This window comes from Deinococcus peraridilitoris DSM 19664 (assembly GCF_000317835.1).
Lineage (GTDB): Bacteria > Deinococcota > Deinococci > Deinococcales > Deinococcaceae > Deinococcus_A > Deinococcus_A peraridilitoris.
This window is the reverse complement of sequence record NC_019793.1, coordinates 2,732,501-2,788,589: the sequence shown is the minus strand read 5'-3', so window position 1 is coordinate 2,788,589 and position 56,089 is coordinate 2,732,501. Positions and strand designations below refer to the sequence as shown.

Annotated in this window: 55 protein-coding genes (2 of these 55 cut by a window edge); 33 read left to right on the top strand and 22 right to left on the bottom strand. The window is 64.3% G+C overall.

Annotation, left to right across the window (positions count from 1 at the left end; genetic code table 11):
* Both DEIPE_RS13575 and DEIPE_RS13570 read right to left on the bottom strand, forming a co-directional pair.
* Positions 1–810, bottom strand: the 5' end (the start) of a protein-coding gene (locus DEIPE_RS13575; protein WP_015236546.1) for a DNA repair helicase XPB. The gene continues 897 nt to the left of window position 1, outside the view; the window shows 810 of its 1,707 coding nt (coding positions 1–810); the start codon lies at positions 808–810; its stop codon lies beyond the left edge, outside the window.
* A 405-nt stretch (positions 811–1,215) separates the two neighbouring features.
* Complete coding sequence (locus DEIPE_RS13570) at positions 1,216–3,411, bottom strand: PQQ-dependent sugar dehydrogenase (RefSeq protein WP_015236545.1); 2,196 nt, start codon at positions 3,409–3,411, stop codon at positions 1,216–1,218.
* A 579-nt stretch (positions 3,412–3,990) separates the two neighbouring features.
* Between DEIPE_RS13570 and DEIPE_RS24705 the strand changes: the two genes are divergently transcribed.
* Positions 3,991–5,280 (top strand): hypothetical protein, encoded by a 1,290-nt coding sequence (locus DEIPE_RS24705; protein WP_015236544.1) that lies wholly within the window; start codon positions 3,991–3,993, stop codon positions 5,278–5,280.
* A 120-nt stretch (positions 5,281–5,400) separates the two neighbouring features.
* On the top strand, positions 5,401–6,594 hold the full coding sequence (locus DEIPE_RS13560; RefSeq protein ID WP_015236543.1) for a Kelch repeat-containing protein: 1,194 nt from the start codon (positions 5,401–5,403) through the stop codon (positions 6,592–6,594).
* A gap of 114 nt (positions 6,595–6,708) precedes the next feature.
* On the opposite strand, the gene DEIPE_RS13555 is transcribed toward DEIPE_RS13560, so the two are convergent.
* Together DEIPE_RS13555 and DEIPE_RS13550 are read right to left on the bottom strand one after the other, a co-directional pair.
* The gene (locus DEIPE_RS13555; RefSeq protein ID WP_157448872.1) at positions 6,709–7,839 is read right to left on the bottom strand and encodes an MFS transporter; all 1,131 of its coding nucleotides are present in this window, start codon (positions 7,837–7,839) and stop codon (positions 6,709–6,711) included.
* 89 nt (positions 7,840–7,928) lie between these two features.
* Positions 7,929–8,819 (bottom strand): LysR family transcriptional regulator, encoded by an 891-nt coding sequence (locus tag DEIPE_RS13550; protein ID WP_015236541.1) that lies wholly within the window; start codon positions 8,817–8,819, stop codon positions 7,929–7,931.
* Positions 8,820–9,013: 194 nt separating this feature from the next.
* Between DEIPE_RS13550 and aceE the strand changes: the two genes are divergently transcribed.
* The 4 genes from aceE to DEIPE_RS13530 all read left to right on the top strand — a co-directional run bounded on the left by aceE (position 9,014) and on the right by DEIPE_RS13530 (position 14,622).
* Positions 9,014–11,722 (top strand): pyruvate dehydrogenase (acetyl-transferring), homodimeric type, encoded by a 2,709-nt coding sequence (gene aceE, locus DEIPE_RS13545; RefSeq protein WP_015236540.1) that lies wholly within the window; start codon positions 9,014–9,016, stop codon positions 11,720–11,722.
* Between the two features lie 82 nt (positions 11,723–11,804).
* Entirely contained in the window at positions 11,805–13,589 is a 1,785-nt protein-coding gene (locus DEIPE_RS13540; protein WP_015236539.1) for a 2-oxo acid dehydrogenase subunit E2, read from the top strand.
* A 76-nt stretch (positions 13,590–13,665) separates the two neighbouring features.
* The gene (locus DEIPE_RS25020; protein ID WP_015236538.1) at positions 13,666–14,154 is read left to right on the top strand and encodes a hypothetical protein; all 489 of its coding nucleotides are present in this window, start codon (positions 13,666–13,668) and stop codon (positions 14,152–14,154) included.
* A 78-nt stretch (positions 14,155–14,232) separates the two neighbouring features.
* Entirely contained in the window at positions 14,233–14,622 is a 390-nt protein-coding gene (locus DEIPE_RS13530) for a hypothetical protein (protein WP_015236537.1), read from the top strand.
* A gap of 37 nt (positions 14,623–14,659) precedes the next feature.
* Here the strand turns inward: DEIPE_RS13530 and DEIPE_RS13525 are convergent, their stop codons facing one another.
* The gene (locus DEIPE_RS13525; RefSeq protein WP_015236536.1) at positions 14,660–16,303 is read right to left on the bottom strand and encodes an adenine deaminase; all 1,644 of its coding nucleotides are present in this window, start codon (positions 16,301–16,303) and stop codon (positions 14,660–14,662) included.
* 88 nt (positions 16,304–16,391) lie between these two features.
* Between DEIPE_RS13525 and DEIPE_RS13520 the strand changes: the two genes are divergently transcribed.
* Complete coding sequence (locus tag DEIPE_RS13520) at positions 16,392–17,309, top strand: aldose 1-epimerase (RefSeq protein WP_015236535.1); 918 nt, start codon at positions 16,392–16,394, stop codon at positions 17,307–17,309.
* 97 nt (positions 17,310–17,406) lie between these two features.
* On the opposite strand, the gene DEIPE_RS13515 is transcribed toward DEIPE_RS13520, so the two are convergent.
* Positions 17,407–18,939, bottom strand: a complete 1,533-nt coding sequence (locus DEIPE_RS13515; RefSeq protein ID WP_015236534.1) for a S8 family peptidase — start codon at positions 18,937–18,939, stop codon at positions 17,407–17,409.
* Positions 18,940–19,298: 359 nt separating this feature from the next.
* Positions 19,299–20,270 carry an aldo/keto reductase gene (locus tag DEIPE_RS13510; RefSeq protein WP_015236533.1) on the bottom strand — a complete coding sequence of 324 codons (972 nt, stop codon included), beginning with the start codon at positions 20,268–20,270 and terminating at the stop codon, positions 19,299–19,301.
* A gap of 145 nt (positions 20,271–20,415) precedes the next feature.
* Here DEIPE_RS13510 and lysS point away from each other — a divergent pair, with 145 nt between their 5' ends.
* The 12 genes from lysS (at position 20,416) to yjjX (ending at position 28,637) form a co-directional block, all read left to right on the top strand.
* Positions 20,416–21,573, top strand: coding sequence for a homocitrate synthase (gene lysS / locus DEIPE_RS13505; RefSeq protein ID WP_015236532.1), 1,158 nt, complete (start codon positions 20,416–20,418; stop codon positions 21,571–21,573).
* The gene (locus DEIPE_RS13500) at positions 21,558–22,436 is read left to right on the top strand and encodes a PhzF family phenazine biosynthesis protein (protein WP_015236531.1); all 879 of its coding nucleotides are present in this window, start codon (positions 21,558–21,560) and stop codon (positions 22,434–22,436) included. Before lysS ends, DEIPE_RS13500 begins: the two co-directional genes overlap by 16 nt.
* Positions 22,433–23,701, top strand: coding sequence for a 3-isopropylmalate dehydratase large subunit (locus DEIPE_RS13495; protein ID WP_015236530.1), 1,269 nt, complete (start codon positions 22,433–22,435; stop codon positions 23,699–23,701). The genes DEIPE_RS13500 and DEIPE_RS13495 overlap by 4 nt, the downstream gene beginning before the upstream one ends.
* Complete coding sequence (locus tag DEIPE_RS13490) at positions 23,698–24,054, top strand: inorganic diphosphatase (protein ID WP_015236529.1); 357 nt, start codon at positions 23,698–23,700, stop codon at positions 24,052–24,054. Before DEIPE_RS13495 ends, DEIPE_RS13490 begins: the two co-directional genes overlap by 4 nt.
* Positions 24,047–24,547, top strand: a complete 501-nt coding sequence (locus tag DEIPE_RS13485; RefSeq protein ID WP_015236528.1) for a LeuD/DmdB family oxidoreductase small subunit — start codon at positions 24,047–24,049, stop codon at positions 24,545–24,547. Before DEIPE_RS13490 ends, DEIPE_RS13485 begins: the two co-directional genes overlap by 8 nt.
* Positions 24,548–24,616: 69 nt before the next feature.
* Positions 24,617–24,910: a zinc ribbon domain-containing protein gene (locus tag DEIPE_RS13480; protein ID WP_015236527.1), complete on the top strand. Its 294-nt coding sequence runs from the start codon at positions 24,617–24,619 to the stop codon at positions 24,908–24,910.
* Between the two features lie 57 nt (positions 24,911–24,967).
* The gene (gene lysW, locus DEIPE_RS13475; protein ID WP_015236526.1) at positions 24,968–25,141 is read left to right on the top strand and encodes a lysine biosynthesis protein LysW; all 174 of its coding nucleotides are present in this window, start codon (positions 24,968–24,970) and stop codon (positions 25,139–25,141) included.
* A gap of 63 nt (positions 25,142–25,204) precedes the next feature.
* The gene (lysX, locus tag DEIPE_RS13470) at positions 25,205–26,050 is read left to right on the top strand and encodes a lysine biosynthesis protein LysX (RefSeq protein WP_015236525.1); all 846 of its coding nucleotides are present in this window, start codon (positions 25,205–25,207) and stop codon (positions 26,048–26,050) included.
* A gap of 46 nt (positions 26,051–26,096) precedes the next feature.
* Complete coding sequence (gene argC, locus DEIPE_RS13465; RefSeq protein WP_015236524.1) at positions 26,097–27,137, top strand: N-acetyl-gamma-glutamyl-phosphate reductase; 1,041 nt, start codon at positions 26,097–26,099, stop codon at positions 27,135–27,137.
* A gap of 116 nt (positions 27,138–27,253) precedes the next feature.
* Positions 27,254–27,697, top strand: coding sequence for a hypothetical protein (locus tag DEIPE_RS13460; RefSeq protein WP_015236523.1), 444 nt, complete (start codon positions 27,254–27,256; stop codon positions 27,695–27,697).
* Between the two features lie 2 nt (positions 27,698–27,699).
* Positions 27,700–28,122, top strand: coding sequence for a damage-inducible protein DinB (locus DEIPE_RS13455; RefSeq protein ID WP_245557643.1), 423 nt, complete (start codon positions 27,700–27,702; stop codon positions 28,120–28,122).
* Positions 28,119–28,637: an inosine/xanthosine triphosphatase gene (yjjX, locus tag DEIPE_RS13450; protein ID WP_015236521.1), complete on the top strand. Its 519-nt coding sequence runs from the start codon at positions 28,119–28,121 to the stop codon at positions 28,635–28,637. The genes DEIPE_RS13455 and yjjX overlap by 4 nt, the downstream gene beginning before the upstream one ends.
* A gap of 26 nt (positions 28,638–28,663) precedes the next feature.
* Here yjjX and rsgA read toward each other — a convergent pair whose 3' ends face one another.
* The 7 genes from rsgA to DEIPE_RS13415 form a co-directional block, all read right to left on the bottom strand.
* The gene (gene rsgA / locus DEIPE_RS13445; protein ID WP_015236520.1) at positions 28,664–29,692 is read right to left on the bottom strand and encodes a ribosome small subunit-dependent GTPase A; all 1,029 of its coding nucleotides are present in this window, start codon (positions 29,690–29,692) and stop codon (positions 28,664–28,666) included.
* Positions 29,693–29,749: 57 nt separating this feature from the next.
* The gene (locus DEIPE_RS13440; protein ID WP_041230903.1) at positions 29,750–29,947 is read right to left on the bottom strand and encodes a hypothetical protein; all 198 of its coding nucleotides are present in this window, start codon (positions 29,945–29,947) and stop codon (positions 29,750–29,752) included.
* 37 nt (positions 29,948–29,984) lie between these two features.
* Positions 29,985–30,788 (bottom strand): [LysW]-aminoadipate kinase, encoded by an 804-nt coding sequence (locus tag DEIPE_RS13435; protein ID WP_041231552.1) that lies wholly within the window; start codon positions 30,786–30,788, stop codon positions 29,985–29,987.
* Between the two features lie 84 nt (positions 30,789–30,872).
* Entirely contained in the window at positions 30,873–32,573 is a 1,701-nt protein-coding gene (locus DEIPE_RS13430) for a glycoside hydrolase family 13 protein (RefSeq protein ID WP_015236517.1), read from the bottom strand.
* A gap of 186 nt (positions 32,574–32,759) precedes the next feature.
* Entirely contained in the window at positions 32,760–33,332 is a 573-nt protein-coding gene (locus DEIPE_RS13425; RefSeq protein ID WP_015236516.1) for a biliverdin-producing heme oxygenase, read from the bottom strand.
* A gap of 15 nt (positions 33,333–33,347) precedes the next feature.
* A complete protein-coding gene (locus tag DEIPE_RS13420; RefSeq protein ID WP_015236515.1) occupies positions 33,348–33,797 on the bottom strand; it encodes a response regulator in 450 nt (149 codons plus the stop codon).
* Between the two features lie 9 nt (positions 33,798–33,806).
* Positions 33,807–36,131, bottom strand: coding sequence for an ATP-binding protein (locus tag DEIPE_RS13415; protein ID WP_157448871.1), 2,325 nt, complete (start codon positions 36,129–36,131; stop codon positions 33,807–33,809).
* A gap of 332 nt (positions 36,132–36,463) precedes the next feature.
* Here DEIPE_RS13415 and DEIPE_RS22370 point away from each other — a divergent pair, with 332 nt between their 5' ends.
* Positions 36,464–38,743 (top strand): ATP-binding protein, encoded by a 2,280-nt coding sequence (locus tag DEIPE_RS22370; RefSeq protein WP_157448870.1) that lies wholly within the window; start codon positions 36,464–36,466, stop codon positions 38,741–38,743.
* On the top strand, positions 38,740–39,195 hold the full coding sequence (locus DEIPE_RS13405; protein WP_015236512.1) for an acyl-CoA thioesterase: 456 nt from the start codon (positions 38,740–38,742) through the stop codon (positions 39,193–39,195). Before DEIPE_RS22370 ends, DEIPE_RS13405 begins: the two co-directional genes overlap by 4 nt.
* Before the next feature lie 74 nt (positions 39,196–39,269).
* Here the strand turns inward: DEIPE_RS13405 and DEIPE_RS13400 are convergent, their stop codons facing one another.
* A complete protein-coding gene (locus tag DEIPE_RS13400) occupies positions 39,270–39,632 on the bottom strand; it encodes a hypothetical protein (RefSeq protein WP_015236511.1) in 363 nt (120 codons plus the stop codon).
* Positions 39,633–39,865: 233 nt separating this feature from the next.
* A complete protein-coding gene (locus DEIPE_RS24075) occupies positions 39,866–40,042 on the bottom strand; it encodes a hypothetical protein (protein ID WP_015236510.1) in 177 nt (58 codons plus the stop codon).
* Positions 40,043–40,299: 257 nt separating this feature from the next.
* Here DEIPE_RS24075 and DEIPE_RS13395 point away from each other — a divergent pair, with 257 nt between their 5' ends.
* The 5 genes from DEIPE_RS13395 to DEIPE_RS13375 are packed head-to-tail and all read left to right on the top strand — an operon-like array spanning position 40,300 to position 44,831.
* Positions 40,300–41,040 (top strand): (Fe-S)-binding protein, encoded by a 741-nt coding sequence (locus tag DEIPE_RS13395; protein WP_217218445.1) that lies wholly within the window; start codon positions 40,300–40,302, stop codon positions 41,038–41,040.
* Complete coding sequence (locus DEIPE_RS13390) at positions 41,037–42,482, top strand: LutB/LldF family L-lactate oxidation iron-sulfur protein (RefSeq protein ID WP_015236508.1); 1,446 nt, start codon at positions 41,037–41,039, stop codon at positions 42,480–42,482. Before DEIPE_RS13395 ends, DEIPE_RS13390 begins: the two co-directional genes overlap by 4 nt.
* Positions 42,472–43,080: a LutC/YkgG family protein gene (locus DEIPE_RS22365; protein ID WP_015236507.1), complete on the top strand. Its 609-nt coding sequence runs from the start codon at positions 42,472–42,474 to the stop codon at positions 43,078–43,080. Before DEIPE_RS13390 ends, DEIPE_RS22365 begins: the two co-directional genes overlap by 11 nt.
* 57 nt (positions 43,081–43,137) lie before the next feature.
* Entirely contained in the window at positions 43,138–43,728 is a 591-nt protein-coding gene (locus DEIPE_RS13380) for a GNAT family N-acetyltransferase (RefSeq protein ID WP_015236506.1), read from the top strand.
* Positions 43,729–43,760: 32 nt separating this feature from the next.
* Positions 43,761–44,831: a lactonase family protein gene (locus DEIPE_RS13375; protein ID WP_015236505.1), complete on the top strand. Its 1,071-nt coding sequence runs from the start codon at positions 43,761–43,763 to the stop codon at positions 44,829–44,831.
* A 5-nt stretch (positions 44,832–44,836) separates the two neighbouring features.
* On the opposite strand, the gene pdxR is transcribed toward DEIPE_RS13375, so the two are convergent.
* A complete protein-coding gene (gene pdxR / locus DEIPE_RS13370; RefSeq protein ID WP_015236504.1) occupies positions 44,837–46,330 on the bottom strand; it encodes a MocR-like pyridoxine biosynthesis transcription factor PdxR in 1,494 nt (497 codons plus the stop codon).
* 53 nt (positions 46,331–46,383) lie between these two features.
* On the opposite strand from pdxR, the gene DEIPE_RS13365 reads away from it, so the two are divergent.
* The 4 genes from DEIPE_RS13365 to DEIPE_RS13350 all read left to right on the top strand — a co-directional run bounded on the left by DEIPE_RS13365 (position 46,384) and on the right by DEIPE_RS13350 (position 49,120).
* Complete coding sequence (locus DEIPE_RS13365; protein ID WP_015236503.1) at positions 46,384–46,773, top strand: cupin domain-containing protein; 390 nt, start codon at positions 46,384–46,386, stop codon at positions 46,771–46,773.
* Positions 46,770–47,366: a pyridoxamine 5'-phosphate oxidase family protein gene (locus DEIPE_RS13360; RefSeq protein WP_015236502.1), complete on the top strand. Its 597-nt coding sequence runs from the start codon at positions 46,770–46,772 to the stop codon at positions 47,364–47,366. The genes DEIPE_RS13365 and DEIPE_RS13360 overlap by 4 nt, the downstream gene beginning before the upstream one ends.
* A 63-nt stretch (positions 47,367–47,429) precedes the next feature.
* Positions 47,430–48,668 carry an aspartate aminotransferase family protein gene (locus DEIPE_RS13355; protein WP_015236501.1) on the top strand — a complete coding sequence of 413 codons (1,239 nt, stop codon included), beginning with the start codon at positions 47,430–47,432 and terminating at the stop codon, positions 48,666–48,668.
* Positions 48,669–48,772: 104 nt separating this feature from the next.
* Positions 48,773–49,120 (top strand): ArsC/Spx/MgsR family protein, encoded by a 348-nt coding sequence (locus tag DEIPE_RS13350; RefSeq protein ID WP_015236500.1) that lies wholly within the window; start codon positions 48,773–48,775, stop codon positions 49,118–49,120.
* A gap of 46 nt (positions 49,121–49,166) precedes the next feature.
* Here the strand turns inward: DEIPE_RS13350 and DEIPE_RS24070 are convergent, their stop codons facing one another.
* Positions 49,167–49,334: a hypothetical protein gene (locus tag DEIPE_RS24070; RefSeq protein WP_015236499.1), complete on the bottom strand. Its 168-nt coding sequence runs from the start codon at positions 49,332–49,334 to the stop codon at positions 49,167–49,169.
* A 125-nt stretch (positions 49,335–49,459) separates the two neighbouring features.
* Here DEIPE_RS24070 and DEIPE_RS13345 point away from each other — a divergent pair, with 125 nt between their 5' ends.
* Both DEIPE_RS13345 and DEIPE_RS13340 read left to right on the top strand, forming a co-directional pair.
* Positions 49,460–50,614, top strand: a complete 1,155-nt coding sequence (locus DEIPE_RS13345) for a tryptophan 2,3-dioxygenase family protein (RefSeq protein ID WP_015236498.1) — start codon at positions 49,460–49,462, stop codon at positions 50,612–50,614.
* 67 nt (positions 50,615–50,681) lie between these two features.
* Positions 50,682–51,596, top strand: coding sequence for a DUF4384 domain-containing protein (locus DEIPE_RS13340; protein ID WP_015236497.1), 915 nt, complete (start codon positions 50,682–50,684; stop codon positions 51,594–51,596).
* A 62-nt stretch (positions 51,597–51,658) separates the two neighbouring features.
* Here the strand turns inward: DEIPE_RS13340 and DEIPE_RS13335 are convergent, their stop codons facing one another.
* Together DEIPE_RS13335 and DEIPE_RS13330 are read right to left on the bottom strand one after the other, a co-directional pair.
* Positions 51,659–52,537, bottom strand: coding sequence for an ABC transporter permease (locus DEIPE_RS13335; RefSeq protein WP_015236496.1), 879 nt, complete (start codon positions 52,535–52,537; stop codon positions 51,659–51,661).
* Positions 52,534–53,379: an ABC transporter ATP-binding protein gene (locus DEIPE_RS13330; protein ID WP_015236495.1), complete on the bottom strand. Its 846-nt coding sequence runs from the start codon at positions 53,377–53,379 to the stop codon at positions 52,534–52,536. The genes DEIPE_RS13335 and DEIPE_RS13330 overlap by 4 nt, the downstream gene beginning before the upstream one ends.
* A gap of 371 nt (positions 53,380–53,750) precedes the next feature.
* On the opposite strand from DEIPE_RS13330, the gene DEIPE_RS13325 reads away from it, so the two are divergent.
* Positions 53,751–54,845, top strand: coding sequence for an ABC transporter substrate-binding protein (locus DEIPE_RS13325; RefSeq protein ID WP_245557538.1), 1,095 nt, complete (start codon positions 53,751–53,753; stop codon positions 54,843–54,845).
* 30 nt (positions 54,846–54,875) lie between these two features.
* Here the strand turns inward: DEIPE_RS13325 and DEIPE_RS13320 are convergent, their stop codons facing one another.
* Together DEIPE_RS13320 and mnmE are read right to left on the bottom strand one after the other, a co-directional pair.
* Entirely contained in the window at positions 54,876–55,895 is a 1,020-nt protein-coding gene (locus DEIPE_RS13320) for an alpha/beta hydrolase family protein (protein WP_015236493.1), read from the bottom strand.
* A 64-nt stretch (positions 55,896–55,959) separates the two neighbouring features.
* On the bottom strand, positions 55,960–56,089 hold the end of the coding sequence (gene mnmE, locus DEIPE_RS13315) for a tRNA uridine-5-carboxymethylaminomethyl(34) synthesis GTPase MnmE (RefSeq protein WP_015236492.1). It continues 1,190 nt past the right edge of the window; only the last 130 of its 1,320 coding nucleotides appear in the window; its start codon lies off the right edge, out of view; its stop codon occupies positions 55,960–55,962.

Genomic DNA, 56,089 nt, shown 5'->3' with positions numbered 1-56,089 from the left:
GCGGTGCTTGCCCGGGCCGTATTCGGCCACGTCGTCAGGTGAGAGGCTGGTCTTGTCCAGCAGTTCGCGTCGCCACTGGTTCACCGACGTGCGGTTGGTGGTGAGCACCAGCGTGCGCTGCCCGACCAGGCTCATCGCCACCATGCCCACCACGGTCTTGCCCGCACCCGGGGGAAGCACCACCACGCCCGAACCGCCCTGCCGGCTGCCCGACTGGTAAAAGGCCCGCGCCGCTTCCTCCTGATAGTCACGCACCGCGAGGGCCTGCGACAGCCCGATGGGAAACTCCAGACCGTCGCTGTAGCCGGCCAGGTCCTCGACCGGCCAGCCAACTTCCAAGAGCGCCTGTTTGAGCAGGCCACGGTGCGCGAGCGGCACTTCCACGGCCCGCTCACCCAGCCGAATTCCCAACAGTGGCACGACTTTTCTGTGGCGGGTGACTTCCAGCAACAGTGCCGCGTCACCCTCGGCGGCCTGCAATGCCAGGGCGTTGCCGGCCTCGATGAGCTGCAGGCGGCCCCAGCGTGCGGCCAGCTCCCGGACATCGGTGGCCACATTGGGCGGCACCGGAAACTTGGCGTACGTTTCCAGCGCGCCGACCATCATTTCAGGTGTGATGCCGGCGCTCGCGGCATTCCACAGCGACAGGGGCGTGATGCGGTAGGTGTGCAGGTGTTCGGGGCTTTTCTCCAGCTCGGCAAAAGGAGCAATGGCGGCGCGCGCCGCTTCTGCCCGCTCGTTGTGCACCTCCAGGTAAATCGAGCGGTCGGCCTGCACGATGAGGGGATTCAGGGGATCGAAGCCGCTCATGGGGTGAGTATACGTGGCGGGGCGCTCGTCAGGAAAAACGCCAAAAAGAAAGGCCGAAAGCACTTGCTTTCGGCCTTTCGCGGTACCCGCCTGACATTGAGGGGTACTCAAGTCCTCGAGGTACTACCCTCGGCGGACACCTCCACCAACCATTTTATTTAACAGCTGGATCACCTCCCTTCCGTGGTAGACATACTCTAACGGTTACGGTGGCAGCAGAATCGGAACGGAATCACAAATTAAGCCAGTCGGTTGATCATGTCGGCCAGATGGCGCAGTTCACATGTCACAACCTGGAATCAGCAGGGGTTGCGCAATCGTTCCACCTCAGATCATGGGAGACGGGCAAGCCGTGAAGCCGAACGCGAAAGAAGACGGTTTCACCCGGAATCGGCAGAGGTGCATTCACCGGTAGATCGCCGTGAACGAGCCACCCGTCGCGGGGGTCGTGACACTCTGTGGATTGGCACCCCCGTTCGACCAGCCCTGGAACTGGTACGTCGTGCCATTTTGCGTCTGCCGAACGGGCGCGGTGAGGTTGAGCACATAACCTTCCCAGGAAACCCGCGTCTGCGCGCCCGTGATGGCCGTCCCGTTGACGTCGAAGGTCAGACCTGCCGGCCGCGTGTCGAAGCTGACGTTCACGCGCCTGGGCTGCAGTTTCTGCGTAACGGTCGTCGAGGCGCCCCTGGAGTCCGTGGCGGTCAGGGTAATCAGCACGTAACTGCGCTCGGTGGCGTCAAGCCCTTCAGGTGCGGGCGCCGTGATGGTGAGGTTGTTGCCAGGAGACGTCAGGAACGGGTGGCTGTGGTCGTCGTTGTGCCGCAGCTCGACATGCCAGGTAAGCTGCGCGTCGGCCAGCGCGCCATCCTCGGCGTCAGAAGCACTGCCCCTCAAGGTCAGTGTCTGCCCGACCCGGAAGGTATCGCTGGTCGTGGGGCTGAGAATCTGCACTTTGGGTGCCGTATTGCCAGCCTGAACCTGCAACGTTGCTTCGCCCGTCGCACCTTGATTGTCCGTCACGGTGACGCGCGCCGTGAAGGTACCGGCTTTGGTGTAGGTGTGCGTGACCTTCGCTCCGCTGGCGGGCGCACTGCCATCTCCGAAGTCCCAGCGGAAGCGGAGCGGGTCGCCGTCGGGGTCACTGCTCTGGCCGGCATCGAAGGTGATTTCGAGGGGCAGCGTGCCGGAGGTCACGCTGGCAGTCGCGCTGGCCTGCGGCGCACGATTGAAGACGTACGAGATCCGCCGTACCTCGCCGCCACCGGCGTACGTCAGGTAATACAAAGCCTGGGTGTCGTTGTACGGCCCGAACATCAGGGTCACGGCGCTGCTTTCACCCAGGTTGGTACGAAAATCCGCGCGCGCAAAACTGCCGTCTCCCTGGGGCAACAGACGGAAAATCTTGCCGCAGACGTAGTCGGCAAACAGGTAGACGTTGTCGTACTCTTTGGGCCACACCCCACGAGGTACGAACACGCCGCCCGTGATGGATTTGCAGTTGTCCGCGTGGTCGTAGGCGAAAATCGGGTTGGTCATGCCTGCAGGCGGGGCGCCGCAGTCGGTCACGGAGTTGCGCTTGCAGTTGCCTTCGCGGGTGTTCCAGCCGTAATCTGCGCCGGCCTTGCCGAGGTTGATCTCCTCCCAGGCTTCCTGGCCGACATCGTTGATGTACAGGTCGCCCGTGCCGGGCTTGAAGGCCATGCGAAAGGGGTTGCGCAGGCCCCAGGCGAAAGTCTCGGCGCAGGGTCCCGTACCCGCCGGGACGCCCGCCGGGTTTCCGCAGAAGCGTGCACCAGTTTCGCTGCTCCAGGGATTGCTGGCGGGAACGTTGCCGTTCTTCTCGATGCGCAAAATCTTGCCGAGCAGGTTGGCGCGCGACCGGGAGTTGCTGTTATCACCCCCGCAGCGGCTGTAATTTCCCATCACGCAGAACGCGTCCCCGACACTGATATAGAGCAGGCCGTCCGGACCGAAGGCCAGGTCGCCGCCGTTGTGGTTTCCTCCAAAAGCCGGGATGTTGTCCAGCAGGACTTTCTCGCTGGCGCGGTCGATGCTGTTGCCGTTCATGGTGAAGCGCGACACGCGGTTCACGGGGCCGTTCGGAGTGTTCTGGTCGCAGTTGCCGTTTTTGTTGGAGGTGTAGTAGGTGTACACGAACTGGTTGCTGGCGAACTGCGGATCGAGGGTGATTCCCAGCAGTCCTCGCTCGTAGTTGGTGCACAGGCTGCCCGCCAGGTCGAGCGCGGGTGTCGGGAGCAGGGACCCGTTGTGGTACACCCGTACCTTACCGCTCTGTGACGTGATCAGCATGCGCCCGTCCGGCGCAAAGGCCAGATCGGTGGGTGCGTAGAGCTGCGCGACACGCCGGTCCTCGAATTTTCCCCCGCTGGGCGGATCGTTCGGTATGGGGCTGTTCGACGGGGGGCTTTGCGGGGGCGGTGAGGTGGGCGATGGCTTTTGGGTGGATGGGTTGCCAGGCGACGGCGAGACACCTCCCGCATTCGGCTGACCACACGCCAGAAGAACGGCGGGCAGAAGCAAGGCACCCAGGTAATGTCTGATTCGCTTTTGGCGTAGTGGTAATGTGGTTTTTTTCATGTCATTTTTCCTCACATTAAGGTACTGGCTTTTAATCGGTCGCGAAGTCTGGCAACTCAATGTCTGCGCACCCGACCTGAAAACCAAGCGTCGGCTCGCCATACGATGGCTAGGTTTATTATCGCCAAGGTCTCAATTTGGTAGTTTTTCGATTCTCAGAGAAACATTTACCCTGCTTTTAATGTGTCTTCACGATAAAGGCCAGTCTGCCGACAGGACTCGCCCTATGCGCGACACTCTGCATCCACGACATGAACGTAATGACAAGCTCACCCAGAAAAAATTGTCATTCCACACCTGCTTTTTGTTTTTCCTAGTCAGCCAACCACATTTTTATGAGCTTCGATGAACGAAGCGTGAAATCGTCCGTGTTCCCTGTATGACACGCAACTGACTGTCAGCTCAAGCCTTCTTAAGAACACTCCCAGGATTTAGGGCAGACAGCGCGCAAGACTGAGAGCAAGCCCACGGCATGGCGTCTTTGATGTTTCCTTCTTTACTTGGCCCGCTTGCCATTCACAGACATCCCACGACCGAATTCAGACCCTATTGACAGCCCAGATCGACCAAGGAGTTTTTATGACCATTACATTGCGTCAATCCATGCACCTGATGCTCTCGGTTTCGCTGGCGGTGGCCCTGGCCGCCTGTGGAAGCACCAGCACGGGTGATTCCGGCACCAACCCCAACAATCCGCCCACCAACGGTGGCGGTACCGGAGGTGGAGGCACCGGCGGCGGTGGAACCGGAGGCGGAGGCACCGGCGGTGGCGGTACCGGAGGCGGAGGCACCGGCGGCGGTGGAACCACCCCGATCAACACCGGAAACGACATTGTTGTCCTGAACATGGACAACCAAAAAGGGGATGTCTACAGCAGCCGCCTGGTGTTCAACCTTCATCAGAACCCTGCATGGGGAGGCGTGACGCTCGAAATGCACGACACCGCCGAAGTGCAGATTCAGAACACCTCCAAGGAGAGCGTTCAGATCACGGGAGCGGTGTTCAGCAAGCCGTCAGTATGGAGACTGGAAGGCGCTCCTGCCTTCCCGATCACCCTCGCTGCGGGAGCCACCCAAAAACTGAAGGTGCGCTTCACTGCCACGGGCGATCAGACCCACGCAAAAAGCTGCCGTGATCAACTGGACTCCCAAGGCAACCCCGAGAAAGCCTGCTTCTACGAAGGCAGCCTGGCCCTCAACACCACCGATGCCGACGAAACCCAGAAGCTCGTACAGTTGTCGGGCTTCTGGCAGAACAAACCCGAAGGCGACTTTCGCGAACCGAACCTGACGGAAATCATTGATCTTTTCGGTTACAAGACCGTGCTTTTCGGCGCCAATCAGAAGCTCAGCAACAACGGCAAGATCGAGGCGGTGGGCGATGAAGTGCTTTCACCGTACTGGGAAGCCGCCGATCCCAGCAAAAAGGTAGTGCTTCGGCAGATTGCGGCTTTCCACGGCGCACCGCAAAACGAACGTGTCTGGACGTTCAACAAGGGCGATGACACCAACCTCAAGCTCATCATCGACCACGACCGGCTCGACTCGCAGACGGTCCTGCCGCGCAAGTACCAGCTGCAGGGTGCGGCCCGTGCAGAATTCGACGCGACCACTGCCTTCGGGTTCCGGGTGGATTACGAATGGAGCGACCCGGCCCTCAACCTGCGCGACGCGCAGAACCGGCCTGACTTCCGCAAGTTCTGCGCCCAGCGCAACGGTGGCGGTCACAACGTGCGCTTCTGGCCCCTGAAAGGCAGCGACGGGAAAGTCGTACTGAACACGTACATCATGGCCATGGACGCTTTCTGCATCAACTACGACTACAACGACAACGTCTACATTCTCAGCAACGTCAAGCCAGCATCTTAATCCAGCCTGACCAGTGTCGCTTTCGATTCTGCGAAAGCGACACTGGTTGTCCTTATTTCGGCGCTGTGAAAACGAGGGGGCCGTTCAATGCTCCCTATATGCCACTTAAAGGAGCACCTAATGATCACCAGAGCCCGTCAATCCATCTGTCTCCTCCTGCTCACCGCCACGCTCGCCGCCTGTGGGAATGTCTCGAATAATGACTCCACAACCAACACGCCCGGGCCTGGGGGAAACCCTCCTGTTGGGAGTAATCCGCCTGCTGGCGGCAATCCGCCCGTTGGAACTCCGCCCAGCAATGACCCCAAGCCCACTGACCCAAGCGTGCCCGTGGTCGATGTCTTCATGAGGCAATCCATCGCACCGTTGGAGAAAGGCACCGAAGAAGCCCAAGGTGAAACCGTGGGCAGCCGGCTGTACATGTTCGGCGGCTTCGACGGCCATATCAACTACTGCTGCTCACCCTCTCCACGCGCAAGGGTCTTTGACGCCCAAACCGGAAAGTGGTCCAAGCTCGCCGACATGCCGATCCCGCAGGGGAGCTCTTCGCCAAACGGTGGCGTCACGCACGCCGGTATCACGACCGATGGAAAGGCCAATATCTATTACGCGGGAGGCTACACTTCCAAAAATGTTGGAGGGGATAAGCCACTGCAGCAGACCTTTGGCACCAAAGCCGTCTTTCAGTACAGCATCGCAAGTAATTCCTATACCCAACTGCCCGATCTCCCCGTCCCTCGGGCGGCAGGCCAACTTGAATACGTCAACGACACCTTGCATTACTTTGGTGGGCAGGCTCTCGGCAAGGACCCCGACTCCGCTGATCACTTCGTCCTCGACCTTAAGAACTTGTCGAAAGGCTGGGCGAAAGTCAGCCAGCTCAACCAGGCACGCAACCATTTAGGCGCGGCGCAGCTGAACGGTAAAATTTATGCCATTGGTGGTCAGACGGGCCACGACAGCACCACACGAACCGTCGCCACAGTCGAAGTGTACGACCCAGCGAACCCAGACAAGGGTTGGACGCTTCTGACGGCCATGCCTTACCCGGCAAGTCATATTGAGGCGACTTTCGTACTTGGGAACCGGATTCTTGTTGCTGGAGGCACCAAAGGTGGAGGGCGCACCACCGAAGTCACCAGTATCCTTGCCTTCGATCCCACCAAGAACTCGGGCATGGGTACCTGGGTCAAGCTGGATGCAGAGCTCGGAGAACCGCGTGCAGGTGGAGTTGCCGGTGCCATTGACCGCGGCTTCGTTTACGTCGGAGGAAGTGGAAAACCCGACGCCTGGCTCTTCAAACCTGTCGAGTAAACTTACCCGAGTGCAGGATGTTCGTCCGGCCCCATACCTGGGGCCGGACAGTTTTTACGGCTGAACGATCCCGCATCCCCGCCTGCCACTCGACTACCCCAGCGGTCACGCCCGTCAGTGCAATTCGTGCGGCAATGAACTACAGAGCATGCGGCTGACGCGCCGTAATGCACCCTGCACTGCACAGGCCACGGCGACCACACCGAGGGCCGTCACCGCGAAAGCGTAGGGAAGCACGGCGGTGCCGAAACTCTCGACCAGGATGCCCAGCAGCGCCGGAACGAGCGTGCCCCCCAGGCCACCGCACGCCAGCACGAGGGGCGTGAAGCGCGAAGGCAGAACGCGCGAGAACCATGCAAGCGACGACGCGAAAATCGGGGCGATGGCCAGGCCCGCCACGAGGTACGCCAACGGTGCGGCGACCGTGGCCGCCAGGGGCAGCACCAGCGCGGCGAGCAGCGCAGCACACGTTACCAGGCCGGGCAGCGGCACGCGCTGCGACAATGGCGCGCCCAGCAGGCGTCCGACGGTCACGGTCAGCCAGAACGCACTGGTCCAGGCGGCGGCATCGGAAAATCCGTTTGTCTGCAGGTGGGTGGTCATCCACGACCCCAGGCCCGCTTCGACGCCGACGTAGGTGACGAACAGCAAACCGAACAGGGCCAACAGCCGCCCGTCCACCGGACGGTCACCGGCGGCCGTCACCGCTTCGGGCAACTGGGGCACCCGCCCCGCACCCAACAGCAGCACGAGCGATGCCAGCGCCAGCAGCACGTAAGGCCAGACGGCCCCTCCCAGAAACACCACCAGCAGCGGCGCGAGCACCGAACCCAGCCCGAACATGGCGTTCACCAGGTTCAGGGCGCCCGCCGAGCGCTCACCCAGACGCGCGAAGCTGACATTAAAGGTCACCGACACTCCTCCAAAGCCCAGTCCACCCACCAGGGCACCCAGCAGCGCGACCGGCCATGAAGGCGCGAAGGCCACGGTGGCCAAACCCAGCGCCAGGAGGGCCGCACCACCGCGCAGCAGGCGCCGCAGACTGCTGTGCAGCAGAACGGCGCCACTGGCCATGATGCCCAGCATCGAACCGAGGAAGTGCGCGCTGGCAATCAGGCCGATGTCGGCACGGCCCACTCCGAAGCGCGTTCCCAGGGCGGTGAAGGCGGGGCCATAGATGGCCTGCAGTGCACCGATCATCAGAAAAGCAAAAAAACCAAAACCGAAGAGGGCACGCAAAGACACGAGCGCCATCATAGGGGGTCCGTGCGGCTCCGACGGTGTGGCGTGTTCGGTTCGAAGTGTTGACGTCAACGTGTTGAAGTTGAAGGTGCTCAGGGCATGCGGCTGCCCAGGACCTCACGGCCGACTGCCAGAAACTGCCGCACCACCGGTGAAGCGTCATTGCGGCGCCACGCTGCGTCGATCTCGACGATGGGCGCATTTTCCAGAGGGCGGTACGTCACGCCGGGCAGGGTGAGGCGCCGGAAGAAGCGGTGAGGCAGAAACACCCCGATGCCGGCGGCGACCAGGCTCAGCAGGGTAGGAATCTCGATGGCTTCCTGCACGATGCGCGGCTGAAACCCGGCGTTCGTGGCCAGATTCATGACCTGGTCGAAATACGCGGCGCGCACGTGACGGGGAAAAAACACGAAGTTCTCGTCGCGGAGGTCTTCGATGCGCACCGTCTCCTGGCTTGCGAGCGCGTGTCCGCTGGGCAGCGCAACGATCAGCGGGTCACGCCACAGGGGTTCACGCGTGAGTGCCGGGTCACGCACGGGGAGCAGGACAAAGCCGATGTCGATGCGCCCTTCGCGCAGGGCTTCTTCCTGCTCGGCGGCGGTCAGTTCGAGCAGCTCGACTGCGACTTCCGGAAAGCGCGTGCGAAACGTGCGCACCACCTCAGGCAGCCCGCCAAAGGCAAGGCCGCTGACAAAGCCCACCGCGAGGCGCCCGACTTCCCCGCGCGCGGCGCGCTTGGTGCGCTCCAGGGTCTGCTCCAGGCTGGCCAGGGTGGCGCGCGCGCCGATCAGGAACTCTGCCCCTGCCGGGGTCAGCGTGACCCGGCGGGTGGTGCGCTCGAACAAGCGCACGCCAAGGTCATCTTCGAGTTTGCGAATCGAGCCGCTGAGGGCCTGCTGCACCACGAAGACCCGCTCGGCAGCACGGCCGAAGTGTTCTTCTTCTGCAAGGGCGATGAAATGGCGGAGCTGGCGTAACTCCATGCTTCTGTTGTACACCAGATTTGTAAGGCATAGTGGTGAATCTAAAGCGAAAACGTTGTTGGACGCGTCTAAAGGCGGCGCCTAGACTGAAATGATTCGAACGGACGTCAGGGTGGCCGCCCAACACGCCAGCACACAGTGGGAGCCGCGCGCCACGGCGTCTCACGAGGTCCGGACACGAAAGGGGAACACACATGACGAGCACCCAGAACCCGCGCGCGAGCCTGCCGCTTGCCGAGCGGGAAAAGCTCAACAAGATCGAGACGCAGGAATGGCTGGACTCACTGATCTACGTGCTCTCCAGCGCCGGTCGCCAGCGCGCCGCGCACCTGCTCGAAGAACTCGATCACTTTGCCTACTTTCACGGCACACCGATTCAGTTCAAGCAGAACACGCCCTATATCAACACCATTCCCGCCGAGGACCAGCCCGAGTACCCCGGCGACCTGGAGCTCGAGCGCAAGATCCGTAACATCATCCGCTGGAACGCGGTCGCGATGGTCGTGAAGGCCAACAAGAACAGCGACGGCATCGGCGGGCACCTCAGCACCTACGCCAGCACCGCCGAGCTGTACGAGGTGGGCTTCAACCACTTTTTCCGTGGCCTGGCTGCCGGACCCAGCCGTGACCTGTTCTTCTGGCAGGGGCATGCCAGCCCCGGCATCTACGCGCGTTCCTACCTGGAGGGCCGCTTCGACGAGAATCGCCTCAACAACTTCCGCCGCGAACTGCAGGCGGAAAGCGGCCTGTCGAGCTACCCACATCCCTGGCTGATGCCCGACTACTGGGAATTTCCTACCGTCAGCATGGGGCTGGGACCCATTCAGGCGATCTACCAGGCGCGCTACATCAAGTACCTCGAAAACCGCGGCCTGAAGGAAAAAGGCGAGTCGCGGGTGTGGGCCTTCCTGGGTGACGGCGAGATGGACGAACCGCAGTCGATTGGCGCCCTGCGCTTCGCCGCCTACGAAAACCTCGACAACCTGACCTTTGTCCTGAACGCCAACCTGCAGCGCCTCGACGGCCCGGTGCGCGCCAACAGCAAGGTCATTCAGGAATTCGAGGCGCTCTTTCGCGGCGCCGGGTGGAACGTCATCAAGGTGGTGTGGGACAGCAAGTGGGACGAGCTGCTCGCCAAGGACTACAACGGCGCCATCGTCAAGCGCTTCGAGCTGCTGGTGGACGGCGAGTCGCAGCGTTACGCGGCGTTCGGCGGCAAGGAGCTGCGCGAGAAGTTCTTTAACACGCCCGAGCTGCAGGAACTCATCGCAGGCTGGAGCGACGAGGACCTCGAGCTTCTCAACCGTGGTGGCCACGACGTGCACAAGATCTACGCGGCCTACCACGCGGCCACCCGTCACAAGGGCCAGCCGACCGTCATCATCGCGCGCACCGTCAAGGGCTTCGGCCTGGGCGAGTCCGCCCAAGCCCGCAACGTGGCGCACCAGGTCAAGAAGCTCGACTTTCACAGCCTCAAGAACTTGCGTGACGTGCTCGAACTGCCCCTGACCGACGATCAGGTGGAGCACCTGGAGTACTACCACCCCGGCCCCGACAGCCCGGAGGTCAGGTACGCTCTGGAGAGGCGCGAGAAGCTCGGTGGCCTGGTGCCCGCCCGTAAAGTGAAGTACCCGGCTGTGCAGGCGCCCGGCGCGGACTTCTACGAGGAGTTTTACAAGGGCAGCGGCGACCGGATGGTCAGCACCACCATGGCCTTCGTGCAGATTCTCAGCAAACTGCTGCGCGACAAAGCACTCGGCAAGCTGATCGTGCCCATCGTTCCCGACGAAGCGCGCACCTTCGGCATGGACGCGCTCGTGCCGCGCATCGGCATCTACAGTCCGCGCGGCCAAACCTACCAGCCGGTCGATTTCGGCTCCTTGATGGCGTACAAGGAAAGCACCGACGGTCAGATGCTCGAGGAGGGCATCACCGAAGACGGCGCGATGGCCTCCTGGATCGCGGCGGGCACGGCCTACTCGGTGCACGGCGTGCCGACCATTCCCTTCTACGTGTACTACTCGATGTTCGGCATGCAGCGCATCGGTGACCTGGTGTGGGCGGCGGGCGACCAGCGCGCGCGCGGCTTCCTGATCGGCGCGACCGCCGGGCGCACCACCCTGGCGGGCGAGGGTCTGCAGCACCAGGACGGCCACAGCCACGTGCAGGGCTACCCGGTCCCCAACATGAAGCAGTACGACCCCGCTTTTGCTTACGAGCTCGCGGTGATCATCGAGGACGGCATCCGGCGCATGTTCATCGACGACGAGGACGTCTTTTACTACGTCACCGTCGAGAACGAGAACTATCTGCACGGTCCGATGCCCGAATCGCGCGAAGAAATCCGCGAAGGTATCATTCGCGGCCTCTACCGCCTCAGGCGCAGCGAGGCGGCCAAAGCCAAACACCAGGCGCAGATCCTGACGAGTGGGCCCAGCATGGGCGCCGCCCTGCAGGCGCAGAAGATGCTCGAGGCTTACGGGGTCGCTGCCGACCTCTGGAGCGTCACGAGCTACAAGGAACTGCACCAGGACGCCCTGCTGACCGAGCGCGAAAACATGCTGCACCCCGAGCGCGAACCCAAGAAGAGCTACGTGGCGCAGCAGCTCAGCCGCGAAAACGCGCCGGGCGTGCTGGTCGCCGTGTCCGATTACATCAAGCTGCTTCCGGACAGCCTGAACGGCCACCTGGACCGCAAGCTGTGGACCCTGGGCACGGACGGCTGGGGTCGCAGCGAGGCCCGCGAGGAGCTGCGCGACTTCTTCGAAGTCGACGCGCGCTTTGTCACGGTGGCAGTGCTCTATGCGCTGCTGCGCGACGGCAAGATCAAGGCGGACGTGGTACAGAAGGCGATCGCCGAGCACGGCATCGACCCCGAGCGCCTGGCACCCGTGCTGCGCTGACCCGGTGGGGCTCAGGTGAACGCTTGAGCCCCGGGTATTGCTTTTTTCAGACTACGATTTACGATCCAGCAAAGGAGCGTTCATGGCGACCGAAGTGAAACTCCCCGAAGTCGGGGACAACATCGAGCAGGGCAACGTGGTGGCCGTGCTCGTCAAGAGCGGCGACACCATTCAGGAAGGCCAGGCCATCATCGAGATCGAGACCGACAAGGCCGTGGTCGAGGTGCCCTCCACGGCGAGCGGCACCGTGCAGGAAGTGCGCGTCAAGGAAGGTGAAAGCGTACAGGTCGGCGGCGTGATTCTCACCCTGGCGGGGAGCGACGCGGCCACGCCCGCCCCCACGCAGGCGGCGGGCGCCGCCCCTGCCGCGCCATCCCGGCCTGCATCCGCAGCCGCCGCACCTGCCCCAGTTGCCGCGAGCGCTCCGGAGAGCGAAACCGCCTTGACGCTTCCGGATGTGGGCGACAACATCGAGCAGGGCAATGTCGTCGCGGTGCTGGTCAAGGTGGGCGACAGCGTTTCCGAGGGCCAGGGTGTCATCGAGCTGGAAACCGACAAGGCCGTGGTGGAAGTCCCGGCGACCGCGAGCGGCACCGTCAAGGAAATTCGCGTGAAAGAAGGCGACAGCCTGCCCATCGGCGGCGTGATCCTGACCCTGGCGGGCGCGGGGGGCGCGGCCATCACCCCGGCGCAGGTGGAGAACGCGCCGGGCTCCGCGCTTGGGGCGACCGGCCAGGGCGCCGAGACCGACGAGGCCACCGCCGTGGCCCCGCAGCCCGACATCGCCGCGCGCGTCGCGGCCGGACAGCAGGCCAACCTCAAAGAGCAGGCTCAGAGCGCTCCGGCACCGAGCAGCACGCCTGTGGGCAGTACACCTCCGGGCAGCACGCCCCAGGCCGCCCCCGCACAGGCTGTCCAGACCTTCGAGGGTCGGCCCGTCGTGCACGCCGCCCCCAGCGTGCGCCGTTTCGCGCGCGAACTCGGCGTGGACCTCTCGCAGGTGCAGGGCACCGGGCTTGCCAACCGCATCAGCGAGGAAGACGTGCGCCGCAGCGCCGGCCAGCCGTCGGTCGCGCCCGCGCCCGCTGCCCCAGCGGGCGCAACCCCCGCAGTGCCCACTCCCGTTGCCCCGGCGCCGAGCGCCCTGCCGGACTTCAGCAAGTACGGCCCGGTGCGCACCGAAGACATGAGCGGTATCCGCAAGGCCACCGTGCGCTCCATGACCCAGGCCTGGACGACCATCCCGATGGTCACGCACTTTGACAAGGCCGACGTGACCCGCATGGAAGAGGTGCGCAAGCAGTTCGCCGCACGCGTCGAGAAGGCGGGCGGCAAGCTCACCATGACCAGCATCCTGATGAAGGTCGTCGCGAACGCCCTGCGCCGCTTTCCCAAGTTCGGGGCCAGCATCGATGTCGCGAACAACCAGATCATCTACAAGGACTTCGTGAACCTCGGCATCGCCGTGGACACCCAGAACGGCCTCTTGGTGCCGGTCATCAAAAACGCCGACCGCAAGAGCATCACCGAGCTGTCCGTCGAGATCGGCGAGATCGCCCAGAAAGCGCGCGACCGCAAGCTCAGGCCCGACGAGATGCAGGGCGCGACCTTCTCGATCAGCAACCTGGGCGGCATCGGCGGGCACGCCTTCACGCCCATCGTGAATCCCCCGGAAGTGGCGATCCTGGGCGTATCGCGTGGCGGCTTTGAACCGGTGTGGAACAAGGATGCGGGCACTTTCGAGCCGCGCAACATGCTGCCCGTCTCGCTGACCTACGACCACCGGCTGATCGACGGCGCGGACGCCGCGCGCTTCGTGCGCTTCATCTGCGAGAGCCTCGAGGACCCGTTTTTGATCAGCCTGTAAAGTCACCTCTGCTGGCGGCCCTGCTCGGGGCCGCATTTTCGTGCCTTCTTGCTGAAGGGCTCTTTATACTTCTGACATGAACGCCTTACGTTGGACCGCTCCAGCCCTGTTCGCCCTGGCTGCTATTTCCTGCGCCCCGGCCATGACAGCCAGCGCTGAACGGGGTGAGGTGATCTACCTCGCCGAAAGGTCGGTCAAGACCTTACCCCCAGCTGACTCGGACAGTGCCATTGTGATGTTCGCGCGCCTCAGCGCCTACATGATCCTCACGCGTGGCTCGGCCGGACCGGGATACCAGGATTTCCGCTTTCCCGAAGAAGGCGGTCTGGAGCGGCGCGATAAACAAGGACCTTTCAATGTTCACATCACTTGGATTGCCACACAGACGGCGGGCAAGGGAGAAATCAGGATGGAATGGGACGTGGTGCAAAAAGGCAAGCTCGCCAGCGTGCGTGTTCATACCCGCACCGACGACCCTGGTGTGAACATCACCGCGCTGGAAAACAAGATCTTCGCCTACCTGGAGTCCGCTCCGGGCGTGCGCCGCATTGCCAGTGGTCGTTAGCGCCGCTCACCTCTCAACCTAAACCTTCACGCAAGCCGGGCTTCATGGCTGTCATCTGCGGGCGCCTAGACTCACCCTATGACCGACCGCGACAAAGTCACGCCAGGACAGCTGGACGAACACGAGGAAAACAACGACCGCATGGGGGCGGGACCAACGCGTGACCTCGGCGTACCGGGTGAACTGCGTCAGGAGATGTTTGAAAACGCCCGCATTTACGGTCTCGACGAACAACCCATGAACGTCAACGACGAGCGCGCCTTCGATGACGGCCTGCCGGGCAGCATCTCGGACTTCAGCGCGTTGTCGGCCGATAATCCGGAAGGCTCAGCGCGCTTCGCTGAACCCAATGACGACGCGGGGGGCGAGATCAAAGGACCTCGCGTGGGCGGCGCCGGAGGCATCGACGGTGGCCCGCAGCGCGAACGGCCCCTGCCCGACGAAACCGGACGGGTCCGGGACGAGTAATCAGCAAGAGTGAGGCGCGGACGAGACCGTCCGCGCCTCACTGCTGTCCATGCACGAACTTCTGGTCTTCCACGTCGAAAAGTCCGTCCGGGGTCACCTTGAGGCTGGGAATCACCGTCAGTCCCAGGAAGCTCAGGGTGATCAGCGCGTTGGGCAGGGTGCAGCCCAGGCTGCGCGCCGCCTCTTCGACCTCCTGCTGCTGACGCACCACCTCGGCAGGTTCGAGGTCGCTCATCAGTCCGGCCACTGGCAGGGGCAGACGCGCCAGCACCTCACCCCGAAGCACCACGGCGGCGCCGCCGCCCATGTCCGCGATGGTCTGCGCGCAAAAGCGGATGTCGTCATCGTCTGCCCCGGCGATCAGCAGGTGATGCGCGTCATGCTGCACGCTCAGACCGAGCGCGCCGCGCGTCAGGCCGATCCCGGCTGCACGCGCGGTGCCAACCCGCGCGCCCTGACCGTGCCGCGCGTAAGACGCCAGCTTGACGGTGGGCGCCGTGGACGAAGGCAGTTTGAGGGTCACGATCTGCTCGGCCTGCACGCCCATGACGGGTGAGGTTTCGGGGACGCCCAAGAACAGCTCGCGCCAGCCGTGTCCCAGATCGACCCCTCCCCCTTCCGGCGCGGCCATCGCTCGGGTGGGTCGGGCATCGGCGACGTGGGTGTGTGTGGCGCGCCAGTCCTGCAAATCTCTGACAAGGGCAAAGTCCGCGCGGTAACCGGGCGCGATCAGGCCGAGGTCGTGCAGGCCCCAGTACTCGGCCGGGTGCATGGTGACCAGCGCCAGCGCGTACAGCGGATCGAGTCCGCAGCGTACGGCGTTGCGCAGCACCCGGTCGAGATGACCGTCCTGCACCAGTTCACGCGCGTCGGTGTCATCCGTGACCAGCATGGCCCGGCGCGGTTTCTCGCGCAGCACGGGCGCGAGGGCTTCGAGGTTGCGCGCGCCCGACCCGTCACGCACCATCAGCCACAGCCCGGCGCGCAGGCGGGCACGGGCCTCGTCTTCCGTCACGGCTTCGTGGTCGCTGTGAATGCCCGCTGAGGCGTAGGCATTCACGTCCGGCAGGCCCGAACCGTGCCCGTCGACGCGCTTGCCCCGCGCCGCCGCGAGAATGGACCAGACCTGCGCGTCACCGCCCAGCACGCCCGGCCAGTTCATGACCTCCGCCAGGCCCAGCACGCCCTCACGGGCCAGACCGTCCTGAATGTCCTGGGCGTTCAGACGGTGCGCACCCGACTCGAAAGGGCTCGCGGGAACGCTTGAGGGACAGCTGGCATAGACCCGCAGACCACTTTCGCGGCCCGCCGCGAGCATCCACTCCAGTCCCGTGACACCCAGCACGTTGACGATCTCGTGCGGCTCGCACACCACGCTGGTCGTGCCGTGTGCGGTGACGGCCTGCGCGAAGCGGCGTGGCGTGAGCAGGCTGCTTTCGATGTGAACGTGCGCGTCCATGAAGCCCGGCACGAGATATTGACCCTGAGCGTCGAGGATTTCATGGCCCCGATAGCTGCCCAGCCCGGCAAAGCGTCCCTCGGCCACGGCCACGTCGGCTTGCACGACCTCACCGGTCTGCACCAGCACCACCCGCGCGTTCCGGATCACCAGGTCGGCCTGCTCGTGTCCTTGGGCGACCTGCACGAGTCGTTGACGGGAGCGGGTCTGGGCGTCAGGCATGCAGTATTGTGGCAAAAAACGCTGCTTACAGGAGTGTGGCCGGACGATAGCGCTGCATTCACGTCGCAGACGGTTTACCATTCGCTTCATGACCCAGCAGACCGTTCATACCCTGAGCAACGACGTCCTCCGCCTGGAGGTGGCACCCGGCATCGGTGCGGGCATCGTGAATCTGCAGGTGCGCGTTGATGCGGACTGGCAGCCCCTCCTGCGCTTCACGTCTCCCGAAACCCTGGCCAAGGGCACTTCGTCCGGCCTGGCGAGCTTCACGCTGGCGCCCTTCAGCAACCGCATTCCCGGCGCCTCCTTTGCCTTCGAGGGCCGCACGGTGACGCTGCGGCCCACCACGCCCGAAGGCAACGCCCAGCACGGAGATGTGCGGAACCGCCCGCACGCGAGCGTGCAGGTCACGGACACCCGCGCCGAATACTTCTTTGATTCCCGCGAGGTGGAGGACTTCAACTACCCGTTCGCGCTGACGCTGCGCACGGTATTCGAACTGTCAGGTGACACGGTAACCCAGACGCTGGAAATCACCAACGTGAGCGGCGAACGCGCGCCGTTCGGCTTTGGCCTGCACCCTTATTTCGAGCGGCATGTCGCGGGCGCGCCGGATGTGGAGATGTCCTTTTCCGCCGCAGGATATTACCCGGTGGGAGAGTCGCTGATTCCGCAAGGCGGCATGCAGCCGGTGCCGTCGGAACTGGAGTTTGGGGAGCCGCGGCCCATCGGCGCGCAGCAGTTCAATACGCTCTACGGCGGCGTGACCGGCAGCGCGGTGTTGCGCTACGCCAGTACGCCCTACACGGTCATGATCGACAGCGACCCGGTGTTTTCGCATCTGGTGCTGTTTACGCCCCCGGACGGCAGCCTGGCAGTGGAACCCGTCAGCCACGCGACCGACGCCTTTAACCTGCACGAGCGTGGCGTGCCGGGCGTGGGCTTCACGGCGCTGGAAAGCGGTGAGACCCTGCGCGGTAGCGTGCGTTTTCAGGTCTCGTTCTAGCCACACATCGAGGAGAACAGGCGCCCCATCCCGCTTGGCTGCCGAGTAGGCAAACAAAGACCGTACCCAGGGGTACGGTCTTTGTTTGCCTGAAGTCTCAGCGGATAGCGTTCAGCGCATTCACAAGTCCGGCACCAAACTGCTGTTGCTGACCAACGTTCTCGGCGCTGTTCTTGAGCTGGGAACGCAGCTGATTGGGGCTGTACTCGGGATGAACAGCCTTGAGCAGGGCCGCGACCCCGGCAACGTGCGGCGAGGCCATCGACGTGCCTGCATAGTAATCGTAGGTGGCCTCACCAGTCGTTTCATTGATGACGCTGGAGTAAATCAGGTGCTTGTACCAGTCAGCCGGGCGGTTCGCGCGGTTGGCGCCAATACACCAGCTTTGCCCGTTGGCGGGGTTGGTGCCACAATCGCCCCCCGGCGCGCTGATGTCGGTACTGGCACCGAAGTTGGAGTAAAACGCCATCACATCGGGACCGGCCGCTACGAGGTCACCGCTGGCGTCGGTCCTCAGGCTGGCCACACCTGTGGCCGAAACCGACATGATTGAGGACACGTCCGAGGGGATGTGCGCGATGGTGCCGTTGGAGTTCTCAGCTGAGTTGCCTGCCGCCGCGACGATCAAGGTGCCCGTCTGATTGGCGATTTTCATGACACGTGACCAGGCGATCCACGAAGCATTGTCGTCCTTGTTGCTGCGGTCGAGCGTGCCGCCCAGGCTCATATTGAGGACGGCGACCTTTTTGCTGGCCGCGTCCAGAATGGCCGCGAAGATGGGTCCGTCAAAGCCGCCGACGCCCTCGTAGACTTTGCCGGCGTCCGTGAAGCGGTAGCGGTCGAAGACCTTGTAGCCGGCGATCTTGACGTTCGGAGCCACGCCGACGATGTCACCGCCGCCCACCTTAGCCGCGATGGTGCCCGAAACGTGCGTCCCGTGCGCTTCGTAGGTGGCGTTGGCGCTGACGCAGTCCTCGCTGTCGCCGCTGAAGTTAGGGGTTTGATCAAAGTCGATGAGGCGGCTGTAGACCGGGTAACCGGTGGTGCCGTCCTTGCCCGTTTCCTGGCAGTAGTTGGTGCCCACGCTGTAGGCGACCTGTCCTGCAAGGTCGGGGTGGTCGCTCATTACGCCCGTGTCGAGCACAGCCACCGTTACGGCCTGCTGTCTTGCAGCTCCTACACGCTGCGCAGTACTGAACGCCCCAATTCGCCGCATGTCCCACTGATCCCGTGCGCCGACGTCGCCTTGTCCAGCCACCGATGCTGCTTGTGCACGCTCAAGTTGCGGCAGGGTGTAGAGATGCTCCTTGCCAATGCTCAGTACGGCGCTGTCACGCCCCAGGCGCTGCGCGAAGGCCGCATTGCCAATGGCGGTCATGACACCGACAGACGCGAGCTGCTTGGTCGGTTTGCCTCCAGCCTGCCTGACGCGTTGTGCAGCGTCAGCAGGCAGTTGCTCGCTCTTGAACACGATGATGTAGCGGTTCTGAGCACCAACACCCTGTACGCTGAGCATCTCCGCTGTCTTGGCAGAAGTGACAGGATTCGAGACAGCGTTCGACAACAGCTGTCCACATGACCCCAGCAGCAACGACCCCAGACCGAGCAAAAACCATTTCCCCTGTTTCATAGTTCCTCCAAGCTTTGCCTGTTCAGGCTTTATCTGTTCCGACCGAATTGTGGATGACGAGGCAGTCTAGCTTAAATTTTTGAACGAGACGGATAGAACGAGACGGATAGTTTGTGGACTGCTCGCATAACCCACTCTTCTGTCTACTACTCTTTTACTCTTTACATTTGAGAATAATTTTCAGGCACGGATTTACAGATAGCTTCTCTCAGCCGTGTAAAAATCTCCCGAACATGCCGCTTTTCGACCACCAGGACACCACGGACCGCCAACCGCCAGAGTGCTACATGCGGCCTGACAAACATAAGAAACCTCCCGTGCGTCAGTCAGGTCCGACACACGGGAGGTTCTTGACCTGCTCAGGCGGGGTTGTACCAGTTGCGGTCCCAGCGGTGCTTGTAGAGTCGCTCGACCTGCTCGCGGGACAAGCCCTGGCCGTCGGCCAGGGCCGCGTTGCGCTCGACGTTGGCGAGGCTGCGCATCCCGACGATGACGGTGCTCACCGCCGGGTGGGAGAGCACGAAGCGCAGGGCCGTTTCCGGGAGCTGCTCGGTGCTGATCCCCAGATCCTGCTCGATGGCGCGCAGATGCTCTTGCAACTCCTGTTTGCGGTTTCCGCCAAAGTAGCGGTGGCGCCAGTCGCCCTCCGGAAAGGTCGTGTCGGCCGTAATGCGACCTGACAGGCTGCCCTCGTCAAGCGCGACACGCACGATCACGCCGATGTCATGGACCTGGCAGGCGTCGAGCAGGCGGTCCTGGGGGCTCTGGTCAAAGACGTTGTAGATGACCTGTACCGTGTCGATCGCGCCCGACTCGATCAGGCGGATGGCGTTGTCGGGCTGGTGGTCGTTGATGCTGATTCCGAAGTGCCTGATCTTGCCGTCGCGCTTGAGCTGGGTAATGGCGTCCTGCCAGTCGCCCTGGTCGGTCCAGCTGTCGTCCCAGACATGAAACTGCTGCACGTCGATGCTGGGCAGGCCCAGGTTCTGCAGGCTCTGGTCCGTGCAGGCGATGACGTGCTCAGCCGGAAAGGCGTCGCTCGCAGGGATGCCTTTGGGCGCGGGCCATTGGCCGTTCTTGGGGGGAACCTTGGTGGCGACCAGCGTTCCGGGGTTGTCACGGACAACCTGCCCGACTAGGCGTTCGCTGTGTCCGTCACCGTACCCGAGGGCCGTGTCGATGAAGTTCCCCCCGAGGTCGATAAAGCGCTGCAGCGCGCGCAGGCTTTCCTGGTCATCGGCGCCGATCCACATGGCCTGACCGATGCCCCAGGCTCCATAGCCGATCTCTGAAACGTTTAAGTTCGTGCGGCCAAGTCTACGGTGGTACATGCCCTGTTTTAGCGCGCGCTGAAAAATAGAATCTTCAGGAAGTCTTGAGGAGTAGCACTCGGGTTCTCAAATGAAAAGTTTTGACAGAGAAGATTTGACATTTGAAATATGCTGCTCTAATCTTGCTGCTCGAGAGGAAGTTCCTGTGACCCAAAGTGACTCCACCCCGGCTATCCCTGCGACCTCGTGGGCCATCATCGACTCCACGCTGCGTGAAGGCGAACAGTTCGCGCGCGCCAATTTCTCCGGTGACGACAAACTGGAAGTCGCGCGGGCCCTCGACGCCTTTGGGGTGGAGTTCATCGAGGTCACCACGCCCATGGCCTCGCCGCAAAGCGAACTCGACGCCCGGCGGCTCGTGAATCTCGGCCTGAACGCCAAGATCATCACCCACGTCCGCTGCGCCATGGAAGACGCCCGGCGGGCCATCGACACGGGGGTTCACGGCATCGACCTGCTCTTTGGCACCAGCAGCTACCTGCGCGAGTTCAGTCACGGCAAGAACATCGAGCAGATCATCGATCAGGCACGCGACGTGATCAGCTTCGTGAAAAGCCAGGGCGTCACGGTGCGCTTCAGCGCCGAGGATACTTTCCGCAGCCAGGAGCGCGACCTGCTGGCCGTCTACCGCGCCGTCGACGAGGTGGGCGTCCACCGCGTGGGGCTGGCCGACACCGTCGGGGTCGCCACGCCCCGCCAGGTTTACGCCCTGGTACGCGAAGTACGCCGCGCGGTGAGCTGCGACATCGAGTTCCACGGGCACAACGACACCGGCTGCGCTGTCAGCAACGCCTACGAGGCCGTCGAGGCGGGTGCCACTCACATCGATACCAGCGTGCTGGGCATCGGCGAGCGCAACGGCATCACGCCGCTCGGTGGCTTCCTGGCCCGCATGTTCACCCTTGATCCGCAGGGCCTGATCGACAAGTACCACCTCGAACTGCTGCCGCAGCTCGACGCGATGATCGCGCGCATGGTGGACCTGCCAATTCCCTGGAACAACTACCTGACCGGCGAGTTCGCCTACAACCACAAGGCCGGCATGCACCTCAAGGCCATCTACCTCAATCCCGGCGCCTACGAAGCCATTCCGCCCGAAGTCTTCGGGGTAGGGCGGCGCGTGCAGGTTGGCAGCCGCCTGACCGGCAAGCACGCCGTGGCGTACAAGGCCCGCGAACTCGGTTTGCACTTCGGTGAGGACGCCCTGCGCACCGTCACCGACCACATCAAGGCCCTCGCCGACCACGGCGACCTCGACGACGCTCACCTGGAGCGCGTGCTGCGCGAATGGGTCAGCGCCTGATGCTGATGCCCAAGGTGAACCATTACCGGGTCTTTGCCGACGCGCCGCACGGCGGCAAGCATGTTGCCATCGCGAGCGCCGCCGAGCCGCTGACGGGGGCCGAGATGCAGCAGCAGGCGAGAGAGAGCGGCGCGCCCCTCACCGCGTTCATCACCGCTCTGCACGGCAACGAAGTCTGGGTTCGTTTCTTCACGCCGGGCAAAGAAAAGGGGGACAGCGACAGCGGCGCCCTGGTGATCGCCGAGTACCTGCAACGCTTCAGCCTGGTCGGCGATCACCTCACCGTCCATGCGGGCGCGAGCGTCCTGCACGTGGAGCGGACACCCGAAGGCTGGGGCAGCAGACAGGAAGAAACCCACGCGGGGCGGGAAATCGACCCCACGCTGCTGCTCGACGCCCTACACCTGGGTGCCCATGCGCTCGACCCGCGTTACCCGGTGCAGGCCTGTGGCGCGGACCGTCACAACATCATCCTGCCGCTGCGCGACAGCGCAGACCTCGACGCGCTGCGACCGGATTTCGACGCAGTCCGTCACTTCAACGAGCACAGCGGCACCAACGGCGTCATCGCCTGCACCTTCAATTCGGCGCGTGCCTCGGACGTGGACTTCCGCTTTTTTGCTCCCAGGCGCGGCCTCAGCGAGGACAACGCGGGCAGTTACACCCTGGCCACCCTGTGCGGCTACCTGACCGCGCACCGGCCCCAGCTGCGGGAAATCAGCGCCACCCAGGGCTACGGCATGCATAAACCATCGCGCCTGCACGCCCGCTTTGCGCGCGAGAATGAAACGGCGACGGGCATCGTCGTGAGCGGCGCCGTGCAGCAGGACGTTAAAACAGTGCCGCTGGAGGTCCTGGCATGACATCTACTCCTTCCCGCCCGCAGTCGATGGCGGAAAAAATCCTTTCGCGGCGTTCGAGCACAACCGTGTACGCCGGTGACCTCGCGGTCGTCGAGGTCGATCAGGTGATGATCGTCGACTCGATCGCCCAGAGCGTCATCGGGGTGCTCGCCGACCTCGAGGCCACGCCCAAGTTCCCCGAGCGGGTCTCGTTCGTGATCGACCACGTCGCGCCCGCCAGCACCGTCAGCGTCGCGCAGGCCCAGAAGGAAGCGCGCGAATACGCCACCAGGACCGGCTGCCGCCTGTTCGACGTAGGGCGCGGCATCTGCCATCAGGTGCTGGTCGAGGAAAAGCTCGCGCGTCCCGGCTGGATCGTGCTGGGCAGCGACAGCCACAGCACCACTTACGGCGCGGTGGCGGCCTTCGGCACGGGCATGGGCGCCACCGACATCGCCCTGGCCGCCGCCAGCGGCAAGACCTGGCTCAAGGTGCCCGAAAGTGTCAAGGTGACCCTCTCGGGCGAGCTGCGTCCCGGCGTCACCGCCAAGGACGTCGCGCTGGAGATGATCCGGATGCTCGGTGCGGACGGCGCGACGTACCAGTCGATCGAAATTCACGCCGGAGAGCGCTTTTCACGCGGCGAGCGTATGACCCTGGCCAACCTGTGCGTCGAGGCAGGCGCCAAGGCCGGTCTGGTCGTGCCAGGCGGCGAGGTGCTCACCGCCTACGGCTACGACTTTCCCGAATGGGTCTATCCCGACGAGGGCGCGACCTACGTGCGCGCCGTTCACATCGACCTGAACACGCTCAACGCCCGCATGAGCGCGCCCAGCGAGGTCGACAACGTGCACGACGTGAGCGCGCTGCGCGGCCTGAAGGTCGATCAGGTGTTCATCGGCACCTGCACCAACGGCCGCCTCGAAGATTTGCACGCCGCCGCCGAGGTGCTGCGCGGGCAGCGCGTCTCTCCGCACACGCGCCTGCTGGTGATTCCCGCCAGCAGCACCGTGATGGAGGACGCTCTGCGGGACGGCACCCTGCTGACCCTGATGCAGGCAGGCGCCATTCTCGGAACGCCGGGCTGCGGACCCTGCATGGGCCGCCACCAGGGTGTGCTGGCACCCGGTGAGGTGTGCGTCTCGACCAGCAACCGCAACTTCATCGGGCGCATGGGCGCGGCCGACGCGCAGATCTACCTCGCCTCTCCTGCCGTGGCCGCCGCCACCGCCGTTGCGGGCCGTATCGCGCTGCCAGAGGACGTGCGGGAAGGAGCGGTGGCGTGACGCCCTTCTGGGATCAGCTGGACGAACTGTCCCGCACCAGCGACATCATCGTGGACCGCCCGCGCGGCAGCCACCACCCGCGCTTCCCCGACCTCGTGTACCCGCTCGACTACGGCTACCTCAGCGGCACGACCGCCGGGGACGGGCACGGAATCGACGTGTGGCTTGGCAGCCAGAACGCGCGCGAACTGGTCGGCATGATCTGCACCGCCGACCTCAAGAAGCGGGACACCGAGATCAAGTTGTTGCTTGGCTGCGATGAGCGTGACATTCAGTCGGTGCAGGCGTTTCTGAATGGCCACGGCAGCTTCGGCTGCCTGTTCGTGCGGCGCGAAGGAGGTTATCATGCCTAAAGTCTGGAAGTTCGGGGACGGCGTCAACACCGACGACATCCTGCCTGGCAAGTACGCCCCCTTTATGGTCGGCGAGGACGTCTTTCAGACTTACGCGTTTCATCACTTCCGTCCGGAGTTCGCTCCGAACGTGAAACGCGGAGACGTGCTGGTCGGCGGGCGCAACTGGGGCCTGGGATCCAGCCGCGAATATGCCCCGATGGCGCTGCGCAAGCTGGGCATTGGGGGGATCATCGCGGCTTCGTTTGCTCGCATTCATTACCGCAACCTGCTCAACCTGGGCATTCCCGCCTTTGAAGCTCCCGACCTGATCGGGCAACTGGGTGACGGCGACGAGGTCACGCTCGACGTGAACGCGGGCATCCTCAGGCGTGGTCATGATGAATTTCAGCTGGGCGCGCCCCCGGAGTTTCTGCGTGAAGCGCTGAGGGAAGGCAGCATCCTGGAGTTTTACCGCAAGTACCAGCGCTTTCCGGGAGAGGAGCCGACATGAAACGCTGACTCCTCTCCCGTCAGGGTGCCTGATCAAACCACGCAACCAGGAGATCCGTAGAATACGGTCATGGCCGTACTCGAAGTCGAATGCCCCATTTGCGGTGAGGTGCTGGAACTCACCGACGCCGACCGCGCGGACCTGCAGCTGGGCGACGTGATCATCTGCGACAGCTGCAACGCCGAGATGGAAGTTACCCGAAACGAAGGCGAAGACTTCGACCTCGAACTGCTGGGCATCCTGACCGTCTGCCCCAACTGCTCCGAGGAATTCGACGTGACCGAAGAGATGATCAGCGAAAGCAGCATCGTGCAGTGCCCGCACTGCACGGCACACATCGAACTGGAATTCGAAGACGCCTGATGCCCCTGCCTGCACGGCAGCCCAAGTCAGCAAAGCACCAACACAAGGAGAAACAACATGGCCACAGTGAACTTTGAAAATCCCGATACCGGCGCCGTCATCACCCTCAACAACCCCGAACTGGGCGAGCTGGTCCTCGACGACGAAACCGGCGCGGAGTACGAGGTCGTGAGCGTCGATCCCCCGCGCCTTGCGCCCGCCCCGCAGGAAGCCGAGGACTGGGGCGAGTAGTCAGGCTCGGCGGTCAGTCCGGCCAGACTGGCCGGACTGACCGCCGAATGCTGAAAGCGACTTATGGCTGATTTTGCAATCATTTACGACCGCGTCCGGCCGGACGAGAAGATGCTCTTCGACGCGCTCGACGCACGCGGCATCGAATACGACAAGGTCTACGCCCCCCAGCTGAAACTCACCTTCGGTCAGAAGGTCCCCTGGAAGGTGGCGCTGGAACGCTGCGTGTCGCAGTCGCGCGGCCACGCCATCACCAGCGCCCTGGAGGGCTTTGGCGTACGGGTCGTGAATCCCTCGCACGTCATCGAACTGTGCGGCGACAAGCTTGCCACCAATGCCCGGCTGGCGCTGCACGGTGTACCCACGCCCCGCACCGGCGTGGCCTTTACGCCCGAAAGCGCGCTGGAGCTTATCGAGGAATTCGGGTATCCGGTCGTCATGAAGCCCACCGTGGGCAGCTGGGGGCGCCTGCTGAGCAAGATCAACGACCGCGACGCGGCCGAGGCGGTGCTGGAGCACAAGGAAGTGCTGGGCGGTTACCAGCACCAGATCTTCTACGTGCAAGAACTGATCCGCAAGCCCGAACGCGACATTCGCGCCTTCGTGATCGCCGGGGAGTGTATCGGCGCGATCTACCGCACCTCAGAGCACTGGGTCACCAACACCGCGCGCGGCGCCAAGGCCAGCAACTGCGAAGTCACCCCTGAAATCGCCGAACTGGCCGTGAGGGCCGCGCGCGCGGTGGAAGGCCTGGTCGTCGCCATCGATCTGCTCGAGGACCCCGAGCGCGGGCTGCTGGTCAACGAGATCAACCACACCATGGAATTCAAGAACAGCGTCAGCACGACGGGCGTCGACATTCCCGGACGGATCGTCGAGTACACGCAGTCCTGGCTGATCAGCGGCTGAAAGCGAGCAGAGGACCGCCAGGTCGTTTCCCACCGAAAGACACAACATGACCAGACTGAAAGTAGCCATCGTGGGCGGTTCCGGATACGCGGGAGGAGAATTCCTGCGTCTCGCGCTCGCTCACCCCATGCTGGAGGTGACCCAGGTCACCAGCGAACGCAACGCCGGATCGCCGGTCACCTTCGTGCATCCCAACCTGCGCTCGCGCAGCACCCTCAAGTTCAAGAAGCTGGCCGACCTCGAACCCTGCGACGTACTGATCCTGGCGCTGCCGCACGGCAACGCCGCCAAGCGCCTCGCACAGTTCGAGGGTCTGGCGGGCACCATCATCGACCTCAGCGCCGACTTCCGCATCAAGGATCCGGAGCGCTACAAGAAGTACTACGACGAGGATCACCCTGCCCCGGACAAGCTGGGCGAGTGGGTCTACGGCAACCCTGAACTGCACCGCGAGGAGTTGCGCGGCGCGACGCGCATCGCCTGTGCGGGCTGCTTTGCCACGACCGTGATTCTGGCGCTCTATCCCTTGCTCAAGCTCGGCGTACCGCTGCCAAAGGACATCATCGCCACGGGCCTGGTTGGTTCGAGCGCGGCGGGCGCGAGCGCCAGCGACAGCAGCCATCACCCCGAACGGGAAGGCAGCCTGCGTGTCTACAAGGCCACCGGGCACCGCCACCATGCGGAAGTCGAGCAGGAACTGCCGGGCAACTTCCCGATTCACCTGTCGGCCATCAGCACTCCCAGAATTCGCGGCATCCTGACCACCGCGAGCCTGTTCATTCCCGACGGCTACAGCGAGCGCGACGTGTGGGGCGCTTACCGTGAGGTGTACGCCGAGGAGCCGTTCATTCGCATCGTCAAGGTGCGTCAGGGCATTCACCGCTATCCCGACCCCAAGCTGCTCGACGGCACCAACTTCTGCGACATCGGCTTCGAGGCCGATCAGGACTCGGGTCGCGTGGTCGTGATGAGCGCCATCGACAACCTGGTCAAGGGCACCGCCGGTCACGCCCTGCAGTCGCTGAACATCGCGCAGGGCTGGGACGAGGCGCTGGGCCTGGAGTTCATGGGCCTTCACCCGGCCTGAGCCAGAACTGTACGCGCCACCCGCGAGCCGCCAGGCAGGTTCATGGCGGCTCGCTTCTTGTGGCCTGAGACAGACGTGGGGTACGTGCCCCAGACTGCGTACCCTAAACTCGGCGCATGAGCGTTCTCAAGTCATTTCTGATGGGCGGCCAGGGCATGGCGAGCGTCGACCGCATCTTGGCGGACCTGACCCTGGAGGGCGCCACGCGGCGCTTCGAAGGGCTGCCCTACACCGTCTACGACCTGATCTGGCACATCGAGCTGTGTCAGAACCTGCTGCTGCAGGGCCTTGCCGAGGAGCAAAGCGAAATCCGCTTTCCCCCTGCCTCCGAGCAGTGGCCGCAGAACCAGCCCGACGAGGAAGCCTTCGAGGACCTGATCTCGCGCGTGCGGGCCGGGGTGTACGAAGCCTCCGAACTGGCGGGCGACCCGGAGGACCTCAGCGAGCGCGACCGTGAAATTCTCGAGGATATCGCGGCGCACAACGCCTACCACTGGGGACAGGTGGTGGTGCTGCGGCGTTTGCTGGGCAGCTGGCCGGGAAAGGAGCAAGGCGCGTGAACATGCTGCAGGCCGCCCTGAGCGGCGGGGCGGGGTTTCGGGAGGTGGGCGAGATTCTGGTCGGGCTGAAGTACGAAAACGCCATCCGAAGCGTACCCGGCGCGGCTCATACCATCTATGAGCTCCTGTGGCACCTGGAGTTCGTGCAGCGCCAGCTGCTCGGTGAGGCGGCCGGTCAGGAGATCGATTGGCAAGAGCAGGCGTCGTGGTGGCCACGAGAAACCCCGAGCGAAGCCGAGTTCGGCCGCCTGCTCCGCGATCTGCAGGTGAACCTGGCGCACGCCCAGATGCTCGCCGAAAGCCCCTCCGCGCTGGCGCAGGGCGCACTGCTCGACCTGGCGGTGCACAGCGCCTACCACTGGGGCCAGGTCGTGCAGCTGCGCCGCCAGTTGGGTGACTGGCCCGCTCCGGGGTGGGGGGCGTGATCGTCGTCGGTTCGACCAATCCCGCCAAGGTGAACCCGGTGCGCGACGTGATGACGCGGCTCTTCGCGGATCTGGAGGTGCGCGGCGCGCAATTGCCCTCCGGCGTGCCCGAGCAGCCCATCGGGTTTCAGGAAACGCTGCAGGGCGCGCGCAACCGTGCCCAGGCGGCCGTGCTTCAGCCGGGCGCCGTCTGGGGCGTGGGCCTCGAAGGTGGGGTGGAGTTTGACGACAAAAGCCGGGGCTGGCTCTTCGGCATGGTGGCGGTCGCGCACGCCGGGCGCGTCACGTACAGCCGCAGCGCGTCCCTGGAGCTGCCCCCGCGCGTGACACTGCGGGTGAGGGCCGGAGAGGAACTCGGACCGGTCATGAACGAACTTTCGGGGGTGCAGGACAACAACCGCAAGACGGGCGCCATCGGCTTCCTGACCGGCGGGCTGCTGGAACGTGCCGATGTCTGGCGTCAGACCCTGGCGCTGGCACTCGCACCGCACCTCTCACCCGAACTGTACGGTTAGATTGCTCCAGGGACGGCCAGTTCGGATCAACGCCGTTTGCCTTTGCGTGATTTCGTGCGAGCCCTCGGCGCGCCCGCCTCGGCCTGCAGGCGCTGGTAGTTTTCCAGGCGTCCCGCGTTGAGCCTGCCCTCCTGCACGGCTGCCTGCACCGCGCAGCCGATTTCCCCACTGTGAGTGCAGCCGCGATACTGACACTGCAGGGCGAGCGCCTCGATGTCGGAAAAGGTGTCCTCGACTTCCTCGGCCCATACGGCGATCTCGCGCAGGCCGGGATTGTCGATCAGCACCCCGCCGCCGGGCAGCAGGTACAGTTCGCGCGATGTGGTGGTGTGGCGGCCCTTGCTGTCCCACTCGCGCACCGCGCCCGTCGCGGCGGCCTCATGGCCCAGCAGGCGGTTGGTGAGGGTCGATTTCCCCACCCCCGACGAGCCGATCAGCGCCACCGTGGTGCCCGGCGTGAAGTAGCCGCGCAGCTCACCGAGTTCCTCACTCTGCAGCGCACTCACCGTGTGCAGTGGCACGTCCGGCGCCACCGTGGCAACTTCCGCGCGCAGGGTGTCCACGTCACCGCGCAGGTCGGCCTTGTTCAGTACCAGTACGGGCCGGGCGCCGCTGCCCGTCACGGCGGCCACGTAGCGCTCGATGCGCCGCACGCTGAAGTCCTCGTCAAGGGAGGTCACGATGAACACGAAGTCGATGTTGGTGGCGATCACCTGCTCGACCACCGCTTCGGGCCGCCGGGGGTTTCCGGCCCCCAATGCCCGCGAGAAACGCGTTCTGCGCGGCAGCACGTGCGTGACCACAACCGTGTCGTCGGCCTCCTGCTGCCGCACTGCCACCCAGTCCCCGATCGCCGGATATTCGCTTCTGGGCGCGTCAGGATGCAGCAGCAGTCCCGAAGGCACGGCGGAAGTGACACCACCTTTGGTGACGACACGAAACGAAGCCTTCTGCACGCTCGCCACGCGGGCGGGCTCCACACCGAAGGCGTTCAGCGCGCGAAAGTGGTCTTCGAAAAAGTCGTTCCAACCGAGGGCAAGAAGGTGCTCATGCATGCGTGCAGCGATTGTAGCCGCCCGGGATGAAGACTGCGCGGGATTCTCCAACCGGCTTCAGACCGGTGGTGCGTTCAGCAGGCCCAGCGCGAAGGCGGCTGCACTCACCAACAGCACCACGCTCCGGTCGCGATGCGTGAAGCTGGGATTGGCGCGGGCGGAAAACACGATGCTCACGGCAATCGCAAGGCCCAGATACCAGACCTCGGTCACCAGAAAGCGCCCGGCGTAAAAGCCGCAGGCGGTTAGCAGCACCGCCGACAGAAGAGCGCGCCCTCTCAAATAGAGCGCCTCACGAGACGACCGTACCCTGTCCATTCAGCGCGGCGCTCACCGGTTCCCCGGCGCGCGCGTCCCCGAAGATCACCCGCCCTACGCCACCCGCGACGGCCTCGGCAGCGCCCAGCACCTTTTTCTTCATGCGGTCCTGGGCGAACTCCAGATAGTCTTCGACATTCGCTGCCGCAATCTCGCGGATCAGGCTGGCTTCGTCGGGAAAATGACGCAGCAGGCCCGGGACGTTGGAGAGCAGCAGCAGCGCCTGCGCCTTCAGGCCGACGGCCAGGGCGGCGCTGGCGCGGTCGCCGTCCACGTTGATGGCCACCCCCTCATAACTCGCGGCGGGCGGGGTGAGCACCGGCAGGTAGCCGCCCTGCAGCAGCAGCTCGATCAGGCCGGTGTTGACCTTCTCGACGGTGCCGGTATGGTCGCCGCGCAGAATCTTGACCTTGCCGTCCTCGACGGCGCGCACGCTGTCCTTGTGCTTGCCCTCGAAGATGCGCCCGTCGAGGCCCGAGAGGCCCACCGCGTTGACACCGAGCCGCTGCAGCCGCTCCACGATGCCCTTGTTCATCTTGCCGCAGTAGACCATTTCGAAGATTTCCAGCGTCTGGCGGTCCGTGAAGCGCGAGGTGTAGCCGCTCGGCGAGGTCACGAAGCGCGGCGGATGACCGAGCGCCTCGGCGACGCGGTTGGTCTCACCGCTGCCGCCGTGTACCAGCACCAGACGCCGCCCTTCTTTCCAGAGCCTGGCGATGTCGGCGCACACCGCGTCGTAATCGATTCCGGCCGAGCCACCCACTTTGACAACGATCATGGCCTGCATGCTAACGCGCCGGGCGCCGGCGCGTTCAGGGTGGGGACCGCGGGATCAGCGGCGTCCGGTCAGCCGATACCCCGGTCATCCAGAGGCGGCGCGGATCACGAGGGCCTGGTGGGGCTGCAGGTGCAGTTCGGGGGTCGCTTCTCCGCTGGGATAGTTGTTGCTGAGCACCTCGCCGCCCACGAACTCATCCGGAATGCCGTAAGACTGGGCCTCCTCGCTGAACAGGGCCACCACCAGCAATTTGTCATGCCCGTCGTCGCGCACGTAGCAGAACAAGCTGGGATGCTCGGCGTCCAGCAGCGTGAAGGTGCCGTCGCGCACCACGCTGAGCGTCTTGCGCAGGCGGATGGTGTCGCGGTAGTGGTACCACACCGAGTTGGGGTCTCCTTCGGCGGCCTGGGCGTTGATGTCCGGATAGTTCGGGTTGACCCGGATCCAGGGCGTGGCGTTCGTGAAGCCCGCGTGCGGGGAGTCGTCCCACTGCATGGGTGTGCGGGCATTGTCGCGCCCGCGCGCGTGGACGCTGGCGAGAATACGCGCGTCGTCCCAGCCGTGTTCGTCACGCAGCACCTTGGAGGCATTGAGGGTCTCGATGTCCTTGTAGTGTTCGATGCTCTCGAAACTCACGTTGGTCATGCCGAGTTCCTGCCCCTGATAGATATAGGGCGTGCCCTGCATGAAGAGCAGCACCGTGCACAGCAGCTTGGCACTTTCCAGGCGGTACTGCCGGTCGTTCCCGAAGCGCGAGACGGCGCGCGGCTGGTCGTGGTTGTCCCAGTACAGGCTGTTCCAGCCGCGCCCGTAGAGTCCGGTCTGCCAGCGCGCCAGCACGCGCTTGACGTCGGGCAGGGCGAGCGGCGGATTGCTCCACTTGCCGCGTTCGGCCTGCTCGTCGCCCAGAAACACGTGCTCGAAGTGAAAGACCATGTTGAGCTCGCTGCGCTCCGGTCCGCTGTACAGCGCGCCCTGGTCGGGAGTCACGCCCGGGGTCTCACCGACGGTCACGATGTCATAGTGCGCGAGCACCTCGCGGTGCATTTCCTGCAGGAATTCGTGAATGCGCGGACCGTTCAGAAAGTGCGGCTGACCATCGGTCAGGGTCGTGCCGGGCAGGGGCAGTCCTTCGGGATAGGCCGGGTTCTTGCTGAGCATGTTGATGGTGTCCATGCGCCAGCCGTCCACTCCCTTGTCGAGCCAGAAGCGCATCATGTCGTACACCTCGCGCCGCACAGTCGGGTTTTCCCAGTTCAGGTCCGGCTGCTTGCGGCTGAAGAGGTGTAGGTAGTATTCGCCGCTGGCCTCGTCAAGTTCCCACACGCCGCCGCTGAAGTAGGACTGCCAGCGGGTGGGGGGCTGTCCGTCCTGGCCCTGCTTCCAGATGTAGTAGTCGCGTTTTTCCGAGGCGCGGTCACTGCGCGACTCGACGAACCAGGCATGCTCGTCGCTGGTGTGGTTCACCACCAGGTCGAGCATGATCCTGAGGCCGCGAGCATGCGCTTCTCGCAGCAGCTCGTCGAAGTCGTCCATCGTGCCGAACTCGGTCATGATGGCGCGGTAGTCGCTGATGTCGTAGCCGTTGTCGTCGTTGGGCGAGGCGTACATCGGCGAGAGCCACAGCACGTCCACGCCCAGGCGCTTGAGGTAGTCGAGGCGCGAGATGATACCCTGCAGGTCGCCGACGCCGTCACCGTTGCTGTCCTGAAAGGAGCGCGGATAGATCTGGTAGACGACGGCGTCTTTCCACCAGGGAACAGGCTGTAGGGCGTTGCTGGTCATGTAAGCTCCTTGTGGGCGGCGCCCGTGAACAGATCGGGCCGACCGGAAGATCGAACTGAATCCTTTCAGACAAGCCGGAAGCGGGATGTGAACCGCTTCACAGAATTGCTTTTCCCATGGTTTGCCCACGCCCAAAAGAAGAACCTCAACAGGATTCTCGCTTCCCGTCGAGGTCCTGGCGCTGTGTCAGGCGGGCGCAGTTTCCGTTCGCCGGAGCCACCGCTCAAGCGCCCCAAAGGTTCGCTCGGCTCCCTGCAGAATCTCGCTCTCCCCACCGTGCTCTGCTGCGTAGCCGCTCAGGGCCGCGCCAAACTCTTTCCACATCACCCCGAGTGTGTCACCGTAACTGGCAAAAAAGGCGGCGCCGTTCTCGGGCGTGAGCTGCAGCTGCCGTTCTACATGACGCGCGATGATCCGTCCGCCCAGGGTGGCGCCTTCCAGCACATACAGGCAGCCCAAAGCGTGCGCGACCGTGGACAGTGCGGGCAGCTGGGCACGCGCCGCGTGTGCTGTCTGGGACAGGCCCAGAACCTGCAGGTCACGCCGCAGCAGCGCACTTTTGCGTCTGGCCTCGAATCTGAAAACCTGCGGCAAGTCCAAGTCCGACAGTTGGGCTTCCAGGGGCAGGTAGAAACCCGCCATGCTGCCGAGCACTTCCCGGTACTGCTGCAGGGTGAGCGGGTCGTCCATGACGCGCACGAGCGCTTCGACACGCTCGTGCTGCGCCTGGGTGTGTTCTTTGAGCCGACGGAGAATCATGTCAGGGCAGCGGCCTCAGCCATGACGCTTGGGCGGCAGGTGCGCGTTCTGCACCCAGAAACTCTCCAGCGACTGCACGAAGTCGATAAAGCGCTCGATGCCCGAGGGCTTGGTGGTAAACGAATTGGCGTGCATGTCGTAGGTTTTCTCGATGTCCTCTTTGGCACTGGAGGTCGTCAGGATCACGATGGGAATCCGGCGCAGCTCGGGGTTGCCCTTTACGGCGTCCAGCACGTCAAAGCCACTTTTGCCCGGCAGATTCAGGTCCAGCAGGATCAGGTCGGGATGAACGACGGCTTCGTACGGAGGGTGGCGGTGCAGGTAGCTGATGGCTTCTTCGCCGTTGCGCACCACGTGAATGTTGGCGGGAAAATCCGCTTCCAGAAAGGCGGCCTTGGCCAGCGCCACGTCGCCTTTGTTATCCTCGACGAGCAGGATATCGACGGTTCTTTTTTTCTGTGTCATGCCTGACCTCTACTGCCTGTCCTCAGGCTGCCTGTCCTCTGTCTGCTGATCGTCAGCGTGGTCAGGAAGCACGAACGAGAATCGGGCTCCTTGCCCCACTTCCGATTCGACTGTCAACGTACCGCCGTGCTGCTCGATGATCTTGCGGCTGATGGCGAGCCCGACCCCGTTCCCGGGGTGGGTGTCACGCAGGTGGAGACGCCTGAAGATGGTGAAAATCGAGTCGTGGTATTCCCGGGCGATGCCCACGCCATTGTCCTGCACGCTCACCTGCCAGGCACCTTCACGGCGCAAGGCGTTCACGTGGACCCTGGGCGTCTGAGGTCCGGTGAACTTGAGAGCATTATCCAGCAGGTGGAACAGCACCTGCCTCAGCCACTCTGCATGCCCGGACACAGTTGGCAATTCCTCCCAGGTAACCTGCGCTCCTTTTTCCAACTGCACGGCGCCGAGTTCGTGCAGCACGCCGTGCAGCAGCATGTTCAGGTCGACCTCGCTTCTCGGCAAACCACGCTGCGACTCCACCCCGATTTGGATGTAGGCCTGCAGGTCATTGATGATGGTTCTCAGACGGGTAGAACCATCGACGACGAAACGAAGGTATTCCTCGCCGTCCTCATCAATTTGCCCGGCGTGAGTGCGCGCAAGCAGCTCTGCGAAGCTCGACACCTGCCGCAGCGGTTCTTGCAGGTCGTGCGAGGTGATGAAGGCGAACTGCTTGAGTTCGGCGTTCGTGCGTTCAAGGTCCTGATTGGCCCGCACCAGACGCGCGTTGATTTCCTTGAGCGCCCGGGTGCGTGCCGCGTTGGCTTCGATCAGGGCGTGGCGCAATTCGGCGGCCGCTTCCACTTCCACCGGGTGCCAGGGCAGCGACGTGTGGCGCACGGTCTGCACATAAGTCTCAAACGAAGTGCGAGGGGAAAGTCGGCGAACGCCCGTATCAGGGCTGACCTCGACGGGCTTGTTGGGATCACCGCCCCACCTGATGGTCTGCGCGGCCTCAGGGCGAAACCAGATCAGGTACTCGTCCCAGCGCTCCGAAAGGCTCACGCCCAGCAGACCGCAGGCCTGCGCCCCGAAGCGCGCGGAGGCGGGAAAATCACCGGGCAGGCGGTTGGTGGCAATAGCGGTGACCTTCTGCTCGCGAATCCACCCGACAAGCGCGCGCAGTTCCTCAGGCGAGGGACAATGGCCAAAGTGTGTGCCCTCGCCGTCAAGGCAGAGCGCCACGCCCTGCGCGCGCGTGAAGCGCAGCAAATCGTCCTGAGCGCGCGCCAGGGCGTCGTGCGGCCTGGGCGTGCCGGTCAGCGCTCCTGCGAGGCGCAAACTGAGCGCGCGCAGGTCTGCGCGCCAGGCGGCTTCCCCGGTTTCGCGCGCGGCGCCGAGTTGCAGGGCAATCACGCGGCCCAGAAAGGTCAGGGCCGAGCGGGTGGCGAAAGGGACGTATTTCGCCTGCAGATGGTGACAGGAGATCAAACCCCACAAGCGGCCCTCCTGCACGATCGATACCGAGAGGCTCGACCCCACGCCCATGTTCCTGAGGTACTGCACGTGCATCGGCGAGGTGGCACGCAGCACGGCGCCGCTCATGTCGAGCGGTGCCCCGGTCTGCGGATTGACGGGCGGTTCCATGGCCGCCGGTACGGCGTGAACATCAGCCGTAAGACGCAGCAGGTTTTGCAGGTACAGCGCCCGGGCCTGCGCTGGAATGTCGGACTCCGGAAAGTGCAGATCGAGGTAGGAGTGCAAGTTGCTTTCGCGCGCTTCGGCGATGACGTGCCCGTGTCCGTCGTCGTCAAAACGGTAGATCATCACGCGGTCGAAGCCGGTCAGCCGCCGGACCTGCGCAGCTGCCGCGTCACACAGGGCCTGCACGCTGGACGTGCCCTCCAGCGCCGCGAGCGCTCCTTTGGCTTCGTGAAAGAAGCTGGCCGAGCGCGAACGGGGATCGAAAGGTTCGAGTTCGAGGATGATGCCGTCCGGACCACGGTGCGCGCTGGCGTCGAAGACCAGTCCGCTTTTGAGCGTCAGGGTAAACGCGAACAGCGGCTCCTGCCCGGCTTCAATGCGCAGAAACTCCTGCAGCGGCGTCAGGTCCTCCGCACGCACGAAGGAGTGTAGCGGCTGACCCAGCATGGCCTCAGGGCTCAGACCCAGCAGCTCGGTGCAGTTGCGGCTGACCTGTAGCACGTGCAGATCGGTTTCGCTCAGGGCCAGCAGCAGTCCGTGGGCCTGAACGGCGCCCGGAATGTGAATGGGCTCCCGTGCGCAGTTATCGAGCTCGATCTGGGGTCCGCCCAGATGCTCGGGCAGCACGAAGTCCAAGGAACTCAAGGGAGCCGCAGGTCTATGGAAACGGACGTGGACACCCGAATAAAGGCACCGCTGCGAAGTTGCCGGCCCGATGGCGCGCGGCCCAGACGGTCGCACCTCAGGGCTGACGCGAATGAACGAGCATCAAAGGCCATAGGTATTCAGCATACCCTCTGAGCTTTCCGCTGGGCGCGGGCGACACCACACGATGATATAGAGAAAATGAAGGACGGCACCGGGATTTTCTGGTGTGATACTTCACAACCGCGTTCACTGCCTTGATTCCGATTGGCCACACAGTATGAAGCGCGGCTCATTCCGCATGGTCGTGAGGGGCGCGTATTGTGAATTTCATGCTTGAACGGTCGGATGGTGAGGAGGCGCTGCGCCTTTTACTCGGTGACCGTCTGCAGGAAGTCACAGCAGCGCTGGCCAGCGCCAAAAGCGAGAACGAAGTCCTGCGCGTCGTACTCGAACCGGCACTGCGCAGCTTACAGGCTGTGGCCGGAGCGGTGCTGTTGCTGGACCGTGAGCATTCCATGCTGAGGCTCTCGGCCAGTTCGGGATACGAAAAAGGCGGCAGCACCATCTGGCAGGACGGCCCCCTCAGTGCCGAGCTGCCCGCGACCCACGCCCTGCAATGGGGCCAGGCGCTGTTCTTCGAACATGCCGAGGCCCTGCACCATGCCTACCCGAACCTGGAGCAACTGACGGGTGCACGCGGACCCGTGGCGAGTGCCGTCGTACCGATGCTGCTCGAAGGGCAGGCGCTGGGTGTCATCGTGCTCGACTTTCGTGAGCCTCATGTCTTCACGCCGCCCGAGCGCCGTTTTTTGCTGACGCTGGCTTCACAGTGCGCCATCGCCTTCGAGCGCCTGATGCTCGCGCGCGAACTCGAAGAGCGGGTCGACGAGCGCACCCGCGAACTATTGCAGGAGAAAGCGGAGCTCGAAGCGATCCTGGCCAGCATTCCCGACGCCGTGTACGTCGCTTCCCAATCGGGCGTCACGCGCGCCAACGACTCTGCGCGCGCACTGCTGAACCTGCCCTCGGGGGACCCCCTGCCCCGCTCGGTGGCCGAACTGAGCGAACGGCTCCGAGTGCGCGATCCCCGTTCGGGCGCACGCCTGAACCTCAACGAGGAACCGCTGGTGAGGGCGCTGTCCGGCGAGACCTCCAGCCGTGACCTGCTCATTCGCCGGGACGCCACGGGAGAGGACTTGCTGTTGCGTTCCACGGCCGCACCGATCCACGTTGGCGGCGCAGTGGTGGGGGCGGTGTGCGTCAAGACAGACATCACCAACAGCCTGCAGGTGCGCGAGGTCCGGGCGCTCAATGCCCAACTCGAACAGCGCATTCTGGAGCGCACGATGGCGCTGGAGCAGCAGTCGGCAGCGCTCGACGGCTTTGTTCAGTTTGCGCGTCTGACCGCCCAAGCCACCGATATCCTGACCCTCGCCAGGCATGCCGCGCAGGTGTTGCGCGCGGCCCTGGGCGAGGTGAGCGTGGCGTACTATCAGCCACACGATCACCTCTGGAAGGCACGAACCTGGACAGACGACATTCCCCCGCAGGCCCTTGAAATGATCCGCTCGGGCGTGCACATGGACCATGCCAGTTTCGCGCGGGCCGTGCGGGAGCGTCAGGTCGTGTACACAGAGCGCTGGGACGCCGAGTCCGAGGGGCTGGCGGAATCGCGCGAATACGGCGCTGGAGCTCTGTACCCTTACTTTGTGGGCACCGAGCCTTGCGGAATGCTGAATCTGGCGACCCGTCGTGCCCAAGCCTGGAGCACACGCGAAAAGGAAGTGTTCGAGTCGGTCGCGCAGAGCCTCGGCCTGGCGCTGGAGCGCGCCGAGCAGGCACGTCAGCTCGACGAGCAGCGCCAAACACTGCAGAAACACTCTGAAGCACTGGAAGTCGCCAACGAGGAACTCGAAGCCTTCAGTTATTCGGTATCCCACGATCTGCGCACGCCTGTCCGCCACATCAAGGGCTTCGCGGGGCTGCTGCGGCGCGCGCAACAGGACCGGCTCGACGAGAAATCCGCCCGGTACCTCGCATCGATCGAGCAGGCCGCGTCCACCATGGACAACCTGATCGAAACACTGCTGGACTTTTCCCGCACCGCGCGTCAGCCCCTGCAGGTCGCGCCCGTGCCACTTGAGCAGCTTGTCGACCGAACACGGACTGCGCTGGCGCCGGACTTGCAGGGACGCGAAATCGAATGGCACCTCGAAAAGCTGCCCACCGTCCTGGGCGACGGGGAAACCTTGCAGCAGGTCATGACCAATCTGATTTCCAACGCCATCAAGTACACCCGCCCGCGCCGTCCGGCCCGTATCGAAATCAGGGCGCTGGAGCGTCCGGACGACTGGCTCATCACGGTGCGCGACAACGGTGTGGGCTTTGACTCGCGCTATCAGGACAAGCTGTTCGGTGTCTTCCAGCGGCTGCACGACGAGGACGACTTTGAAGGCACGGGCGTCGGGCTCGCCAACGTCAAGCGCATCATCGCGCGTCACGGCGGACAGGTCGGCGCAGAAAGCCAGGTCGGGCAGGGCGCCGCCTTTCACTTCACCCTGCCCAAGCACCCCGAGGTGAGCGGAGCGGTGCCAGACGAGTCTTCGTGAGCGTGTTCCGCTATCTGCTCCGTGTGCGTTACAGCGAGTGCGACGCGCAGAAAGTCGTCTTCAACGCCCGTTACGGGGAGTACATCGACCTCGCCACTACCGAGCTCATGCGCGCCGTCGGCTTCGGCGAGGCGCTCGGGAGTGGTGAACTCGACTACCAGCTGGTCAAGCAGGTCATCGAATGGAACGCGCCCGCGCAGTTCGATCAGGTGCTCGAACTGTCGGTGTGGGCCGAACACCTGGGCACCACCTCGTTCACCTTGCGAACCGACATCCGGATTGCCGGGCAGGAGCGGGTGATCTGCTCGGCCCAAACCGTGAACGTGCAGGTGGACGGGCAGACCCTCACCAAAAAACCACTGTCACCTGAGCTTCGCTCGGCGCTGCAGTCAGGTGCCGCCGGACGGAGCACCGACCACGCCGGTTACCTACAAGACGCATGTCCCAGTTGAGGCCGGCCTGAGCGAGCTTCCGAAGTATCGGGCAGACCACAGCTGAATTGGGCGCACTTGTATTCAGCGCCTTGTCAGTTCAAGCGGTAGGACTGGAACGTCACGTCGGTCTGCTCTGCAGGAACGCGTTCGAAGTTGGGACGAGCGGTGAGCAGCAGCGTACGAAAGGCGTGATATCCGGCGTGGGTAAAAGCGAGGGCGCGCTCATGGCTCCAGAGCACTGTCCGGCCCGTGGAGTCTCGGGAGACGAAGCACGGTCCCCGGTGATCCAGCCGCTCATCTGGAGGACCCGTCACCAACCGGATCAGCTCGATCAGCTCCTGGCGGGACAGCAGCCAGATGCTGCCTCCCCAGCCCAGGTGTACGGTGCCGTGTTCGCAGCATGCGACAAATTGGGTAGACGATTGTTCGGCGAGCAGTTCAAAACGTTGGCACATGATCTTGATTCCGGACCGTTGGGGTGCATTGATCAAAGGAAAGCTTGCGCTCACGCACCCGGACGCGGTGAATGTGCAGCGTGCTGCGGACACGGACAAGCGTGACGTCCAGCGTCGTACATTCCAGCACCTCCGCTTCACCGCTAAGCCCCAACGCCCGAACGAACAGCGCTTCCGGAGCCACGTTGACTTCACATACTTCCAGCCGCACGAAGAACCGATTCCTGAGTCCATCAGGATTGCAGATCAGCTCGGGCCAACGGCTTTGCGGCAGATCGTGTGTCCTCGAAGGCGAAGTCCGGCGTCAACAGGCGGGAGAGGCGCAGAAAGTCACCGTTGTGAAGGGTCTGGGTGAAGTCGTCCAGCAGCGTCTGCGCGCGGTGCCAGTCGGAGGGAACGGAATGGGCCATGACGCTCCTTTCTGCGGCCGGCCAGCCGCAGGCGTGTGATTCGAAAGGTTGGAGAAGAGATCAGCAAATCCGACTTATGTACTCAGGTTTAACAGGCTCTCTGCCAAACGTCAAGCTGACTGATTGGGGACGTCTTGCCGGGCTCGGGGCAATCCGAGAAGAAAATCGGCCCGGAGGGTCACATTCCAATTTCGCTGGAAGTCCTTAAACTGGACCATCTCGACTCTGGGGGTGTTGTGTTGAAGGTGAGCTTGTTCGTGACCTGCCTTGCCGACCAGTTCGGCGTGCAGGCGGCCGAATCCAGCGTGCGGCTGCTGCGCCGCTTCGGGTGCGAGGTGGTCTTTCCCGCGGCGCAGACCTGCTGTGGCCAGCCGGCCCACAACGCCGGGTACGCCCGTGAAGCGCGCACGGTCGCGCGGCATTTTCTGGAGGTGTTTGGCGAAGCCGAAGTGATCGTGGCGCCTTCCGGGTCGTGCACAGCGATGGTCCACGCGTATCCCGAGCTCTTTCGGGATGACCCGGTCCTGCATGAACAGGCGCGGCGGGTGGCCGGCAGGACGCATGAACTGACGCAGTTTCTGGTGGACGTGCTGGGAGTCAGGCATGCGGGCACTGACCTGTCGGGCCTGCGGGTGGCCTATCATGATTCCTGCCACGCTCTGCGCCATCTCGGGGTGCACGCCCAGCCACGCGCGCTGCTCTCGGCGGCGGGCGCGCAGGTGCTGGCGTGGGACGAGTCGTGCTGCGGCTTCGGAGGGCTCTTCAGCGTAAAGCTGCCCGAACTGTCGCAGGCCATGATGAACCGCAAACTGTCGAGCCTCGCGGTGGACGCCATCGGCGCGGACGTACTGTGCAGCACCGACCTCGGCTGCCTGATGCAGCTGGGCGGCGGCCTGAGCCGCGCGCACTGGGGACCGCCCGCACTGCACGTCGCGCAGCTGCTGGAGCAGGGGCCAGAAGCCCTGGCAGCGGGGCGCACGAAAGGAGGTCGCGTGTGAAAGTCGAGATTCGCCGCTTTCCAGAGGCCCACAGGCGCGCGCTGCTCAACCGCGAGGTGCGTGGCGCCACCTTTCGGGCAACCGAGAACTTCAACCTCAAGCGAGGACTGGCATACGGAGAGCTGCGCGCGCTGGACGACCTCAAGTCCTACGCGGCGGCCGTGAAGGACCACACCCTGGCGAACCTGGACCTCTACCTCGCACAGCTCACCGAGCACATCGAGCGTCTGGGCGGTCACGTGCACTTCGCCGCCGACGCGCAGGAGGCGCGCGAGATCGTCGTGCGAATCGCGCGGGAAACGAACTGCCGCAGCGCCGTGAAGTCCAAGAGCATGGTCAGCGAAGAAATCGAGCTGAACGCCGCCCTTGAGGCGGCAGGCGTGCGTCCGGTCGAAACCGACCTGGGTGAGTACATCCTGCAGCAGGAGGGAGAATTCCCTAGCCACATCATCGGCCCGGCCATTCACAAACCCAAACGGGAAGTGGACGAACTGTTCTGGCGCCTGCACGGCGTGCCGCGTGGCACGAGCGCCGACGGGCTGGCGCGCAAGGCCCGCGAAGTCATCCGTGAGGAGTTCCTGGCCGCCGACATGGGCATCAGCGGGGTGAACTTCGCGGTGGCCGAGTCGGGCAGCGTGGTGATCGTCGAGAACGAGGGCAATGCCCGCCTGACGACCTCGGCGCCGCGCGTGCACGTGGCGGTCATGGGTATCGAGAAGGTCATTCCGCGCCTCTCGGACCTGGGGGTGTTTCTCAAGCTGCTGCCCCGCGCCGCCACGGGACAGCGTGCGAGCGTGTTCGTGAGCGTCATCTCGGGACCGAAGCGGCCCGAGGAAAGCGAGGGGCCCCAGGAGTTTCACCTGGTGGTGCTGGACAATGGGCGTTCGCGCATCCTGGCCGACCCCGAGATGCGCGCTTCCCTGCGCTGCATTCGCTGTGGAGCCTGCCTGAATACCTGCCCGGTGTACCAGCAGCTGGGCGGGCACGCTTACGGCTGGGTGTACAGCGGCCCCATCGGCAGCGTGCTCGACCCCAATTTGCTGGGCCTGAAGGAAGCGGGCAGCCTGCCCTACGCCTCTACCCTGTGCGGCGCCTGCGGTGACGTGTGCCCCGTCAGAATTCCCCTGCCGCAAATGCTGGTGACGCTGCGCGGGCGCGCCGTCGAAGCGGGCCTGACCTCCAGGGGTGAGGCGCTGGCCATGCGCAGCTTCGCGCAGGTCATGACGCGCCCCCGAATCTACCGGCTGGCCAGCCGGGGGGCGCGGTTCTCGCCCTGGCGCGGCGGTCGGTTGCCACGCTTGAACCTGCCACTGCTGGCAGGCTGGCAGCTGGGACGCGACTTTCCGGCGCCTGCCCGGCAGGGTTTCCGCGATCTCTGGGCCTCACGGCTGCAATATGAGCAGGCAGAAGACGGCAGGAGCGGGGTGACCGATGGACCGTGATGAATTTCTGCAGCGCGTCCGGCAAGCGGCCGCCGCAGGCTCGACGGATCTCACACCACTGCCCCCTCCCGGGTCACCTTCCGGGAAGCGCTCGGCGCACGACCTCGCCGAGCGCTTCAAAATCGAGCACGAAGCGGTGCTGGGACGCGTCCACCTGATCTCGACCCTGCAGGAAGCGCAGCGGGTCCTGAGCGAACTGCTACAGGGGGCCCGCACCTTTGTCCGTTCACCGCACGCGCTGCTGGACGACATCGGGCTCGCGCTCGCGGCCGCTCACCTCTCCCCTGCCCCCGCCGCGCAGGCCGACGTGGGGGTGACCGGATGCGAGCTGGCGGTGGCCGCCACCGGAAGCGTCGTGCTCAGCTCGGCCTGGGGGCGGCTGGCGTCCCTGCTGCCGTACCACCACATCGTGGTACTGGACGCCTCGCAGCTGGTGGCCGACCTGGAAGACGCTTACCTGACTTTTGGTCCTCAGACCCTGCCGGGCGCCCTGGGGTTTCATACCGGCCCCAGCAAAAGCGCGGACATCGAGCAGACCATGGCCCTGGGCGTCCACGGGCCGGGGCGCACGGATGTGATCGTGCTGCGGCGCGAGTAGACAGCCCCCCAACGGCGCACCCGCGCTTCGCCCGCCCGGAATTTCGTATCGTTCAGCATGGACCCGATTCCTGCCCTGAGCGGCGAAACCATCTTTCTGGCGCGCATCCGGCGTGAAGACCTTCCCGAGATTACCCGGCACTTCTCGAACCTCGAACTCACCACGTATCTGGGCAGCTGGGGACGGGCATACAGCCTGGAAGACGAGCAGGCCTGGTATGACTCCATCAGCCGCGTACGCGCCGACGAGGTGAATTTCGGAATATACGAGCGGTCGAGCGGACGCATCGTGGGCTCGACCGGCCTGCGCGAAATCGACCATCGGCACGGCGCGGCGACCTTTGGCATCGCGATTTTCAATCCCCAGGACTGGGGCGCGGGTTTTGGCTCGCAGGCCACCCGTCTGATGGCCGCGTACGGCATGTACCATCTGAATCTCTGGAACATCGAGCTGCGCGTCTTTGCCTTCAACGAGCGCGCCATTCAGGCCTACAAAAAGGTCGGTTTTCGCGAAATCGGACGCCGCACCGGCCGGATCGTGCTGGGCGGCGAGCGCTTCGACGACGTGTACATGGAAATCACCCGTGACGAGGTGGACACCGGCGCGCTGCGCGCCCAGCTGCGACAACTGCCGGTCGGCACCAAGTGAACTCGCCGTCAAACACGCCCACAGGAGTCCTGATGCCCCAAGAATCCATAAAACCGCTGTTCATCGGCACCTACACCTCACCCTTGCCGCACGCTCCTTTTGCCAAGGGGCGCGGCATCTACGCCGCACAGTTCGATCAGGAGCGCGTCACCCTGGAAGTGCTGGGTCTGGCGGCCGAGCTGGAGCACCCCTCTTTTCTGGCGCTGCATCCCTCCAGAAAGACCGTATACGCCGCGAGCGAAGTGGACGCCGGAAGAGTCACGGCGCTCGCGGTGGACGGCGAGAACCTGCGCGAGTTGGGCAGCCAGTCCACGCAGGGCCACTTCACCGCGCACGTCAGCGTGGACCCGGCGGGACAGCGGGTGTTCGCCGCCAATTACGGCAATGGTGAAGCCTCGGTGATAGCCTTCGAGGTGCGTGAAGACGGCGCGCTGGGCGCCGAGGCCGCCCGCGCAAGCCACACTGGCCAGGGACCGAACGAGGACCGTCAGGAAGGACCGCACCCCCACTGCATCACGCCCGGCAGGGGGGGACTGATCGCCTGCGCCGCCGACCTGGGCACCGACGAGGTCGTGCTGTACAGCCTGCAGGAAGGGGCCTTGCTCAAGCGCCTCGCGGCGGCCAGGGTGCCGGGCGGTTCAGGGCCCCGGCACCTGGTGTTTCACCCGGGGGGCCAGCTGGTCTTCTGCACCCTGGAGCTCGCGGGCGCGGCCGCCAGCCTGCGGCTGAGCACACCCGAAGAAAACTCGCCCGCCGACTTGCTGGTGCAATACGTCACCCCCGCCCATCCCCGGGAGCGGGTGATCGCCTCCGAGTTGCAGCTCAGCCCGGACGGCCGCTTTCTGTACGTTTCGACGCGTGAGAACGACGCCATCGCGGTCTTCGAGGTGGACGAGGCCACGGGCGCGCTGGGCTGGCTGGGCAGTCACTCCACGCGCGGCAGGACGCCAAGGCACTTCACGCTGTCACCGAATGGCGCCTTCCTGCTGGTCGGCAACCTGGACAGCGACAGCGTGACGGTCTTCGCGCGCCACCCCAGCACGGGCCGCCTGGAAGAGGCGGCCCTGGTGGCGTGCCCGACGCCCGCCTGCCTGGCCTTCTGAGTGCTTTACCCGGGCCCTTTCACCCCGGCGCTCTCGTTCAGAACTTCGCGCAGTACGGCCACACCTTCCTTGATCTCGGTCAAGCTGAGGGCCCCGTAGCCGAGCAGCAGCGCTTCTCGCTGAACGGGACCGAGGTAGTACGAATCGAGCGGAGAAAGGTGCACGCCGCGCGCTGCACAGGCTGCCGCGACCGTCCGGGCGCTCAGCGGAGATTGGAGTTCCAGGCAGGCGTGCAGACCGGCCTCGATGCCGGTCAGCCGCGCGGTGGGTTCCAGCGGGCGCAGCTCCTGCGTGAGCACCTCCCGCTTGGCGGCGTAGACCCGCCGCATGCGCCGCACGTGGCGCTCCAGGCTGCCCTGCGCGATAAAGGCAGCCAGGGCGCGTTGCAACGGCCAGGGGTCGTGGCGGTCGGCCAGGGTTTTCTCGCGGATCACGCGGGCGCTCAGGGCGGGCGGAGCAACCAGGTAGCCCAGCCGCACGGCGGGCATCAGCACCTTGCTGAGGGTGCCCATGTAGACGACGCGCGTGCGGTCCAGAGACGCCAGGGTCGGCAAGGGAGGGGCGCCGTAGCGAAACTCGCTGTCGTAGTCGTCCTCGACGATCAGCACGTCGTTGCGCTCGGCCCAGGCGAGCAGCGCCAGTCGGCGGGCCACCGGCAGGCGCGAGCCGAGCGGGTACTGGTGCGAAGGCGTGCAGTAGAGCATCAGGGGTGCCCCGTGTCCTTCGGGCAGCTCCTCGACGCGCAACCCGTCGTCATCGACGTTCACGGGCATCACGCCTGCGCCGTGCAGTCCCAGCACCTGGCGGGCAAAACGGTAGCCAGGCTCCTCGAAGGCCACCCGGTCTCCTTCACGCAACACGGCGCGCGCCAGCAGGTTGAGACCCTGCGCCGCGCCGGTCGTCACGATCAGGTCGTCCGGCGCGGTCGGCAGCCCGCGTGAACGCGTCAGAAAGCCGGCCAGGGTGCTGCGCAGTTCGACTTCGCCGCGAGCGTCGCCGTAATCGCACGGTGGCACGCCCTGCAGCATGTCGCGCCAGGCCCGGCGCCAGGCATCCTGATCGAGCTCGCGCACCGAGGGCTGCCCCAGGCGGAAATGAATGCCGGGCGCGCTGGGCGGGCCGTCGGCGGCCACCGGGTCCGGCTCGCCGCGCAGCCAGCGCGATGTCTCACCGGGTACGGACGCGCGGGTCCCACGAGGTCCGGTTGGCGGCGAAGCGGCCATCACCCGGGTTCCCGAACCGTGCCGGGATTCGAGGTAGCCCTCGGCGTGCAACTCAGCGTAAGCCTCGACCACCGCGCCGCGCGCCACCCCCAGCTCACGGCTGAGCGCGCGCGTGGAAGGCAGCGGCGCGCTTCTGGCAAGGCGCCCGTCCAGAATCGCGGCGCGCAGCTGACGCGCGATCTGGCGGTGCAGCGCTTCAGTGCCGCGCTCCAGCTGCAGCAACACGGGCAGCTCGGCCCGACTGCCGGGCAGGGTATTTGCAAGTGGTTCGGGCATTTCGGAATGGAGTGGTACTTTTGGGGGGGCCACTGGATTTTCTAGCTTAAAGCATGAGCACACCAGGCACCACTGACACCCTGCATCAGGTCCGGCTGTCTCAGGCACTGCAGCGCCTTCCAGGCCAAGGCGGGGAACGCTTCGCCACGGTCTTCGAACGGGGCTCATTGAGCGTGGAGGTCTACGCGCCGCGCGGCGTGGACCGCCAGACGCCCCATACCCGTGATGAGGTCTATATCGTCGCCTGCGGACAGGGCCACTTCGAGTGCAACGGGGAGCGTGTCAGCTTTCAGGCGGGTGACTTTCTCTTCGCGCCCGCCTTTGCGCCGCACCGCTTCGTGGACTTCACGGACGACCTGGTGGTGTGGGTGCTGTTCTACGGACCGCCGGGCGGGGAGAACGCACCGGTCACCACCCCGTTCACGGCCATGGATCTGCCATGAGCTATTACGACCTCAGCGTGCATCCACCCAACCGGTCCCGCCGCCCGCAGAACCGCCGCGACGACGCGTGGATTCGGGCATTTCTGCACTCGGCGCCGATTGGCCGTGTCGCCACGCGTTGGGGCGAGCAGCCTTTTGTCACCCCGACAACCTTCTGGTACGACGAGACACAGCACGAGGTCATCTTTCACTCCAACGTGGTGGGCCGCGTACGTGCCAACAGCGAGCAACACCAGCAGGTGTGCATCGAAGCGTCCGAGATGGGCGCGCTGCTGCCTTCCAACGATCCGGTGGAATTGTCCGTGCAGTACCGCAGCGTCATGGTCTTCGGGCGCATACGGCTGCTGGAGGGTGAAGCGGCACGTACAGCGCTGTACGCCTTGATGCGCAAGTACTTTCCAGAACTCCGCCCCGGCGTGGAGTGCCGCCCGATTCCGGACGCCGACCTCCGGCATACCAGCGTGTACGCCGTGAGCATCGACGGTTGGAGCGGCAAGGAGAACTGGCCGGAACGTGCACAGCAGACCGAGGACTGGCCTGCCCTGCCACCGGGCGCGAACCCGGCAATGGTGGCCGGGGCGAAGCAGCACTGAAGCCCGAGGGGTAGACTGAAGCATTCGCGAGCCCCGCCTGGGGCTCGCTCACAAGGGGGAAGCATGACCGCAACGCAGACAAACTGGCTCGAAGTGGAAAACACGCTGGACAGCGGCGTGTACAACAAGCACGCCGTGGTGATGGTACGCGCCGAGGGCGCCAGGGTGTGGGACAGCGAAGGACGCGAGTACATCGACTGTGTCGCGGGCTACGGCGTGGCCAACGTCGGGCACAGCAATCCGGAAGTCGTCCGGGCCGTGCAGGAGCAGGCCGCCAGGTTGATGGTGATGCCGCAGACCCTGCCCAACGACCAGCGCGCCGAGTTTCTGCAGGAACTGGTGAGCGTGCTGCCGCAGGGCCTGGAGCGCGTATTTTTGTGCAACAGCGGCACCGAGGCAATGGAAGCGGCCAAGAAGTTCGCCATCACCGCCACGGGCCGTTACAAGTTCGTTTCGATGAAGCGCGGCTTTTCGGGCCGCACGCTGGGCGCGCTGGCGTTCACCTGGGAACCCAAGTACCGCGAGCCCTTTGGCAGCGCCGTCGATGACGCACAGGTCACGTTCGTCACCTACGGCAGCGTCGAGGAACTGCGCGCCGCCGTCACCGAGGACATCGCCGCCGTCATTCTGGAACCCGTGCAGGGCGAGGGTGGCGTGCGCCCGGCCGACGCCGAGTTTCTGCGCGCTGCGCGTGAAATCACCCGCGAAAAGGGCGCTCTGCTGATTCTCGACGAAATCCAGACCGGCTTTTGCCGCACCGGCAAGATGTTTGCCATGGAGCACGCGGACGTGGTGCCCGACGGCGTGACGCTCGCCAAGGCCATGGCGGGTGGGGTCCCCATCGGCGCTTTTGTCATGAGCGCCGACGTGGCGAACAAGATGCCCAAGGGCGGGCACGGCACGACCTTCGGCGGCAATCCGCTCGCCATGGCCGCCGGCATCGCCGCGATCCGCTTCATGAAGCGCGAGAAGCTCTGGGAGCAGGCCGCCGAGAAGGGCGCCTACTTTATGCAGAAACTGCGCGCCATTGAGAGTTCCAAGATTCGCGAAGTGCGCGGTCAGGGCCTGATGATCGGCGTGGAACTCAAGGAGAAGAGCGCGCCCTACATCGCGGCGCTGGAGCACGACGAAGCGGTGCTGACTTTGCAGGCCACGCCACTGGTGGTGCGTTTCCTGCCACCCCTCACGATCAGCTACGAGCAGATCGACCGGGCAGTGGAGGCGTTCGCGCGCGTGCTGCAAAGCGTCAATCCACGTGAGGTCGCCGCCGGCGTGGTGAAAGAAGAAAAACAGACCGAGTAAGCCACGTCTGACCACAGGTGCCAATGAGAAGCCGGACGCGTCCGGCTTCTTCTTTGCCGGATATGAGGCCCTGAGTTTTGTGCCGCCCTCGCTAGATTAAAGGCATGGAAGTTCAGATCTTTGGCCTGAAAAAATCGAGCAGCACCCGCGCCGCCGAGCGGTTTTTCAAGGAGCGGCGGGTCAAGATTCATTTTGTCGACCTTCGGGAGCGCCCCATCGCCAAAGGAGAATTGGCGCGCTTCACCCAGAAGTTCGGTCTGACCGCCCTGCTGGACGTCGAAGGCCAGGCCTATGAAAAACTCAACCTGCCGTACCTGCGTCTTTCGGAAGAAGGGCTGATGCAGCGCGCCATCACGCATCCGGAGATTCTGCGACTGCCCCTGGTGCGTCTGGGCAAGCACCTGAGTTATGGGCAGAACCCGGAGGCTTGGGCGGCGATGGTGCAGGGATGAAGGGCAGGCCATCCGCCACTACATTCAGGACGGCGATCTGACGAAATCAGCTGTTCCAGGGGCCATAGCGTCCGATGGCCCACATCATCAACGCCAGCGCCGCGAAACGGAAAGAGACGGTCGAGGCGCCGATGGCGAGCTTGTACACGGCAAGGGCCACACACAGCGCGGCGATGAACCAGAACAGCAAGGTGGCAAGCAGACTTCGGGACACCTCTTCAGGGTAGGAGGCCCGTCTGCTGTTCGTCTGAGGATGACCCCAGTCTGACCCCCAGCAAACCTTGGGAAGCGCTTTCCCAACGGCAAAAGTTGTCTAGTCCGGTCATGCTAACGTGAATCATGTCGACTCAGGAGCCCTCACCGCCATCCGACTCGCCTGCGCCGCGTCGCCCGACGCTCTATTGGGAATACATCAAGGTCGAGGAACTGCTCGCCTTGCAAAGTGGCCTTTCGGACACCGACGCGCGACTGAGCAACGACGAGGTGATGTTCATCGTCGTGCACCAGGTGGACGAGCTGTGGTTCAAGCTGGTGTTGCGTGAACTGGTCACCGTGCGTGATCTCTTCTCGCAGCCGCACGTGCCCGAAACCGCACTCGCCAGCGCCGTGCGTTCCCTGCGGCGGGTGGTGGTGCTCTTTTCACAGCTCAGCAATCATTTCGAACTGATGGAAACCCTCACCACCCGCGATTACCTGGCGTTTCGTGACAAGCTGTCACCGGCCAGCGGCTTTCAGAGTGCGCAGCTGCGCGAAATCGAGGTACTGCTGGGCCTGAATGACGACGAGCGTATTCCGCTCGGGCACGAGGGCAGCTATCAGGCAGCCCTGAAACACCCCGGCGGCGAGCCTTCCCCGGCCCTGGCACGCCTCAAGGCGCGCCTTGACGAAAGCGTCACCCTACACTCGGCCCTCAATGACTGGCTCTACCGCACACCGATTCAGGGCTCGACTCCAGACCAGACGCAGGACGAGACGGTAGTAGACACCTTTCTGAACGAGTACCTGCAGGCCGTCGAGCGCGAAGGAAAGAACTTTACAGTGCTCGCCATGCGTGACGCCCTCACCCCGCAGGATCAGGAGCGGCTGCAATTGCGCCACGAGCGCGGCATGGCAAGCGCGCGCGCCTTTCTGCATGCCGAGGACGTAACTGCACCGATGCGCCCACGTGAAAAACGACTGCGCGCCGCGCTGGTGTTCATCGAAAGTTACCGTGAATTGCCCCTCTTGTCCTGGCCACGCGAGGTGGTCGACGCCCTGGTCGCGATGGAGCAGGCCATGCTGGTCTTTCGCCAGCGTCACGCGCGCATGGTGGAGCGGGTCATCGGGCGCCGCACGGGCACGGGCGGCTCGGCGGGCGTCGATTACCTCGATCAGACAGCCCTGACCTACCGGGTTTTCAAGAACCTCTGGGCAGTGCGGACATTGCTGCTGCGCGAAGAGGCACTGCCCGCACTGCGGCACGCCGAACGCTACGAAGTCCGCGTCGAATCCTGAGGCAGGGTGGTCGCTTGCTCAAGCAATACGTCAGCATGTCGTCAGTCGCGCCGCGCACACTGAGAGCATGAAGAACCTCCTGATCGCCACCAGCCTGCTGCTGGGCCTGAGCGTCGCCGCAGCCCAGGCGCGCATCACGCCACAGAGCATTATTGTCAATCCGGCGCCCGCCGACCTCAAGGTGCAGGTGTGGGTGGATCGCGACCAGAGCGGCAACGGCACGCCCAACTACGCGGTTGGTGATCGCATCCGCATCTACACCAGCGTGACCGATGACGCCTACGTCTACCTGTTCAACGTCAATCCCGACGGCAGCGTCGACCAGATTCTGCCCAACCGCTACGCCAGCGGCGCCAACTTCGTGAAGGCCAACACCGTGAAGGTGTTCCCTGCCACGCAGGACCGCTTCACCTTCGATATCGCGGCACCCTACGGCGTGAACAAGGTGCTGGCGCTGGCCTCCAAAACGCAGCTGAACTTGAACCAGATCAGCTCGTTTCAGAACAACGAAGCTTTTGCCACCGTGAACGTGCGGGGGCAGGAGAACTTCGCGCAGGCCCTCTCGATTGTGGTGAATCCCGTTCCGCGCAACAGCTGGATCACCGACGTGGCCTACTACAATGTGGCCGGCGCTGGCAGCTACGGCAACCAGCCCACCACGGTGGTCGTATCGCAGCCCGCGCCACGGACGGGGGCCATCATCAACATCGACATCACCATCCGGCCCTTCACGGGCGCGCAGAACGTGCAGACGTACAACGAGAACGCCGGCTGGCGCAGCGAATTCAGCTCGAATGCACGGCTGGACGGGGTGTACGCGTATTACGAGGGCGAGCTGAAGGCCCAGGGCTACCGCCTCGCGGAGCGCAAGACACGCGGTAACCAGATCGAAGGCCGCTACGCCCGCGGCACGGAAGAAACCAAGCTGAAGGTCAAGCAGACCGGTTCCCGCTTCGAAGTGTCCGTCGAACGCGAACGCTGAGCAACGTAAAAAGAGAGCCGGGACCTTGGGTCCCGGCTCTCTTTTTATGCTTGGCTCTGCCCTCAGCCGGCGCGCTTAAGCTTTCCGGTGCGCTTGGCCCAGGTTTCCGCCTGGCTGAACACAAAAAGCCCGAGCGGAATGGTCACCAGACCGAACACGGCCAGAATGCCCAGTTCCGGCAGCACGGCCGCAAGTCCCACGCCCGACACGATGTCGCTGCCTTCTCCGTTGGTACCCAGAATTTTTCGGCAGGCTTCCAGGGCGTACGTCGCCGGACTGAGGTAGGACACTGGCTGCAGCCAGGCGGGCAGCACGCTCACCGGGTAATACACCCCGCTGATCAGCAAAAACACTGCCTGAATGATGTTGGTGGCCTGCGCACCGTTTTCGGTGCTCATGACTGGCAGCACCGCGGCCATCAGACCGATGCCCAAAAAGCCCAGCGACGCCACCAGAAACACCGCCAGGCATTCCAGCAGCGCCACCGGACTCGCCTGCACCCTCGTGAAGAACACCAGAAAGCCGAACACCAGAAAACAGCGCAGCAGCGCGTAGCCGCCTGCAAAGAGGCTCACCCCTACCAGGTGGGTCAGGCGTGATACGGGCGCCATGAAGGTGTACTCGATGGTGCCCTCCCAGCGTTCGTAACTGATGCTGTTGGCAATTTCTCCGAACAGACGCGACAGAAAAGACCACATCACCGCACCCAGGATCAGGGTGAGGGTGAGGCGCGGATTGTTTGCCGCCACACCGATCAGCACGATGGCCGCCGCGCCGACCATGTCATAGAAGGTGAACACGAAGACCCAGGAGAAATACCGTCGGGTCAGGTGGTAATCGCGAAAGACGAATGCCCCGATGGCGCGCCACGCGGCCAGCAGGCCTGACGCGGGTTTCTGAGGTGGGGTGTGGTCTGGCAGTGATGCGGGAGGCGTGGTCATGTTTTCTCCTCGACTTCCTTGATGAAGTCGTCCCCGGCGAGTTCCAAGAAGGCGTCCTCGAGCGTCGCGCCCGGTCCGATGCGCGCCTTGAGTTCGCTGGCAGTGCCCTGTGCCACGAACTTCCCGCCCTGAATGAAAGCGATGCGGTCACACAGCCGCTCAGCCTCGGGCATGTCGTGGGTGGTGAGGATGATGGTGGCGTCATGCTGGTCACGCAGCTCCAGCACGAACTCCTGCACGTCACGACGCGACTTGGGATCAAGTCCGGTGGTGGGTTCGTCGAGCAGCACGATGATGGGCGCAGTCAGAAAGGCACGCGCGATGGCCACTTTCTGCTGCATGCCGCGCGACATCTCCTCCAGCGGTTCGTAAAAGGCCTTGTCGCGCAGACCCAGACGGCGCAGAATGGCCAGGGCGCGGGCTTCGGCCTCGGCGGCGTTCAGGCCGTAGAGCCGCGCAGAGTACAGCAGATTCTCGCGTGGCGAGAGCTTCTTGTAGAACGCAGCGTCCACGGACACGCGGTTGAGCATCCGGCGCAGCTTGGCCTCGTCCTTGCGCAGGTCGAGGCCGAACATCCTGACTTGACCACCGTCGGGAATCAGCAGGGTCGAAATCGCACGAATCAGGGTGCTTTTGCCACTGCCGTTGGGACCGAGCACGCCGAAGATTTCACCGCGGTTCACCTCGAAACTGACGCCGTCGACGGCCGGAAGCGTCTGCATCCTGGGTCTGAGCAGGGTACCACCGACCCGCTTGGCAAAGGTCATGCGCAGGTTGCTGACCGAAATGGCGGTCTCATTGCGGTCAAACGTCACGTTGGGCTCTGGAGCAACAAGGGTCATGCATTCTCCTGGCAAAAGCACAAAAAAATCCCGACCTTGGCCGGAACAAACAGGTCACAGCGCCGTGGGGCAGCTCGACAATCACATCAACGAAGCGTTGGCGTTATTTATCTTCATGAGCGTGCTCCTTATGCAGTCAGCATAAAAGTCATGCCCGTGGAGTGCAAGCGGCTAAGCCATGACGCCTAAGTCGCTCTTCGCGTCTTCGTGTAAGAACTTCGCCCAAGCTTGCCAGAAGATGGCGGGCCGGGCGCCCCGCTTTACACTGAAGCATGCGCCTTTTGAGCCTCGCCCTGCTGTTGTCGTGCGGCGCGTCTGCCGCCCCTGTAAAAGTGACCTTCTGGCATTCTATGGACGGCTCGAGGGATCTCGTGCAGCGCCTTGTGAACGACTTCAACCGCTCGCAAAGCCAGTATGAAGTCACGCCCGTGCTGGCCGGAGATTACCGGGAAGCCCCAGGCAAGCTGGACGCCGCGATCCGCAGCAAGACCGCTCCCGCGCTGTTTCAGGCCGAATTGACGTACTTTCCGAAACTGGTGGCCGAAAACCGCCTGGCGAATCTGGACCGTTTCGCGAATTCCCTTCCGGCCGAAACCGTCCGTGATTTCTATCCGGCAGTCTGGGCCTACGGTGAGATGAACGGCAAGCGCTTCGGACTGCCCTGGAACGTCAGCACCCCGGCGCTGTTTTACAACGCGCGTGCCCTGAGACGCGTGAACGTGGCGCCGCCCAAGACTTATGCCGAACTCGAAAGCACTGCCAAAGCCCTCAGCGGACGTGGTAAACGGGGCTTTGTGGCGGTGGCCGAAGCGTGGACCTTCGAGCAGATCGTCGCAGCGCACGGCGGCAGCGTCGTCAAGGACGGCGCGCCCAACTTCACCTCGCCCGAGGTGGTCACCAGCCTGGAACTGCTCGCCCGCATGACACGCGGTGGCACCGCCTCGGCGTACACGGTCAGCGACGCTACGCGCGCCGCCGTGGACTTCGTGCGCGGCATTGACAGCATGGCCGTGGCCAGCGTCGCCAACTGGACCGACCTCGGGCGGCTCGGAATTTTCATCGAGGTCGGCGCCGCCCCCGTCCCCTGCGCGGTCAAGTGCGCGGTGCCGTTCGGCGGAGCGCAGCTGGTCGTCCTCAACTCGGCAAGCGTTGAGGAGCAGGCGGGCGCCTTTGCCTTCTGGCAGTTTCTGATGCAACCCAAAAACCTGCAAAGCTGGGTCGAAGGTACGCTGTACCTGCCGCCCCGCAAGAGCGTGCAACCCCTGCTGAGCGACTTTTTCAAGCAGAATCCGCAACGCGCCGCCATCTTCGCGCAACTCGACCACGCGGTGTCCCGGCCGCGCGTGGCGCAATACGACACCTGGCGCGGCTTTCTGGAAGAAGCCATCACCAAAACCATCAAAGGAGGCGCCCTGGCCCGCGAAGCCCTGGAAGAAGCCCAGCGTCGTGCACTGAGCGCAAAGTAACACCGTTTACCAGCGTGATCATTGGGCGCCTCATTGCGCCGAGCGCCGGAAGAAGTCGCGCAGCCGCTCGAAGAGCGAGGGGCTGGGCGGTTCGATGTTGGCCGCGAGGTACGCTTCGGCGGCTTTCCACATCAAGGGTGTGCTGGTGTGCCCCAGATCCCCGTAAACGAGCAGCACGTCCTGATCGCGCAGGTCACCCAGCTGCGCGCCGGGAGCTTCGCCATCGCAGCGCCGCCAGGGCTTGTCCGGCAACGCTCCGGGCGTGCCGTCCTTGTTCTGGCGCACCTCAGTCACCTCACGTCCGGCGGCGCGGCGGGCATCACGCACCGCGCAACTCTGCTGCAGGGGAATCAAGGGATCGTTGCCGGCAGCGACGGTCAGCAGGGGGGCCTGCAGCTGAGAGACCGCCTGCATCGGGCGGCGCTCCTCGTACGTGGCGCTGATTTTGCGGTAAGGACCGCCCAGCAGTGCCTCCCAGCGCGCCACTGCGTCCGGGCGGGTGGGACGCAGCAAATCGAGCTGTTCGGCAAAATTGGTAGGTGAGAGCAGCGTCACGACCGCCCGCACGTCCCCTTCTCGCGCGGCGGCCTTGACGGCGATGCAGCCTCCCAGACTGACCCCCAGGTACGCGACGCGGCGCGCATCAGTCCGGTAGCGTTCCTGCACCAGGTCACGCAGCGTCTGCACGTCGTCCACTTCACGGCCGCACACCTCGGGTTTGCCTTCGCTGCCACCCTGGCCGCGCAGTGCGCTCGCCGCCACCACATATCCCAGGCGCGCGAACCGGCGGCAGTTATTTTTGTCCACCGGCGAATCCAGGCCGCCGTGCACCATGTTCAGCAGGGGCCGCCCGGCCTGCCCGTCAGGGCGGCACACGATTCCCCGGATCCTCAGCCCATCCACCTGATAATCAAAGCCTTCAACGAGGACCGCCGCCGGTCTGGGTGCGGGCGCAGCCGCCTGGGCAGGAGCCGCTTTTGCTTTTCCCGGCACCGTCTGGGCCAGGGCCGTGTTGACCTCGCCGCTCCCCACAATCAACAGAGCCAGCATCAAGAACCCCACGACGCGGTGAGAGGGTGAACTTCTCAAGTTGACAGGCGACTTCATTTCTTGTTTATTTTCCGACACAGAAGTTGGCGAAGATGCCGTCAAGTATATCCTCGCTCACATCACGCCCACTGATCTCCGCCAGGGCGCGGAGCGCGAGTTCCAGTTCATAAGAAGCCAGGTCGTCCGGCAGGACC

Bases quoted from the DNA above. Each gene is read 5' to 3' on its own strand.
- DEIPE_RS13570 (WP_015236545.1), bottom strand. From the start codon at position 3,411: ATGAAAAAAACCACATTACCACTACGCCAAAAGCGAATCAGACATTAC.
- DEIPE_RS24705 (WP_015236544.1), top strand. From the start codon at position 3,991: ATGACCATTACATTGCGTCAATCCATGCACCTGATGCTCTCGGTTTCG.
- DEIPE_RS13560 (WP_015236543.1), top strand. From the start codon at position 5,401: ATGATCACCAGAGCCCGTCAATCCATCTGTCTCCTCCTGCTCACCGCC.
- DEIPE_RS13550 (WP_015236541.1), bottom strand. From the start codon at position 8,819: ATGGAGTTACGCCAGCTCCGCCATTTCATCGCCCTTGCAGAAGAAGAA.
- aceE (WP_015236540.1), top strand. From the start codon at position 9,014: ATGACGAGCACCCAGAACCCGCGCGCGAGCCTGCCGCTTGCCGAGCGG.
- DEIPE_RS13540 (WP_015236539.1), top strand. From the start codon at position 11,805: ATGGCGACCGAAGTGAAACTCCCCGAAGTCGGGGACAACATCGAGCAG.
- DEIPE_RS25020 (WP_015236538.1), top strand. From the start codon at position 13,666: ATGAACGCCTTACGTTGGACCGCTCCAGCCCTGTTCGCCCTGGCTGCT.
- DEIPE_RS13530 (WP_015236537.1), top strand. From the start codon at position 14,233: ATGACCGACCGCGACAAAGTCACGCCAGGACAGCTGGACGAACACGAG.
- DEIPE_RS13525 (WP_015236536.1), bottom strand. From the start codon at position 16,303: ATGCCTGACGCCCAGACCCGCTCCCGTCAACGACTCGTGCAGGTCGCC.
- DEIPE_RS13520 (WP_015236535.1), top strand. From the start codon at position 16,392: ATGACCCAGCAGACCGTTCATACCCTGAGCAACGACGTCCTCCGCCTG.
- DEIPE_RS13515 (WP_015236534.1), bottom strand. From the start codon at position 18,939: ATGAAACAGGGGAAATGGTTTTTGCTCGGTCTGGGGTCGTTGCTGCTG.
- DEIPE_RS13510 (WP_015236533.1), bottom strand. From the start codon at position 20,270: ATGTACCACCGTAGACTTGGCCGCACGAACTTAAACGTTTCAGAGATC.
- DEIPE_RS13500 (WP_015236531.1), top strand. From the start codon at position 21,558: ATGGGTCAGCGCCTGATGCTGATGCCCAAGGTGAACCATTACCGGGTC.
- DEIPE_RS13495 (WP_015236530.1), top strand. From the start codon at position 22,433: ATGACATCTACTCCTTCCCGCCCGCAGTCGATGGCGGAAAAAATCCTT.
- DEIPE_RS13485 (WP_015236528.1), top strand. From the start codon at position 24,047: ATGCCTAAAGTCTGGAAGTTCGGGGACGGCGTCAACACCGACGACATC.
- DEIPE_RS13480 (WP_015236527.1), top strand. From the start codon at position 24,617: ATGGCCGTACTCGAAGTCGAATGCCCCATTTGCGGTGAGGTGCTGGAA.
- lysW (WP_015236526.1), top strand. From the start codon at position 24,968: ATGGCCACAGTGAACTTTGAAAATCCCGATACCGGCGCCGTCATCACC.
- lysX (WP_015236525.1), top strand. From the start codon at position 25,205: ATGGCTGATTTTGCAATCATTTACGACCGCGTCCGGCCGGACGAGAAG.
- argC (WP_015236524.1), top strand. From the start codon at position 26,097: ATGACCAGACTGAAAGTAGCCATCGTGGGCGGTTCCGGATACGCGGGA.
- DEIPE_RS13460 (WP_015236523.1), top strand. From the start codon at position 27,254: ATGAGCGTTCTCAAGTCATTTCTGATGGGCGGCCAGGGCATGGCGAGC.
- DEIPE_RS13455 (WP_245557643.1), top strand. From the start codon at position 27,700: ATGCTGCAGGCCGCCCTGAGCGGCGGGGCGGGGTTTCGGGAGGTGGGC.
- rsgA (WP_015236520.1), bottom strand. From the start codon at position 29,692: ATGCATGAGCACCTTCTTGCCCTCGGTTGGAACGACTTTTTCGAAGAC.
- DEIPE_RS13435 (WP_041231552.1), bottom strand. From the start codon at position 30,788: ATGATCGTTGTCAAAGTGGGTGGCTCGGCCGGAATCGATTACGACGCG.
- DEIPE_RS13430 (WP_015236517.1), bottom strand. From the start codon at position 32,573: ATGACCAGCAACGCCCTACAGCCTGTTCCCTGGTGGAAAGACGCCGTC.
- DEIPE_RS13425 (WP_015236516.1), bottom strand. From the start codon at position 33,332: ATGATTCTCCGTCGGCTCAAAGAACACACCCAGGCGCAGCACGAGCGT.
- DEIPE_RS13420 (WP_015236515.1), bottom strand. From the start codon at position 33,797: ATGACACAGAAAAAAAGAACCGTCGATATCCTGCTCGTCGAGGATAAC.
- DEIPE_RS22370 (WP_157448870.1), top strand. From the start codon at position 36,464: ATGCTTGAACGGTCGGATGGTGAGGAGGCGCTGCGCCTTTTACTCGGT.
- DEIPE_RS13400 (WP_015236511.1), bottom strand. From the start codon at position 39,632: ATGTGCCAACGTTTTGAACTGCTCGCCGAACAATCGTCTACCCAATTT.
- DEIPE_RS24075 (WP_015236510.1), bottom strand. From the start codon at position 40,042: ATGGCCCATTCCGTTCCCTCCGACTGGCACCGCGCGCAGACGCTGCTG.
- DEIPE_RS22365 (WP_015236507.1), top strand. From the start codon at position 42,472: ATGGACCGTGATGAATTTCTGCAGCGCGTCCGGCAAGCGGCCGCCGCA.
- DEIPE_RS13380 (WP_015236506.1), top strand. From the start codon at position 43,138: ATGGACCCGATTCCTGCCCTGAGCGGCGAAACCATCTTTCTGGCGCGC.
- DEIPE_RS13375 (WP_015236505.1), top strand. From the start codon at position 43,761: ATGCCCCAAGAATCCATAAAACCGCTGTTCATCGGCACCTACACCTCA.
- pdxR (WP_015236504.1), bottom strand. From the start codon at position 46,330: ATGCCCGAACCACTTGCAAATACCCTGCCCGGCAGTCGGGCCGAGCTG.
- DEIPE_RS13365 (WP_015236503.1), top strand. From the start codon at position 46,384: ATGAGCACACCAGGCACCACTGACACCCTGCATCAGGTCCGGCTGTCT.
- DEIPE_RS13360 (WP_015236502.1), top strand. From the start codon at position 46,770: ATGAGCTATTACGACCTCAGCGTGCATCCACCCAACCGGTCCCGCCGC.
- DEIPE_RS13355 (WP_015236501.1), top strand. From the start codon at position 47,430: ATGACCGCAACGCAGACAAACTGGCTCGAAGTGGAAAACACGCTGGAC.
- DEIPE_RS13350 (WP_015236500.1), top strand. From the start codon at position 48,773: ATGGAAGTTCAGATCTTTGGCCTGAAAAAATCGAGCAGCACCCGCGCC.
- DEIPE_RS13345 (WP_015236498.1), top strand. From the start codon at position 49,460: ATGTCGACTCAGGAGCCCTCACCGCCATCCGACTCGCCTGCGCCGCGT.
- DEIPE_RS13340 (WP_015236497.1), top strand. From the start codon at position 50,682: ATGAAGAACCTCCTGATCGCCACCAGCCTGCTGCTGGGCCTGAGCGTC.
- DEIPE_RS13335 (WP_015236496.1), bottom strand. From the start codon at position 52,537: ATGACCACGCCTCCCGCATCACTGCCAGACCACACCCCACCTCAGAAA.
- DEIPE_RS13330 (WP_015236495.1), bottom strand. From the start codon at position 53,379: ATGACCCTTGTTGCTCCAGAGCCCAACGTGACGTTTGACCGCAATGAG.
- DEIPE_RS13320 (WP_015236493.1), bottom strand. From the start codon at position 55,895: ATGCTGGCTCTGTTGATTGTGGGGAGCGGCGAGGTCAACACGGCCCTG.